General features: G+C 71.4%; 56 protein-coding genes and 1 pseudogene (2 of these 57 running past the window's edge). 38 read left to right on the top strand and 19 right to left on the bottom strand.

Features of this window, described 5'->3' with window-relative positions:
- On the bottom strand, positions 1-362 hold the 5' portion of the coding sequence (locus BM041_RS04795; RefSeq protein ID WP_245761925.1) for an arylesterase. 187 nt of this gene lie to the left of the window's left edge; 362 of the gene's 549 nt are visible here — the first part of the coding sequence; the start codon lies at positions 360-362; its stop codon lies beyond the left edge, outside the window.
- Positions 363-486: 124 nt separating this feature from the next.
- Here BM041_RS04795 and BM041_RS04790 point away from each other — a divergent pair, with 124 nt between their 5' ends.
- The 11 genes and pseudogenes from BM041_RS04790 (at position 487) to BM041_RS31100 (ending at position 8,563) form a co-directional block, all read left to right on the top strand.
- The gene (locus tag BM041_RS04790; protein ID WP_092956191.1) at positions 487-1,212 is read left to right on the top strand and encodes an ABC transporter ATP-binding protein; all 726 of its coding nucleotides are present in this window, start codon (positions 487-489) and stop codon (positions 1,210-1,212) included.
- Between the two features lie 6 nt (positions 1,213-1,218).
- The gene (locus tag BM041_RS04785; protein ID WP_092956188.1) at positions 1,219-3,732 is read left to right on the top strand and encodes an ABC transporter permease; all 2,514 of its coding nucleotides are present in this window, start codon (positions 1,219-1,221) and stop codon (positions 3,730-3,732) included.
- 20 nt (positions 3,733-3,752) lie between these two features.
- Positions 3,753-4,292 carry a deaminase gene (locus BM041_RS04780; protein ID WP_092956185.1) on the top strand — a complete coding sequence of 180 codons (540 nt, stop codon included), beginning with the start codon at positions 3,753-3,755 and terminating at the stop codon, positions 4,290-4,292.
- A 167-nt stretch (positions 4,293-4,459) separates the two neighbouring features.
- Positions 4,460-5,257 carry a Bax inhibitor-1/YccA family protein gene (locus tag BM041_RS04775; protein WP_092956182.1) on the top strand — a complete coding sequence of 266 codons (798 nt, stop codon included), beginning with the start codon at positions 4,460-4,462 and terminating at the stop codon, positions 5,255-5,257.
- 95 nt (positions 5,258-5,352) lie between these two features.
- Positions 5,353-5,736, top strand: coding sequence for a DUF2946 family protein (locus tag BM041_RS04770; protein ID WP_092956179.1), 384 nt, complete (start codon positions 5,353-5,355; stop codon positions 5,734-5,736).
- A gap of 59 nt (positions 5,737-5,795) precedes the next feature.
- A complete protein-coding gene (locus tag BM041_RS04765; protein ID WP_092956176.1) occupies positions 5,796-6,311 on the top strand; it encodes a YcnI family copper-binding membrane protein in 516 nt (171 codons plus the stop codon).
- 14 nt (positions 6,312-6,325) lie between these two features.
- Positions 6,326-6,673 carry a hypothetical protein gene (locus BM041_RS04760; RefSeq protein WP_092956173.1) on the top strand — a complete coding sequence of 116 codons (348 nt, stop codon included), beginning with the start codon at positions 6,326-6,328 and terminating at the stop codon, positions 6,671-6,673.
- A 10-nt stretch (positions 6,674-6,683) separates the two neighbouring features.
- Positions 6,684-7,157: a copper chaperone PCu(A)C gene (locus BM041_RS04755; RefSeq protein WP_092956170.1), complete on the top strand. Its 474-nt coding sequence runs from the start codon at positions 6,684-6,686 to the stop codon at positions 7,155-7,157.
- 56 nt (positions 7,158-7,213) lie between these two features.
- Positions 7,214-7,489: pseudogene (locus tag BM041_RS32060) on the top strand (cupin domain-containing protein); the annotation flags it as partial.
- Positions 7,490-7,574: 85 nt separating this feature from the next.
- Positions 7,575-7,883, top strand: coding sequence for a cupin domain-containing protein (locus BM041_RS31105; RefSeq protein WP_245761924.1), 309 nt, complete (start codon positions 7,575-7,577; stop codon positions 7,881-7,883).
- A gap of 71 nt (positions 7,884-7,954) precedes the next feature.
- Complete coding sequence (locus BM041_RS31100) at positions 7,955-8,563, top strand: glutathione S-transferase family protein (protein ID WP_245761923.1); 609 nt, start codon at positions 7,955-7,957, stop codon at positions 8,561-8,563.
- Between the two features lie 130 nt (positions 8,564-8,693).
- Here BM041_RS31100 and BM041_RS04745 read toward each other — a convergent pair whose 3' ends face one another.
- Positions 8,694-9,272 carry a hypothetical protein gene (locus BM041_RS04745; protein WP_092956164.1) on the bottom strand — a complete coding sequence of 193 codons (579 nt, stop codon included), beginning with the start codon at positions 9,270-9,272 and terminating at the stop codon, positions 8,694-8,696.
- Positions 9,273-9,435: 163 nt separating this feature from the next.
- Between BM041_RS04745 and ispH the strand changes: the two genes are divergently transcribed.
- The 15 genes from ispH (at position 9,436) to BM041_RS04670 (ending at position 27,713) form a co-directional block, all read left to right on the top strand.
- The gene (gene ispH / locus BM041_RS04740) at positions 9,436-10,398 is read left to right on the top strand and encodes a 4-hydroxy-3-methylbut-2-enyl diphosphate reductase (RefSeq protein WP_245761922.1); all 963 of its coding nucleotides are present in this window, start codon (positions 9,436-9,438) and stop codon (positions 10,396-10,398) included.
- 9 nt (positions 10,399-10,407) lie between these two features.
- Complete coding sequence (locus BM041_RS04735) at positions 10,408-11,388, top strand: homoserine kinase (protein WP_092956158.1); 981 nt, start codon at positions 10,408-10,410, stop codon at positions 11,386-11,388.
- Entirely contained in the window at positions 11,378-11,827 is a 450-nt protein-coding gene (gene rnhA / locus BM041_RS04730; RefSeq protein WP_092957491.1) for a ribonuclease HI, read from the top strand. Before BM041_RS04735 ends, rnhA begins: the two co-directional genes overlap by 11 nt.
- Positions 11,827-12,798, top strand: a complete 972-nt coding sequence (locus BM041_RS04725; RefSeq protein ID WP_175533739.1) for an FkbM family methyltransferase — start codon at positions 11,827-11,829, stop codon at positions 12,796-12,798. Before rnhA ends, BM041_RS04725 begins: the two co-directional genes overlap by 1 nt.
- A 129-nt stretch (positions 12,799-12,927) precedes the next feature.
- On the top strand, positions 12,928-14,157 hold the full coding sequence (locus tag BM041_RS04720) for an ABC transporter substrate-binding protein (RefSeq protein WP_092956152.1): 1,230 nt from the start codon (positions 12,928-12,930) through the stop codon (positions 14,155-14,157).
- A 5-nt stretch (positions 14,158-14,162) separates the two neighbouring features.
- On the top strand, positions 14,163-16,016 hold the full coding sequence (locus tag BM041_RS04715; protein WP_092956149.1) for an ABC transporter permease: 1,854 nt from the start codon (positions 14,163-14,165) through the stop codon (positions 16,014-16,016).
- Positions 16,013-16,795 carry an ABC transporter ATP-binding protein gene (locus BM041_RS04710; protein WP_092956146.1) on the top strand — a complete coding sequence of 261 codons (783 nt, stop codon included), beginning with the start codon at positions 16,013-16,015 and terminating at the stop codon, positions 16,793-16,795. The genes BM041_RS04715 and BM041_RS04710 overlap by 4 nt, the downstream gene beginning before the upstream one ends.
- Positions 16,788-17,501, top strand: a complete 714-nt coding sequence (locus BM041_RS04705) for an ABC transporter ATP-binding protein (protein ID WP_092956143.1) — start codon at positions 16,788-16,790, stop codon at positions 17,499-17,501. The genes BM041_RS04710 and BM041_RS04705 overlap by 8 nt, the downstream gene beginning before the upstream one ends.
- Positions 17,486-19,522 carry a hydantoinase/oxoprolinase family protein gene (locus BM041_RS04700; protein ID WP_092956140.1) on the top strand — a complete coding sequence of 679 codons (2,037 nt, stop codon included), beginning with the start codon at positions 17,486-17,488 and terminating at the stop codon, positions 19,520-19,522. The genes BM041_RS04705 and BM041_RS04700 overlap by 16 nt, the downstream gene beginning before the upstream one ends.
- On the top strand, positions 19,519-21,246 hold the full coding sequence (locus BM041_RS04695; RefSeq protein WP_092956137.1) for a hydantoinase B/oxoprolinase family protein: 1,728 nt from the start codon (positions 19,519-19,521) through the stop codon (positions 21,244-21,246). The genes BM041_RS04700 and BM041_RS04695 overlap by 4 nt, the downstream gene beginning before the upstream one ends.
- A complete protein-coding gene (locus tag BM041_RS04690; protein ID WP_092956135.1) occupies positions 21,243-22,088 on the top strand; it encodes an FAD binding domain-containing protein in 846 nt (281 codons plus the stop codon). Before BM041_RS04695 ends, BM041_RS04690 begins: the two co-directional genes overlap by 4 nt.
- Positions 22,085-24,793: a molybdopterin-dependent oxidoreductase gene (locus BM041_RS04685; RefSeq protein ID WP_092956132.1), complete on the top strand. Its 2,709-nt coding sequence runs from the start codon at positions 22,085-22,087 to the stop codon at positions 24,791-24,793. The genes BM041_RS04690 and BM041_RS04685 overlap by 4 nt, the downstream gene beginning before the upstream one ends.
- On the top strand, positions 24,790-26,286 hold the full coding sequence (locus BM041_RS04680) for a 6-hydroxynicotinate reductase (RefSeq protein ID WP_092956129.1): 1,497 nt from the start codon (positions 24,790-24,792) through the stop codon (positions 26,284-26,286). Before BM041_RS04685 ends, BM041_RS04680 begins: the two co-directional genes overlap by 4 nt.
- 3 nt (positions 26,287-26,289) lie before the next feature.
- Complete coding sequence (locus BM041_RS04675) at positions 26,290-27,129, top strand: UPF0280 family protein (protein WP_092956126.1); 840 nt, start codon at positions 26,290-26,292, stop codon at positions 27,127-27,129.
- Complete coding sequence (locus BM041_RS04670) at positions 27,126-27,713, top strand: amino acid synthesis family protein (RefSeq protein WP_092956123.1); 588 nt, start codon at positions 27,126-27,128, stop codon at positions 27,711-27,713. Before BM041_RS04675 ends, BM041_RS04670 begins: the two co-directional genes overlap by 4 nt.
- A 127-nt stretch (positions 27,714-27,840) precedes the next feature.
- Here BM041_RS04670 and BM041_RS04665 read toward each other — a convergent pair whose 3' ends face one another.
- The 4 genes from BM041_RS04665 to BM041_RS04650 all read right to left on the bottom strand — a co-directional run bounded on the left by BM041_RS04665 (position 27,841) and on the right by BM041_RS04650 (position 30,217).
- On the bottom strand, positions 27,841-28,545 hold the full coding sequence (locus tag BM041_RS04665) for an N-formylglutamate amidohydrolase (protein ID WP_175533738.1): 705 nt from the start codon (positions 28,543-28,545) through the stop codon (positions 27,841-27,843).
- A 26-nt stretch (positions 28,546-28,571) separates the two neighbouring features.
- The gene (locus BM041_RS04660) at positions 28,572-29,378 is read right to left on the bottom strand and encodes a transglutaminase-like domain-containing protein (RefSeq protein WP_092956120.1); all 807 of its coding nucleotides are present in this window, start codon (positions 29,376-29,378) and stop codon (positions 28,572-28,574) included.
- 87 nt (positions 29,379-29,465) lie between these two features.
- Positions 29,466-29,735: a hypothetical protein gene (locus tag BM041_RS04655; protein WP_092956117.1), complete on the bottom strand. Its 270-nt coding sequence runs from the start codon at positions 29,733-29,735 to the stop codon at positions 29,466-29,468.
- The gene (locus BM041_RS04650; protein ID WP_092956114.1) at positions 29,735-30,217 is read right to left on the bottom strand and encodes a peroxiredoxin; all 483 of its coding nucleotides are present in this window, start codon (positions 30,215-30,217) and stop codon (positions 29,735-29,737) included. Before BM041_RS04650 ends, BM041_RS04655 begins: the two co-directional genes overlap by 1 nt.
- Positions 30,218-30,397: 180 nt before the next feature.
- Between BM041_RS04650 and BM041_RS04645 the strand changes: the two genes are divergently transcribed.
- The 4 genes from BM041_RS04645 to BM041_RS04630 all read left to right on the top strand — a co-directional run bounded on the left by BM041_RS04645 (position 30,398) and on the right by BM041_RS04630 (position 34,120).
- Entirely contained in the window at positions 30,398-31,006 is a 609-nt protein-coding gene (locus BM041_RS04645) for a YqgE/AlgH family protein (RefSeq protein WP_175533737.1), read from the top strand.
- Between the two features lie 106 nt (positions 31,007-31,112).
- Positions 31,113-32,951, top strand: coding sequence for a DNA mismatch repair endonuclease MutL (gene mutL / locus BM041_RS04640; protein WP_092956111.1), 1,839 nt, complete (start codon positions 31,113-31,115; stop codon positions 32,949-32,951).
- A 61-nt stretch (positions 32,952-33,012) separates the two neighbouring features.
- A complete protein-coding gene (locus BM041_RS04635) occupies positions 33,013-33,429 on the top strand; it encodes a BLUF domain-containing protein (protein WP_092956108.1) in 417 nt (138 codons plus the stop codon).
- A gap of 31 nt (positions 33,430-33,460) precedes the next feature.
- Positions 33,461-34,120, top strand: a complete 660-nt coding sequence (locus tag BM041_RS04630) for an MBL fold metallo-hydrolase (RefSeq protein ID WP_092956105.1) — start codon at positions 33,461-33,463, stop codon at positions 34,118-34,120.
- On the opposite strand, the gene BM041_RS04625 is transcribed toward BM041_RS04630, so the two are convergent.
- Entirely contained in the window at positions 34,121-34,975 is an 855-nt protein-coding gene (locus tag BM041_RS04625; RefSeq protein ID WP_175533736.1) for a DMT family transporter, read from the bottom strand.
- A 132-nt stretch (positions 34,976-35,107) separates the two neighbouring features.
- Here BM041_RS04625 and BM041_RS04620 point away from each other — a divergent pair, with 132 nt between their 5' ends.
- The 4 genes from BM041_RS04620 (at position 35,108) to BM041_RS04605 (ending at position 39,485) form a co-directional block, all read left to right on the top strand.
- Positions 35,108-36,172 carry a quinone-dependent dihydroorotate dehydrogenase gene (locus BM041_RS04620; RefSeq protein ID WP_092956100.1) on the top strand — a complete coding sequence of 355 codons (1,065 nt, stop codon included), beginning with the start codon at positions 35,108-35,110 and terminating at the stop codon, positions 36,170-36,172.
- Entirely contained in the window at positions 36,169-37,032 is an 864-nt protein-coding gene (locus BM041_RS04615; RefSeq protein WP_092956097.1) for a TIGR01459 family HAD-type hydrolase, read from the top strand. The genes BM041_RS04620 and BM041_RS04615 overlap by 4 nt, the downstream gene beginning before the upstream one ends.
- A 121-nt stretch (positions 37,033-37,153) precedes the next feature.
- On the top strand, positions 37,154-38,359 hold the full coding sequence (locus BM041_RS04610) for a multidrug effflux MFS transporter (RefSeq protein WP_092956093.1): 1,206 nt from the start codon (positions 37,154-37,156) through the stop codon (positions 38,357-38,359).
- Between the two features lie 154 nt (positions 38,360-38,513).
- The gene (locus BM041_RS04605; protein ID WP_092956090.1) at positions 38,514-39,485 is read left to right on the top strand and encodes a tripartite tricarboxylate transporter substrate-binding protein; all 972 of its coding nucleotides are present in this window, start codon (positions 38,514-38,516) and stop codon (positions 39,483-39,485) included.
- Between the two features lie 194 nt (positions 39,486-39,679).
- On the opposite strand, the gene BM041_RS04600 is transcribed toward BM041_RS04605, so the two are convergent.
- The 4 genes from BM041_RS04600 to BM041_RS29865 all read right to left on the bottom strand — a co-directional run bounded on the left by BM041_RS04600 (position 39,680) and on the right by BM041_RS29865 (position 44,125).
- Positions 39,680-40,663 carry a M14 family metallopeptidase gene (locus BM041_RS04600; protein WP_342713769.1) on the bottom strand — a complete coding sequence of 328 codons (984 nt, stop codon included), beginning with the start codon at positions 40,661-40,663 and terminating at the stop codon, positions 39,680-39,682.
- Positions 40,660-41,820 (bottom strand): acetylornithine deacetylase, encoded by a 1,161-nt coding sequence (argE, locus tag BM041_RS04595; protein WP_092956085.1) that lies wholly within the window; start codon positions 41,818-41,820, stop codon positions 40,660-40,662. The genes BM041_RS04600 and argE overlap by 4 nt, the downstream gene beginning before the upstream one ends.
- A 98-nt stretch (positions 41,821-41,918) precedes the next feature.
- A complete protein-coding gene (locus BM041_RS04590; RefSeq protein ID WP_092956082.1) occupies positions 41,919-42,683 on the bottom strand; it encodes a DsbA family protein in 765 nt (254 codons plus the stop codon).
- A 65-nt stretch (positions 42,684-42,748) separates the two neighbouring features.
- Positions 42,749-44,125: a M48 family metalloprotease gene (locus BM041_RS29865; protein WP_217648610.1), complete on the bottom strand. Its 1,377-nt coding sequence runs from the start codon at positions 44,123-44,125 to the stop codon at positions 42,749-42,751.
- Here BM041_RS29865 and BM041_RS04580 point away from each other — a divergent pair.
- Positions 44,097-45,635, top strand: coding sequence for a gamma-glutamyltransferase (locus tag BM041_RS04580; protein ID WP_245761921.1), 1,539 nt, complete (start codon positions 44,097-44,099; stop codon positions 45,633-45,635). The genes BM041_RS29865 and BM041_RS04580 overlap by 29 nt on opposite strands.
- Complete coding sequence (locus BM041_RS04575; protein ID WP_092956079.1) at positions 45,635-46,816, top strand: pyridoxal phosphate-dependent aminotransferase; 1,182 nt, start codon at positions 45,635-45,637, stop codon at positions 46,814-46,816. The genes BM041_RS04580 and BM041_RS04575 overlap by 1 nt, the downstream gene beginning before the upstream one ends.
- A 204-nt stretch (positions 46,817-47,020) precedes the next feature.
- On the opposite strand, the gene BM041_RS04570 is transcribed toward BM041_RS04575, so the two are convergent.
- The 4 genes from BM041_RS04570 to BM041_RS04555 all read right to left on the bottom strand — a co-directional run bounded on the left by BM041_RS04570 (position 47,021) and on the right by BM041_RS04555 (position 50,710).
- Complete coding sequence (locus BM041_RS04570; protein ID WP_175533734.1) at positions 47,021-47,608, bottom strand: MORN repeat-containing protein; 588 nt, start codon at positions 47,606-47,608, stop codon at positions 47,021-47,023.
- A 41-nt stretch (positions 47,609-47,649) separates the two neighbouring features.
- Positions 47,650-48,549 (bottom strand): 4-(cytidine 5'-diphospho)-2-C-methyl-D-erythritol kinase, encoded by a 900-nt coding sequence (locus BM041_RS04565; RefSeq protein WP_092956072.1) that lies wholly within the window; start codon positions 48,547-48,549, stop codon positions 47,650-47,652.
- Between the two features lie 19 nt (positions 48,550-48,568).
- Positions 48,569-50,275: a tetratricopeptide repeat protein gene (locus BM041_RS04560; RefSeq protein ID WP_245761920.1), complete on the bottom strand. Its 1,707-nt coding sequence runs from the start codon at positions 50,273-50,275 to the stop codon at positions 48,569-48,571.
- 165 nt (positions 50,276-50,440) lie between these two features.
- Positions 50,441-50,710 (bottom strand): hypothetical protein, encoded by a 270-nt coding sequence (locus tag BM041_RS04555; protein WP_139225951.1) that lies wholly within the window; start codon positions 50,708-50,710, stop codon positions 50,441-50,443.
- A gap of 333 nt (positions 50,711-51,043) precedes the next feature.
- Between BM041_RS04555 and BM041_RS04550 the strand changes: the two genes are divergently transcribed.
- On the top strand, positions 51,044-51,673 hold the full coding sequence (locus BM041_RS04550) for a Tat pathway signal protein (RefSeq protein ID WP_092956065.1): 630 nt from the start codon (positions 51,044-51,046) through the stop codon (positions 51,671-51,673).
- A gap of 108 nt (positions 51,674-51,781) precedes the next feature.
- On the opposite strand, the gene BM041_RS04545 is transcribed toward BM041_RS04550, so the two are convergent.
- From BM041_RS04545 to BM041_RS04530, 4 genes are all read right to left on the bottom strand, one after another.
- Positions 51,782-52,081: a hypothetical protein gene (locus BM041_RS04545; RefSeq protein ID WP_175533733.1), complete on the bottom strand. Its 300-nt coding sequence runs from the start codon at positions 52,079-52,081 to the stop codon at positions 51,782-51,784.
- Positions 52,078-52,395: a YggT family protein gene (locus BM041_RS04540; RefSeq protein WP_092956059.1), complete on the bottom strand. Its 318-nt coding sequence runs from the start codon at positions 52,393-52,395 to the stop codon at positions 52,078-52,080. The genes BM041_RS04545 and BM041_RS04540 overlap by 4 nt, the downstream gene beginning before the upstream one ends.
- Positions 52,396-52,504: 109 nt before the next feature.
- The gene (locus tag BM041_RS04535) at positions 52,505-54,547 is read right to left on the bottom strand and encodes a sodium:solute symporter family protein (RefSeq protein ID WP_092956056.1); all 2,043 of its coding nucleotides are present in this window, start codon (positions 54,545-54,547) and stop codon (positions 52,505-52,507) included.
- Between the two features lie 4 nt (positions 54,548-54,551).
- Entirely contained in the window at positions 54,552-54,857 is a 306-nt protein-coding gene (locus BM041_RS04530; RefSeq protein WP_092956053.1) for a DUF4212 domain-containing protein, read from the bottom strand.
- A 146-nt stretch (positions 54,858-55,003) separates the two neighbouring features.
- On the opposite strand from BM041_RS04530, the gene BM041_RS04525 reads away from it, so the two are divergent.
- Positions 55,004-55,082, top strand: partial view of a hypothetical protein gene (locus BM041_RS04525; RefSeq protein ID WP_092956050.1) — the 5' portion only. Its footprint extends 539 nt past the window's final position; 79 of the gene's 618 nt are visible here — the first part of the coding sequence; its start codon is at positions 55,004-55,006; the stop codon falls past the right edge of the window.

The following is a 55,082-nucleotide window of genomic DNA, read 5'->3' as shown; positions in this document are numbered from 1 at the left end:
ACCGCCGCGAATTCGCGGCCGTATTCAGCGCCGAGGTTGGGCGGCGCGATCATCCCCGCCAGCAGCACCGGCAGGTTGCGCCGGGCCAGCGCATCCAGGATCGCGACCAGGTTGCCCCGCATCTGCGCGGGCGTCAGGCCCCGCAGCCCGTCATTGCCGCCGAGTGCCACGATCACCGCATGGGGCCGGTCCGCCAGCGCCCATTCCAGCCGCGCCCGCCCGCCCGCCGTGGTGTCGCCGGACACGCCGGCATCCAGCACGCGCACGGGGCGGCCCCTGGCCCGCAGCAGCGCCTCGATCCGCGCCGGCGGGCCTTCGCCGCGCGCCAGGCCGAAGCCCGCGGTGATGCTGTCCCCCAGCATCAGCAGGCGGATTTCCTGGCCCTGTGCTACCGCAGGGCTAGCCGCCAGCAACACTCCGCAACCCGCCATGGCCTTTTGCAGCGCAGCGCGGCGCCCATATCGGGCCAAACCTTGCGAGGACTTCATGTCAGATCCCCAAACGGAGACGGCTGGGCCACTGGTATCGGCGAACGGCCTCGTCTTCACCGCCGCTGCCGCTTCCGGCCCCGTCCATGTGCTCCGCGGCGTCGATCTCACCGTCGGTGCGGGAGAGGCTGTGGGCATCGTCGGTCCCTCGGGGTCAGGCAAGACATCGCTCCTCATGCTGCTGGCGGGGCTGGAACGCCCCACCGCGGGTAGCCTCCGGGTCGCGGGCCAGGACCTGAAGGCGATGGACGAGGACGCCCTCGCCCGCTTCCGCCGGGACGAAGTGGGGATCGTCTTCCAGGCCTTCCACCTCATCCCCACCATGTCGGCGCTGGAGAATGTGGCCATGCCGCTGGAATTCGCCGGCCGGCGGGATGCCTTCGACCGCGCGGCGGCGGCACTCAGGGATGTCGGCCTCGGCCATCGCCTGGACCATTATCCCGGCCAGATGTCGGGCGGGGAGCAGCAGCGCGTGGCCCTGGCCCGCGCCGTGGTGGCGGAACCGCGGCTGATCCTGGCGGATGAGCCGACCGGCAACCTCGACCGCGCCACCGGCACCGTCGTGATGGACCTGCTCTTCGGGCTGCGGGAGCGCCTCGGCACCACCCTCATCCTCATCACCCATGACCCCGCCTTGGCGGAGCGTTGCGGCCGGCAGGTGCGGATGGAGGATGGCCGCATCACCGCCGATAGCGGCGATGGCCTGCGCATGGCGGCGGAGTAGCCCGCCATGCTGACCCATATCAGCCAGGGCTTCCGCCTGGCGCGGCGGGAATTGCGGGGCGGCTTCGCCTCGCTCCGCATCGTGCTCGCCTGCCTGGCGCTGGGCGTCGCCGCCATCACCGCCGTTGGCACCCTGCAATCCGCCACCAAGGCGGGGCTGGCGGCCGATGGCGCGCGGCTGCTCGGCGGCGATGTGGAGGTCCGCGTCGCCTACCGCCCCCTGTCGCCGGAGGCCCGCGCCTGGGCCACCAGCCGCGGCGCCCGCGTCTCCGAGGTGATCGAGATGCGCGCCATGGCCGTGGCCCCCAACGGGGAACGCAGCCTGGTGGAGTTGAAGGCGGTGGATGCCGCCTGGCCGCTGATCGGCGAATTCTCCACCGTGACGGGCTCGACGCTGGCGCCCCAGGCCGGCCGCCCCGCCGTGGCGCTGGAAGCCTCCGTCGTCGATCGCCTGGGCATCGCGCCCGGGGAGGCGATCCGCATCGGCGAGGCGAGCTTCACCTTCGTCGGCACCATCGCCCAGGAACCGGACCGGGTGGCGAGCCCGGCCGTGCTCGGCCCGCGCGCGCTGATCCTGGCGCAATCCCTGCCCGCCACGGCCCTGATCCAGCCGGGATCGCTGGTGAATTACGACACCCGCGCCTTGCTGCCGCCGGGCACGGATTCCCGCGCCTTCGGCCGCGCCTGGCAGGCGGCGATGGGCGATGGCGGCTGGCGCGTGCGCTATTCGGACCAGGCGGAGCCGGGGGTGAACCGCTTCCTGGACCGCGCCGCGGCCTTCCTGACGCTGGCGGGCCTCACCGCCCTGCTGGTGGGCGGCATCGGGGTCGCCACCGGCGTGCGCGCCTGGCTGGAAGCCCGCGGCCGCACCATCGCGACGCTGCGCTGCCTCGGCGCGCCGTCGGGCACCATCCTGGCGACCTACCTGATCCAGGTGCTGGTGCTGGCGGCGATCGGCATCGCCATCGGTCTCGTCGTCGGATCGGGCGTCACCTGGCTGGCGGCGCAGGCGCTGGCCGGAGCGCTGCCGGTGCCGCCGCGACTCGGCTTCTACCCCGGCGCGCTGGGTCTGGCGGCGCTGTACGGCCTGCTGACGGCGCTGGCCTTCGCGCTCTGGCCGCTCGGCCGCGCGCAGCGCATCCCGGGGGCGGCGCTGTTCCGGGACCTCGTCACCGCCAATCCGGGCTGGCCGTCCCGCCCGATCCTGCTGGCCAATCTGCTGGCGGCGCTGGCGCTGGTGGCGCTGGTGGTGGGCACGGCGGAGCAGCCGAAATTCGCCCTCGGCTTCTGCGGCGGCGCGGCGGTGACGCTGCTGCTGTTCCGCCTGGGTGCCACGGGCCTGATGCGCTTCGCGAAGGGGCTGCGCGGCATCCGCCGCCCGGCCTTCCGCCTCGGCCTCGCCAACCTCCATCGCCCTGGCGCGCCGACGCCCACCATGCTGGTGGCGCTCGGCATCGGCCTCACGACGCTCGCCGCCATCGCGACGATCGAGGGCAATCTCCGCGCCCAGCTGGCCGACCAGCTGCCGCGCGCCGCCCCCAGCTTCTTCTTCATCGACATCCAGAACGACCAGGCGGAGGAATTCGACCGCATCGCCCGCGCCCAGGCCGGCGTGGACGATGTCCGCCGCGTCCCCTCGCTCCGCGCCCGCGTCGTCGCGGTGAACGGCACGCCGGCGGAGCAGGTGAACGCGACCGAGGAGACGCGCTGGGCGCTGCGCGGCGACCGCGGCCTGACCTATGCCGCGACGCCGCCGGAGGGCACGCGCCTGGTGGAGGGCCAGTGGTGGCCGGCCGACTACAGCGGCCCGCCTCTGGTGTCATTCGACGCCGCCATCGCCCGCGGCTGGGGCATCGGCATCGGCGCCACGCTGACCGTGAATGTGCTCGGCCGCGACATCGACCTGAAGATCGCGAGCCTGCGGGAGATCCAGTGGCGGGGCCTCGGCATCAACTATGTCATGGTCGCCTCCCCCGGCCTGCTCTCCGCCGCCCCCCACACCCACATCGCCACCGTCCGGTCGGAGGCGGCGCAGGAGGTGTCGGTCCTGCGCGCCATCACCGATGCCTTCCCCAATGTCTCCGGCATCCGGGTGCGGGATGCGCTGGAGGCGGTGGCCGGGCTGCTGTCCCGCGTCGGCGTGGCACTCCAGGCCACGTCGTCGGTGACGCTGCTGGCGGGGATGCTGGTTCTGGCCGGCGCGGTCGCGGCGGGGCAGCGGGCGCGGGTGCGCGATGCCGTCATCCTCAAGACCATCGGCGCCACGCGCAGCCAGGTCCGGGGCGCCTGGCTGGTGGAATTCGGGCTGCTCGGCCTGGTGGCGGGGCTGCTGGCCGCCGCCGCGGGCTCCGCGGCCTCCTGGGCCGTGATGCGCTTCGTGATGAATGCGCCCTGGGTCTTCCTGCCGGGGACGCTGGCGGTGACGGTGGCGGGCTGCGTGCTGCTGACCCTGGCGCTGGGCTACATCGGCACAGCCCTGGCGCTGCGGGCGCGGCCGGCGCCGCTGTTGCGGAACGAGTAGAGCTCGGGCTTCATCGGGGCATGGACATTTTTGCAGACGCCGCCCCCGCGGCGGGCCCCGAAGCCGCCCTCTCGGCGGAAGACGCCGCCCGCCTCCGCCACGCCTATGCCCTGGCCGGCAAGGCCCGCGCCCGGGGCGACCGTCCCTTTTCCGCCGTGGTGGTCGCCGCCGACGGCACCATCCTGGCGGAGGGCCTGTCCACCCAGGGCACCGGGGGCGGCGGCACGCTCGCCCACAGCGAGATGAATGCCTGCCAGGCCGTCATCGCCGCCGGCATCCCCCGCGCCACCTTGCGGGCCGCCACGATCTATTCCTCGGGCGAGCCCTGCTCCATGTGCTCCTCGGCCATCTTCTACACCGGCATCGGCCGGGTGGTGTACGGCCTCTCCGCCGCCGCCATCCTGCATCTGCGCAATGCGCAGCCCCACACCGCCGGCCTCAACCTCTCCTGCCGCGCGGTCCTCGCCACGGCAGCCGAGTCCGTGGAAGTGGTGGGCCCGGCGCTGGAGGCCGAGGGCGCCGTCCCCCACCAGGGCTACTGGGTCCAGGGCGCCGCCTGAGCGCCGTGTAAGGCGCCCGTAAGCCATCCGCGTTACAGGATCTTTCAGCACCCGGACCGGGGCCGCAGATGGCCGCGCCTCCCGGGTTGATCTGGATTACGAAAACTCCATATGATGGCGCATGCCGGGGCGGCTCTAACCCTCGCCCCGCAGGAGGTCTTCAAACCATGGCTTTCGGTCCCGACAACCGCTTTCAGACGGGCGCGTCGGCCTGGACCCAGCCCTTCGGGCGGTCCGCGGCCGTTGATCAGGCGCAGCTCGACGAAGGGCTGCGGAGCTACATGCTGCGCGTCTACAACTGGATGGCCTCCGGCCTCCTGATGACCGGCATCGTGGCCTACCTGATCTCGTCGAACCCCGACGTGGCCGCGCTGTTCTACCAGGTGGTCCGCGGCCCGCGCGGCATCAGCACCGTGCCGACCATCCTCGGCTGGATCGCGATGTTCGCACCGCTTGCCTTCATCCTGGTGCTGAGCTTCGGCATCAACCGGATGAGCAAGACGACGGCGCAGGCGCTGTTCTGGGTCTTCTGCGCCGTGATGGGCGCGTCGATGTCCAACATCTTCGCGATCTACACGGGCGCCTCCATCGCCTCCACCTTCTTCATCACGGCGGCGATGTTCGGCGCGGTCAGCCTCTACGGCTACACGACCAAGGCGGACCTGACCCGGATGGGCAGCTTCATGATGATGGGCCTCATCGGCATCATCATCGCGGGCCTGGTGAACATGTTCCTCCAGTCCTCCGCCCTGCACTTCGCGATCAGCGTGATCGGCGTGGTGGTCTTCGTCGGCCTCACCGCCTACGACACGCAGCGGATCAAGGCGGACTATCTGGAATACGCCTATGCCGAAGGCACGGATGAAGCCGGCAAGCGCAGCGTCTTCGACGCGCTCGGCCTCTACCTGAACTTCGTCAACATCTTCCAGCTGCTGCTGCAGTTCGTCGGCGTCCGCCGCGAATAGCAGCCAGCACCCGGAAGGGGCTGAACAAGGCGGCGCGCATCCCCCGGGGTGCGCGCCGCTTCCGTTTTGGGGCCGCTCAATGCTATGGCACCGCCGTGCGCCTGCGCCCCGCCCTGATCCGCCTGCTGACCGTCCTGCTGCTGCTGCAGTGGGGCACGGCGTTCGGCCATTGCCTGCGCATGGCCTCCCCGGAAGCGCTGCTCCACCTGGAGATCTGCACGCCAGACGGCATCCAGCGCTTGGCGATGCCGATCGACCAGGACGGGACGGACCCGGTGGCGCCGAGCCCCGCCCATCCGCCCGCCTTCATCTGCCCTGCCTGCGCCGGCCCCGCCGCGGTGGCCCTGCCGCCGCCGGCGGTCACCCTGGTGGCGCCGCTGCTGCTGGTGCAGGCGCCGCAGCCGCCGCCGCCTTCCACCCCCAGCCCGGCGCCCCCGCCCCGCTGCCAGCCCCCGCCCCGGGCACCACCGACCTCCTGAACCCGTCCATGCCCGCCGGCCCCGCGCCGGCATGCCCCAACGGTTCCAGGAAACGCATCATGTCCCGTTCCATCATCAAGGCCGCGACGCTCGGCCTGCTCGCCTGCCTGCCGCTGGCCGCGGAGGCCCATGTCACGCTGGAGGTCCAGCAGGCCCCGCCCAATTCCACCTATCGCGGCGTCTTCCGCGTGCCGCATGGCTGCGAAGGCGCGCCCACCATCCGCCTCACCGTCCGCCTGCCGGAAGGCGTGACGGAAGCCCGGCCCATGCCCAAGGCCGGCTGGACGCTGCGCACCGTGCCCCGCGCCACCGCCCCCGCGGCGGCTGGCCACGGCGCCGCGCCCCCGGTCGCGGAGGTCATCTGGGAGGGTGGCAGCCTCGACGACGCCCATTACGATGAGTTCATCGTGCGGATGCGCCTTCCCGACCGCCCCGGCGAACTGCTCTACATCCCCGTCGTGCAGGATTGCCCGGATGGGAAGCAGGCCGCCTGGGTGGAGATCCCGGAGGCAGGCCGCCGCGTGACCGATTACCGCATGCCCGCGCCGGCCGTGCGCCTGGCGCCGCGCAACTGAAGGGGCTTCGGACCATGGACCAGACCCGCCGGCTGCTGCCGCTCGCCGCCCTCGCCGCGGGGGCCGCCAGCCTCGCCCCCCGCCCCGCCTCCGCCTGCGATGCGGAGGCGATGGAAGCCCACCTGACCGCCGTCTGCGACGGGGCGCTGGAACCCGCCCGCCAGGCGCTCGCCGCCGCGATGGAACACGCGACGCCGGAGGAGCGGATGGCGATGCAGCGCGCGCTGACCATCGCCAATTCCACCTGCACCACCGGCGACCCCGTCGCGGGCGCCCGGATCGCCGCCAACCTCGCGCGCCTCGCGGGGCGCATCGAGGGGCGGGCCGGCGTGCAGAGCCTCACGCTCGACCTGCTGGGCTGAGGGGAACGCCATGACCATCCTGACCCGCCGCGGCGCGATCGCCGCGGCGATGCTGATCGTCCCCGCCGTCGCCGCGGCGCAGCAGCCCGGCGTCACCGTCAACGCCCCCTGGACCCGCGCCGCGGGCCAGGGTGGCACGGGGGCGGGCTTCATGACGCTGCGCAATGCCGGCGCGGCGCCGGATCGCCTGGTGTCGGCCCGCGCCGCCATCGCCCGCACGGTGGAGCTGCACACCCACATCCACGACAATGGCGTGATGCGCATGCGCCCCGTGCCCGCCATCGAGGTCCCGGCGCGGGGCGAGGTGCAGCTGCGGCCGGGCGGCTTCCACCTGATGCTGATCGGCCTGACCGCGCCGCTGCGGCAGGGCGAACGCATCCCCGTGACGCTCGTCTTCGAACGGGCGGGCGAGGTGCAGGTGGAACTCGCCGTCGAATCCGCCGGCGCCCGCGGCCCGGCGGCGGGCGGCCATCACCACCACTGACGCGACAGCGCCTGGCCATGCTGTGATGCCTCCCTGACGCAGGAGGAGACGACGGCATGGCCAGGCGAATCGACCCCGCCACCCTTGCCCCGGTGGTGGGCACCTTCTACCCGCCGCCCTTCCACACCCCCTGCCTCGCCCGGGCGCGCACGAAGCTGGGGGATGCGGCGGGGCTGACGCAGTTCGGCGTCAACCTGCTCCGCCTTCCTCCCGGCGCCTGGTCCAGCCAGCGCCACTGGCAGACCCTCTCCGATGAATTCGTCTTCGTCCTGGCCGGTGATGTCACGCTGGTGACCGATGCGGGGGAGGAGGTGCTGAAGGCCGGGGAGGCCGCGGGCTTTAACAGGCTGCGGAAGGACGGGCGGCTGAGGATGGGCGAGCGAATTTTCGTGCAGGAAAGGATGACGCGCAGATACGATGTGGTTGCATCGTGGCAAGCGGCAGACGAATCCTGCGCGGAAAGGCGCCGTCCAGCCGACCCGTCCCGTTTTTCCGCAGCCTGTAAAGGCCGGCGACCCCGATGGCCACCACCTCCGCAACCATACGGACCGGGATGTGCTGGTGCTGGAGATCGGCACGCGGATCGAGGGCGATGGCGCCGTCTATCCGGACATCGACATGCTGTCGCCCGCGCATGGGCAGCCCGCGATGTACACGCACCGCGACGGCACGCCCTATCCCGGCCTGAAGCGGCGCGGGCCCGAGGAGGCCCCCGGCGAGGAATAGCCGGCCCCGGTTGTCGCCAGCCGCGAAGCGGAGCAAACCTTTCCCCAACCCACGGGGTAAAGGATACGACCATGCTGAAGATCCATGGAATCGCGCGCAGCCGGGCCTTCCGCTGCATCTGGGCGGCCGAGGAAGCGGGCCTGCCCTACGAAGTCATCCCCGTCGGCTTCGGCCCGGGCCTGAAGGACGCCATCTCGGCCGTCAATCCGAACGGCAAGATCCCGGCGATGACCGATGGCGACCTGGTGCTGTTCGAAAGCCTGGCGATCAACCTGCACATCGCCGCCAAGGCCGGCGCGCCGCTGATGCCCGCGGGCGACGATGCCTCCCGCGTCCTGCAATGGACCTTCTGGGCGGCGACGGAGGTCGAGCCCTCGGCCGGGATGTGGGCCTACAACACCTACCTGAAGCCGGCCGACCAGCGCGATCCGGCGGTGGCGAAGGCGGGGGCGGAGGGAGTCGCGGCGCGACTCGCGGTGCTGGAAGGCCACCTGGCGAAGACCGGCCCCTGGCTGCTGGGGGCGAACTACACCATCGCCGACTGCAACCTGGCCGCCGTGCTCTATGGCGCCTGGTCCAACGGCTTCGATTTCGGCCCCTTCCCGAAGGCCAAGGCGTGGCTCGATGCCTGCGTCAGCCGCCCGGCGGCGCTGGCCGCGCGGAAGCAGCGGGAGGGCTGAAGAACGGCCCCTGGGCCGCGGCCCCGCGCTCAGAGCCTGTGAAAGAATCGAGCTTGAGCATTAATGCCCGTTGAAATCATTGGGCTTTTTCCTCGGATTCCGGCGCTTTCGGGCATTAATTCACAAGCTCTCAGCGCGGGCCGCGGCTGCGGTTCTGCGCCAGCTGGTCCGGCGTGAGCTGGAAGCTGATCCGCACCAGGTAGTTGCCGGCGGACACGCCCTCGCCGATCGGCAGGCGCAGCCGCGCCGCCTGGCCCGTGCTGTTCACGCGGGTCTGGTTGGAGGCGAGCGTCGCCCGCGCCGTGAAGGCCTGGCGCTCGATCACATCCGTGTCACCGGCATCCGACACCGCGATGAACCACGGCATGTCGAGGCTGCCGCCCCGCGCGGCCGGGCCGCGTTCGACCTGGAAGCGCGGCGTCACGCGCACATCCAGTGCCCGCCGGTCCCGCGACGCGTAGTCGCAGACCGCGTCGAAGCCCGCGATCCGCGCATCCAGCACCATCGTGGTCAGGTCGCGCGGCGCGCCGGCGACATACTGGGTCAGGTCCGCGCCATCGGCCAGGATGGTGATGCGCGGGCAGGGTGCCTGCCCGGCGGTCAGCACGTTGCTGGTCGATTCGCTGCCGCCGCAGGCCGCCAGCATCGCCGGCAGCGCCAACACCGCCACACCCTTGGCCACAACGGACCGGAAGCCTGGATGCGCCATGCCGGAGCACTCCCCCTTTGAACCCGTGACCGCGGCCGGTAAGGTGGCGCCGCGCCACCCGCTGCGTCTATCGCATCGCGGGCGCCGCCCGACTATCCCCGACCGATCATCCCCCTGCGCCGATCCCCGCCCAACCACCAGAAGCCGAGCCGCCGAAGCCCCGATGCCCGATGAGACGAAGCCCCGGCTGAACGTGTTGCTGGCAGGCCCGCGCGGATTCTGCGCCGGCGTGGACCGCGCGATCAAGATCGTGGAGGAGGCGCTGCGCCGCCACGGCGCGCCCGTCTATGTCCGGCATGAGATCGTGCACAACCGCTTCGTGGTCGAAAGCCTCGAACGCCAGGGCGCCGTCTTCGTCGAGGAACTGGACGAGATCCCCGATGACGGCCGCCCCGTCGTCTTCTCCGCCCATGGCGTGCCGAAGGCGGTGCCGGAGGCGGCGGCGAAGCGCAACCTCTTCGCCCTCGACGCCACCTGCCCGCTGGTGAGCAAGGTGCACCGGGAGGCCGAGCGCCATTTCGCCCGCGGCCGCCACATCCTGCTGATCGGCCATGCCGGCCATCCGGAGGTGATCGGCACCATGGGCCAGCTTCCCCCCGGCGCCGTGACGCTGGTGGAGGATGCCGCCCATGCCGAGACGGTGGAGCCGCCCTCCGGCATCCCGCTGGCCTATACCACCCAGACCACCCTCTCGGTCGACGACACCGCCGGCATCGTCGCCATCCTCCAGCGCCGATTCCCGGAGATCGCGGGCCCGGCGAAGGAGGACATCTGCTACGCCACCACCAATCGCCAGGCCGCCGTGAAGGCGATCGCGGCGAAGGGGGCGGAGCTGGTGATCGTGGTCGGCGCCCCCAACAGCAGCAATTCCGTCCGCCTGGCGGAAGTGGCGAAGCGCGCCGGCGCGGCGCGCTCCGTCCTCGTGCAGCGCGGCGCGGCACTCGATCCCGCCATCGCCGATGGCTGCACCACCATCGGCCTGACCGCCGGCGCCAGCGCGCCGGAAGTGCTGGTGGAGGAGGTGCTGGCCAAGCTCGCCACCCGCTTCACCCTGGTGGTGGAGGAAGTGGTGGTGGCGGAGGAGAAGGTGGTCTTCCGCCTGCCCGCCGGGCTGGCCGCGGAATAGCCCTGATCCATGGCGGTCTATACCGAGGTCTCGGACGAGGCGCTGCGCGCCTTCCTGGGCGATTACGACATCGGCGGCCTGGTCGCCTTCCGCGGCATCGCGGAGGGCGTCGAGAATTCGAACTACGCGCTGCGCACCGATCGCGGCGACTATGTGCTGACGCTGTACGAGAAGCGCGTCGATCCGACGGAACTGCCCTATTTCCTCGGCCTGATGGACCATCTGGCGGCGCGCGGCCTGGCCTGCCCGGTGCCGGTGCGCGGGCGGGATGGCGATGCGCTGCGCGAACTGGCCGGGCGCCCGGCGGCGATCTGCACCTTCCTGGAAGGCGTCTGGCCGCGCCGCGTGCGGCCGGACCACCTGGCGCCCCTCGGCCAGTCGCTGGCGCGGCTGCACGATGCCAGCGGGGATTTCCCCGCCAACCGTCCCAATGCGCTGGGCCCCAAGGGCTGGGCGCCGCTGCTGGAAGGCTGCCGCGAACGCGGCGATGAGGTCGCACCCGGGCTGGTGGCGGAACTCGATGGCCATCTGGCCGGCATCCTGGCCGCCTGGCCGGCGGCGGGCGCCCTGCCGGTCGGGCAGATCCATGCCGACCTCTTCCCCGACAACGTCTTCTTCCTGGACGATGCCGCCGGGCGGCCGCGCGTCTCCGGCCTGATCGACTTCTACTTCGCCTGCACGGACCTGCTGGCCTATGACATCGCCGTCTGCCTGAATGCCTGGTGCTTCGAGGCCGATGGCATGTTCAACGTGACGAAGGCGCGATCCCTGCTGACGGGGTATGAGGGCGTGCGCCCGCTATCGCTGGCCGAACGCGCGGCCCTGCCCGTGCTGTGCCGCGGCGCCGCCATCCGCTTCCTGCTGACCCGCCTCTATGACTGGACGCATACCCCCGCGGATGCGCTGGTGACCCGGAAGGATCCCTTGGAATACCTGCGAAAGCTGCGCTTCTTCGCCCAGGCCGAGACCGCCGGTGCCCTTGGACTCTGACGACCGGCCGCTGGTCGAGATCTGGACGGATGGCGGCTGCAAGCCGAATCCGGGCCCGGGCGGCTGGGCCGCGATCCTGAAATTCGGGGCGACGGAGAAGGAGCTGACGGGCCACGACCCCGCCACCACCAACAACCGCATGGAACTGACCGCCGCCTGCGCGGCGCTGGAGGCGCTGAAGCGCCCCTGCCGCGTGGTGCTGCACACCGACAGCGAATATGTCCGCAACGGCATGGAACGCTGGATCAAGGGCTGGGTCAGGAACAACTGGAAGAACGCGGCGAAGGAGCCGGTGGCGAACTACCCGCTGTGGCAGCGTCTGCTGGAAGCGGCGAAGCCGCATGACGTGGAATGGAAATGGGTCCGCGGCCATGCCGGGGACGCGATGAACGAACGCGCCGACGTGCTGGCGACGAAGGCGCGGATGGGGGCGGGGTGATGGCGCTCGCGGCCTGGTGGAACGGGATTGTCGCGCGCCTTTCGGACAGCGGCGCGGCCGCCCCTGACCCCCGCGCCACGATCCCGCCGCCGCCGGCGAATGGTTCGCTGCTGAGCCTCGCGGAGATGCGCCAGCTGACGCGGACGGATCTAGAGAACGCTGCGCGGATACGCTGCCAGGCCGTGCAGGTTGATCCCTGGACGGTGCTGTGCCGCGTCCTCGGCCGCTTCAAATTCCTCGTCGATGGCCGCGATATCGCATTGGCCCCGCATCTCATGCTGGATGGCTACTGGGAGATGTGGTGCACGGAATACATGCTGGCCCATATCAGGCCGGGCATGGTCGTCATCGATGTCGGCGCCAATCTTGGTTACTTCTCCGTCCTCCTGGCCGACCTCGTCGGCCCGGACGGGCGCGTCGTCGCGGTGGAGCCCAATCCGCGCATGGCGCAGTTGACGGAACGCAACCTCGCCCTGAACGGCTTCTGGCATACGGCGCGCGTCGAACGCATCGCCGTCGGCGCGACGAGCGGCGAGGCGCTGGCCTTCCGCTTCGTGGCCTCCGATCCGAAGAATGGGCGTGTGGTGAAGGCCGGTGGCGTGTTGCCCGATGATGGCGACACCGCGGAGATCGCCGTGACCGGCATGCGGCTGGACGATCTGGTCGCCGGCCCCGTGGACTTCATCAAGATCGACGTGGAGGGGGCGGAAGAGCAGGCCTGGGGCGGTCTCACCCGGCTGCTGGACGCCAGCCCCGACATCACCGTGCTGATGGAATTCAACGCGCTGCGCTGCCGCACGCCGGAAGCCACGCTGGCGGACATCGCCACCCGCTTCCCGCTGCGCGAACTCCGGCTGGGAGGGGACGTGCAGCTGGTGACGCCGGCCGAGATCATGGAACAGCGGGAGGATACGCTGCTCATCCTCTCACGGCAGGCCCCGACGCCGACGCCTGCGCAGAATAAGGGCTGATCCTGGCCCCGCCGGGGGCAGCGCCGGGCGGCGCGCCCGCTCAGGCCGGCCGCAACCCGAAACGCCGTCTGGACGACCGCCCCGCTTGCGCGCGATGCTCGCCCTCGAACGAACCGATGGGGGCTTGGCATGGCTGGCATTTCCTTCACCCGCCGCGCGGCGTTGGCGACGGCAGGCACCGGCATCGCATCCGCCGCGCTGATCCGCGCGCGCGGTGCGCAGGCGCAGGGCGCGCCGGTGAAGGTGGGGGAACTCAACTCCTACTCCCGCATGGCCGCCTTCTCCGTCCCCTACCGCAACGCCATCCAGCTGGCGGTGGATGGCATCAACCGCGCCGGCGGCGTCATGGGGGGCCGGCCCCTCGAATTCGTCTTCCGCGACGATGGATCGACACCCGGTGACGCCGTGCGCGTGGCGGAGGATCTGCTGACGCGCGAAGGCTGCGCCTTCCTGGCCGGCACCTTCCTCTCCAATGTCGGCCTCGCCGTCGCGGATTTGGCGAACCAGCGCCGGCGGCTGTTCCTGGCAACGGAACCGCTGACCGATGCGCTGACCATGGCGCAGGGCAACCGCTACACCTTCCGCCTGCGCCCCAGCACCTACATGCAGACGCGGATGCTGACCGAAGCGGCGCGCGGCCGCACCACGCGGCGCTGGGCGATCGTCGCGCCCAACTACGAATACGGCCAGTCCGCCGCCGCCAATTTCAAGCGCCTGATCACCGCCAGCATCCCGGGCGCGGAGATCGTGGCGGAGCAATACCCGGCGCTGGGCCGCGTCGATGCCGGCGCCACCGTCGGCGCGCTGGCCCAGGCGCGCCCCGATGGCATCTTCAACGTGCTGTTCGGACCGGACCTGACCGCCTTCGTCCGCGAAGGCAACACCCGCGGCCTGTTCGAACGCCGCTTCGTGCTGTCCCTGCTGACGGGCGAGCCCGAATACATGATCCCGCTGGGGGATGAGACGCCGGAGGGCTGGATCGTCACCGGCTATCCCTGGGAACAGATCACGGATGGGCCGCACAAGGCCTTCATCGACGCCTACCGCGCCCGCTTCAACGACACGCCGCGCAAGGGGTCGCTGCTGGGCTATGTCACCGCGCAGGTGGTGGCGAATCTGCTGAACAAGGCGAATTCCATCGACAGCGAAGTGCTGGTGGATGCCTTCAAGGACCTGCGCACCGATACCGTCGTCGGCAACGTCACCATGCGCGGCATCGACCAGCAGGGCACCATGGGCACCTGGGTGGGAGAGACGGTGCTGCGCGGCCGCAATGGCGCCATGCGCAATGTGCGCTACGCCGACGGCGCCGACTTCATGTTCCCGGAAGCCGAGGTGCGCGCCGCGCGCCGCAGCTGATATCGATGGATATCGGGTTCATCGTGGTCCAGTCCCTCTCGGGACTGGCCAGCGCCTCCGCGCTGTTCATCATCGCCTCGGGCCTCACCCTCGTCTTCGGCGTCACGCGCATCGTCAATTTCGCGCATGGCAGCTTCTACATGCTGGGCGCCTATATCGCCGTCACGGTGGTGCCCTGGCTGCTGGAGATCGACCGCTCGCCCACGCTGTTCTTCGTGGGCGTGCTGATCTCCGCCATCGCGGTAGGCGTGCTCGGCGTGCTGATGGAACTCCTGCTGCTGCGCCGCCTCTACAAGGTGCCGGAGCTGTTTCAGCTATTGGCCACCTTCGGCGTGGTGCTGATGGTGCAGGATGCCGTGCTGAAAATCTGGGGCCCCGTCGATATCCCCGGCCCGCGCGCACCCGGCCTGCGCCATGGCGTGGAGATCCTGGGCCAGCGCTTCCCGGCCTATGAGCTGTTCCTGATCGTCATCGGCCCCGCCGTGCTCGGCCTGCTCTGGCTGCTGATGCACCGCACGCGCTTCGGCATCCTGATCCGCGCCGCGACGCGGGACCGGGAGATGGTCGGCGCGCTCGGCGTGAACCAGGCGATGCTCTTCACCGGCACGCTGTTCCTCGGCGCCGCGCTCGCGGGCCTCGGCGGCGCCCTGCAGATTCCGCGCGTCTCCGCGTCATCGCAGATGGACCTCTCCATCATCACGGAGGCCTTCGTGGTGACGGTGATCGGCGGCATGGGCAGCGTGCCCGGTGCCTTCCTCGCCGCCGTGCTGATCGGACAGCTCCAGGCGTTCGGCGTGCTGGTGTTTCCGAAGATCACGCTGGTGCTGGTCTTCCTGCTGATGGCGGTGGTGCTGGTGGTGAAGCCCTGGGGGCTGCTCGGCCGGCCGGAAGCCGCCGCCGGGCGCGCCGCGCTGCCGGAGGGTATTCTGTCAATTCGCGCCTTCGGCGTGCCGGAACGCATCATCGCGGGCCTCGCCATCGCCGCCATGCTGGCCGTGCCCGTCTTCGGCGACACCTACATGGTGAAGGTGGCGACGGAGGTGCTGATCTTCGCCCTCGCCGCCTTCTCGCTGAATTTTCTCGTCGGCAATGGCGGCATCGTCAGCTTCGGCCATGCCGCCTATTTCGGCCTCGGCGCCTATGCCGCGGGGCTGCTGGTGACGAAGGGCGGGCTGCCCATGGAACCGGCGCTGGTCGCAGCCCCCATCGCGGGCGCCGCCTTCGCCGCGCTGTTCGGCTTCTTCGTCGTCAGGCTCTCCGGCATCTATCTGGCGATGCTGACGCTGGCCTTCGCGCAGATCGCCTATGCCGTCTGCTTCCAATGGGTCGAGGTGACGGGCGGCGACAATGGCGTGGTCGGCGTCTGGCCCAGCGCCTGGGCATCCTCGCGCCACGTCTATCACTACGTCGTCGCCATCTGCGCCATCCTGGCCATCATCGCGCTCCGCCGCGTGGTCTATGCGCCCTTCGGCGCGACGCTGCGCGCGGCGCGGGATTCGGAACAGCGCGCGGATGCGATCGGCATCGATGTCCGCACCCATCGCTGGCTGGCCTTCACGCTCGCCGGCGGCGCGGCCGGTCTCGCGGGCGGGCTCTACGCCTTCTCCAAGGGCTCCATCGACCCGACGCTGCTGGCCATCCCGCTTTCCGTCGATTTCCTGGCGATGATCCTGCTGGGTGGCATCCAGACGGTGATGGGGGCGGTCGCGGGGGCCGCGGCCTTCCACACCATCAAGGACATCTTCATGCCGCTGACGGATTTCTGGCGGTTTCTGCTGGGCGCATCCATCATCGCGCTGGTGCTGATCTTCCCGCGCGGGCTGGGCGGCGCCTTCGCGGCGCTCAGGGGGCGGGCATGACGCTGCTTTCGGTGGAGCGGCTGAACAAGAAGTTCGGTGGCGTCGTCGCCGCGAATGACGTCACCTTCGCGCTGGCGGCGGGGGAGATGCTGGCCATCATCGGCCCGAACGGCGCCGGCAAATCCACCACCTTCAACATGGTGGGCGGCCAGCTGCGCCCCGATACCGGCCGCGTGGTCCTCGCGGGCCAGGACATCACCGGCCAGCCGCCCCGCCAGATCTGCCGGATGGGCGTCGGCCGCACCTTCCAGGTCGCCCAGACCTTTCTCTCCATGTCCGTCGCCGGCAACGTGCAGATGGCGCTGATCGCGCATCACGGGCGCACGCGCGATGTGGTGGCCGATGCCGCGGCGCTGTATCGCGCGGAAGCGCTCGCGCTGCTGGCCCGCGTCGGGATGGATGGCGAAGCGGATCGCCCCATCGGCGAACTCGCCTATGGCGATGTGAAGCGCGTCGAACTCGCCATCGCGCTGGCCGCCGCGCCGCGGCTGCTGCTGATGGATGAACCGACGGCCGGCATGGCGCCCCGCGAACGCGCCGCGCTGATGAAACTCACCGCCGACATCGCGCGGGGCAGCGGCATCGGCGTGCTGTTCACGGAACACGACATGGACGCCGTCTTCGCCCATGCCGACCGCATCCTGGTGCTGGTGCGGGGCGAGGTGATCGCCGAAGGCACGCCCGAGCAGGTGCGCGCGAACCCGGAGGTCCAGCGCGTCTACCTCGGCACCTCGGGCCACAAGGCCGCGCTGCGGGCGAGGCGCGCCGCGCATGGATGACCTGGTCCTCGACGTCACCGGCCTCAAGGCCGGCTATGGCCCCGCGGAGATCCTGTTCGGCGTCGATCTCACGCTGCGCCGGGGCGAGGTCGCGGCCCTGATGGGCCGCAACGGCGCCGGCAAATCGACCACGATGAAGGCCATCATGGGCATGCTGCCGCCCCGCGCGGGCCGCATCCGCTTCGCCGGCGCCGACATCACGGGCTGGGCGCCCTACCGCATCGCCCGCGCGGGCCTCGGCTATGTGCCGGAGGATCGCCGCATCTTCACCGACCTGACGGTGGCGGAGAATCTGGAGGTCGGTCGCCGCCCCGCGCGCGGCGGCCGCGCGCCCTGGACGCCGGAACGCCTCTGGTCCTTCTTCCCTAACCTGGCGGAGATGCGCGGCCGCCGCGCCAGCGCCATGTCGGGCGGGGAGCAGCAGATGCTGACCATCGCCCGCACGCTGATGGGCAACCCCGACGCCGTGCTGCTGGACGAACCGTCGGAGGGCCTGGCCCCCGTCATCGTCGAGCAGATGGCGGAAGCCGTGCTGCGGATGAAGGAGGAAGGCATCGCCGTGCTGCTTTCCGAACAGAGCCTCGATTTCGCCGCCGCCGTCGCGGACCGCGCGATCGTCATCGAGCGTGGCGAGATCCGCTGGAACGGCACGATGGAAGCGCTGGAGAATGACGAGCAGGTGCGGGCGACATGGCTGACGGTGTGATCGCGGGCATCGATGTAGGCGGGACCTTCACCGATTTGCTGCTGCGCGGCGCAGATGGCCGCATCCACCTGGCGAAAGTCCCCACCACCATCGCCAACCAGGCCGATGGCGTGCTCGCCGCGATCGAGGCCGCGGGCGCCACCCCCGCGACCCTCGACCTCATCATCCACGGCACCACGGCCACGACGAATGCCGTGCTGGAGCGGAAACTCGCCAAGGTCGGCCTGGTGACGACGCTGGGGTTCCGGGACGTTCTGGAACTCGGCCGCCGCACACGGCCCAACCCCTATGGGCTGAAAGGCGGGTTCGAGCCGCTGGTGCCGCGCGAACTCCGCCGCGAAGTGGCGGAACGCATGGATGCGCGCGGCGCCGTCGTCACGCCACTCGACGAGGATGCGGTGGCGCGCGAGGTGCGCGCGCTGGCGGCAGCGGGCTGCGAATCCCTCGTCATCCATTTCCTCCACGCCTATGCGAACCCCGCGCATGAGCGCCGCGCGGGGGAGATCGCGCGCGGGATCTGGCCGAACGGACATGTCACGCTCGGCCATGAACTGCTCTCGGAGTTCCGGGAATACGAACGCGGCACGACGGCTTCGGTGAACGCCGCCGTGCAGCCCGTGCTGGACCGCTACATCACGCGGTTGCAGGAGCAACTGGCGGCACGCGGCCACAAGCGCGACCTGCTGGTGATGAACGGCAATGGCGGCACCGTCTCCGCCCGCCTGGTGTCGCGCGACGCCGCCAAGACCGTGATGTCCGGCCCCGCTTCCGGCGTGATGGCCGCGGCCGCGACGCTGGCGCAGAGCGGGCTGCGCAACGCCATCACCTACGACATGGGCGGCACCTCCACCGATGTGGCGCTGATCGCGGGCGGCGTGCCAGAAGTCTCCGCCGAACTCTCCATCGCCTATGGGTTGCCGATCCACCTGCCGATGGTCGATGTGCGCACCGTCGGCGCCGGTGGCGGCTCCATCGCCGGCCTGGACCGCGCGGGGATGCTGCGCGTGGGGCCGGAAAGCGCGGGCAGCACGCCAGGGCCGATCTGCTACGGACGCGGCGGCACGCGGCCGACGATCACGGATGCGAACATCATCCTCGGCCGGCTCGACCCCGCGCGGCTGCTGGCGGTGAAGGATGCGGTTTCCCTCGACAGCATCAGGGAAGTCTTTGCGCGCAACCTCGCGCGCCCGCTCGGCATGACGGTAGAGCAGGCGGCGGAGGCGGTGATCCGCCTCGGCAATGTCCACATGACCGGCGCGATCCGCCTGGTCTCCCTCTCCAAGGGCCACGACCCCCGCGATTTCTGCCTGTTCGCCTTCGGCGGCGCCGGCCCGCTGCATGCGGTGGCGCTGGCGCGGGAGATCGGGATTCCGGAGGTCCTGGTCCCCGCCCGCCCCGGCCTGACCAATGCGCTGGGCTGCCTGGTCGCCGACCTCCGCCAGGATTTCGTCAACACCATCAATCGTGGCCTGTTCGAGATCCCCGAAGACGAGATCGCCGCGACGCTGGTCATGCAGCGCGACCGCGGCATCGCGATGATCCAGGCCGATGCGCCCGCGCTGGACGACATCATCGTGCTGCACAGCGCGGAGATGCAGTTCCGCGGCCAGACGCACCTCATCCGCGTCGCGCTGCCCCATGCCGACATGGCACTTGAGAACATCCAGAAAGCCTTCGAGGCCGCCTACTTCGCCCGCTTCCGCGTGGAGTTGCCGGAGATCCGCGCCGTGCTGGTGAACCTGCTGACCACCGTCATCGGCCGCCGGCCTTCCTTTCCGCTTTCCGCGCTGCTGGACCCCGAGGCGCGCCGGGGCGGGATCGACGCCGCGCGTATCGGCGACCGCGATCTCTATGCCGATGGCGCCTGGCATCGCGCCGCCGTCTGGCAGCGGGAGAAGCTGACGGAAGGCGCCGTGCTCACCGGCCCCGCCATCATCCAGCAGGCGGATGCGACGACGGTGCTGGAACCGGGATCGCGCGCCATCGTCGATGCCATCGGCAATCTCCGAGTGACGCCATGATGGATGCCCTCACCCTCGCCGTCATCCAGGCGGGCCTCCAGCAGGTCTGCAACGAGATGGACATCGCCTTCTCCCGGAGCGCCTTCTCCCCCGTGATCGCGGAGGCCGATGACCGGTCGGATGGCATCTACGCCGCGGCGGATGGCGCGCTGATCGCGCAGGGCGAATTGGGCCTGCCCGTCTTCGTCGGCACCATGGCCCATTCCGCCGCGCATCTCGTGCGCCTGATCCGCGAAGGTGCCGTCGCCACGCCGGAGCCCGGCGACATCTACATCGTCAACGACCCCTATCTCGGCGGCACGCACCTCATGGATGTGCGCTTCGCCCTGCCCTTTTTCGTGGAAGGGGAGTTGTTCTGCTGGCTGCAGAACACCGGCCACTGGCCCGATATCGGCGGCATGGTCCCCGGCGGCTTCTCGGCGCATGCCACGGAGGTCGAGCAGGAAGGCCTCCGCCTGCCCCCCGTGAAGCTCTTCAAGCGCGGCGTGCTGGACCGGGAGATCCTGTCCATCATCCAGTCCAACATCCGCGTGGCCGAACAGCGCATCGGCGACATCAAGGCGCAGGCCGCCGCCCTGCTGGTGGGCGAACAGCGGCTGCGGGAGATGGTGGCCCGCTACGGCCTGGCGACGCTGCGCGACGCCATCGCCGGCATAAGCGACCGCGCGGCGAATCGCATGCGCGCAGAGATCCGCCGCATCCCCGAAGGCACCTACAAGGCCGAGGCCTTCGTCGATTCCGATGGCGTGGTCAACGAACCGCTGCGCATCGCCCTCACTGTCACGCGCGCGGGCGATGAACTGCATTTCGACCTGTCGGACTCCTCCCCACCCTGCCAGGGCCCGATGAATTCCGTCTGGGCCACGACCTGTTCCGCCGTCTATCTCGCGATGAAGCACATCTTCCCCGATGTGCCGATCAACGCCGGCACCTTCGAGCCCATCCGCGTGGCACGGCCGGAGGGCACCTTCCTCGATGCCCGCTATCCCCGCCCCGTCTCCGGCTGCGCGGCGGAGGTCTCCCAGCGCGTGGCGGAAGCGGTGTTCCTGGCGCTGGCCCCCGTTCTCGACATCTGGGCCGCGCCCGCCGGCACCTCCGGCAATTTCGCGCTCGGCGGCTTCGATCCCGCGCGCAACGCCGGCTATGTGATGTACCAGATCACCGGCGGCGGCTATGGCGGCACCGCCGATGCCGATGGCCTGACCAATGGCTGCTCCACCATCGGCATCAGCAAGACCGCGCCGGTGGAGGTGATGGAACAATACTACCCCATCCTCTTCCGCCGCTTCGCGATCCATGAGGGATCCGGCGGCGCCGGCCGCCATCGCGGCGGCTTCGGCGTGCATTACGAGGTGGAGCTGCTGCGCGGCGAGGCGAAGGCAAGCTTCGTGATGGATCATGGCCGCTTCGGCCCGCCTGGTGTGCGTGGCGGCGGCGATGGCGCGCGCAATGTCGTGCGCCTGCATCGCGACGGCGAAACCACCATCCCCGCCCATCTCTCCAAGGACCAGGGCCTGCGGCTTCGCGCCGGCGACCGCGTGGAGGTCATGACCCCCGGCGGCGGTGGCCATGGCGATCCCTTCACGCGCGACCCCGCGCTGGTGGCGCGCGACGTGATGCGCGGCACCTACACCACCGCGCAGGCAGAATCCCTCTGGGGCGTCGTGCTGCGCGATGGCGTGGTGGACGAAGCCGCCACGCAGGCGAGGCGCGCGGCACGATGACCCGCTACCACCGCCCCGCGACGCTGACGGAGGCGCTGTCCATCCGCGCCAGCGAGGATGTCGCGATCCTCGCCGGCGCCACCGACATCTACCCCGCGAGCGCCAATCGCCGCGCCTGGGGCGACCCGACGCACAAGGATGTGCTGGACATCACGGCCATCCCCGGCCTGCGCGACATCACCGAGACGCCGCATGGCTTTCGTCTCGGCTGCCTCGTCACCTGGTCGCAGGTCGCGCGCGCCGATCTGCCGAAACAGTTCGACGGCCTCCGCCAGGCGGCCCGCCATGTCGGCGGCGTGCAGGTGCAGAACCGCGGCACCATCCTCGGCAACCTCGTCACCGCGTCGCCAGCCGGGGACGGCATCCCGAATTTGCTGGCGCTGGATACGAGCGTGGAGGTGGCGGGCCCCAATGGCACGCGCATGATGCCCGTCGCCGATTTCCTCACGGGCTATCGCGCCACGGCGCTCGCCCGCGACGAGATCGCGCTGGCGCTGCACATTGCGAAGATGCCCCGCGCCGTCAGCGGCTTCCGCAAACTCGGCGCGCGGCACTACCTCGTCATCTCCATCGCCATGGTGGCGGGTGTCGTGGACATCGACGAGAATGGCCGCATCCTGATGGCGCGCCTTTCCATCGGCGCCTGCACCGCCACCGCGCAGCGTCTGCCGGCGCTGGAGGGTGAGTTGCGCGGCACCTCCCTCTATCACGCGGACAAGGTGCCGGAGGCCCGGCACCTCGACCACCTCGCCCCCATCGATGACATCCGCGCCACCGCCGCCTATCGCCGCGACGCCGCGCTGCGCCTGCTGCGCGACCTGCTCTGGGAGTTGGGGGAATGATCGCCTTCACCCTGAACGGCGCACCCGCCCGCACCGATGCCGCGCCCTTCGCGCCGCTGTCGGACACGCTCCGCGAATCCCTCGGCCTCACCGGCACCAAGGTGGGGTGCGAGGCCGGGGATTGCGGCGCCTGCACCGTGCTGATCGACGGCGTCCAGGCCTGCGCCTGCCTGGTCCCGACCGCGCAGGTGGAAGGCGCCGAGATCACCACCATCGAGATGCAGTCGGGTGAGGCGGGCGCGCTGCTGGCCAGGCTCCGCGCTGCCTTCATGGCCCATGGCGCCGCGCAATGCGGCATCTGCACCCCCGGCATGATCATGGCCGCCGCCGACCTGCTGCTGCGCGACGCCGCGCCGGATGCGCAGGCCGTGCGGGATGCCATCGGCGGCGTGCTCTGCCGCTGCACGGGCTACCAGAAGATCGTGGAGGCCATCCTGGCCGCCGCGCAGGGCTTCGCCGCCGTCGAACAGGAAGCGCCTGCTGGCGGGGCCGTGGGCGCCTCCATCGCGCGCCTCGATGGCTGGCCCAAGGTGCTGGGCACGGAACGCTACGGCGCCGATGCCGCGCCCGCCGATGCGCTGTGGCTGCGCGTCGTGCGATCGCCCCATGCCAGCGCGCGCTTCACGCTGGGTGAACTCGATGCCGCCCGCACGCGCCTCGGCCTCACGGCCATCCTCACATCAGCCGATGTGCCCGGCCTCAACGCCTTCGGCATCATGCCCGCGCTGAAGGACCAGCCCGTGCTGGCCGATGGTTTCGTGCGCTATCGCGGGGAAGCCGTGCTCGCTTTGGTCGGCGATCGCGCGGCGGTGGAGGCGGTGCGGGACGCCGACCTACCCATCACCTGGCAGCCGCTTCCCGCGCTGATCGGCGTGGCGGCGGCGCGGGCCGATGGCGCGCCCCTGCTGCACGCCCACGCCCCTGGCAACATCCTCGTCCAGGGTCGCCTGGCGCGCGGCAACCCCGATGCCGCGCACGCCACGGCCGCCGCCACCGCGGAAGGCGCCTTCACCACGAGCTTCGTCGAGCACGCCTATATCGAGCCCGAGGCCGGCCACGCCATCCCCCGCGAGGACGGCATGGACATCATCGCCTGCACCCAGGCGCCCTATATGGACCGGGAGGAAGTGGCCCGCGTGCTCGGCACGCCGGAAGACTCGGTCCGCATCATCCCCTCCGCCTGCGGTGGCGGCTTCGGCGGCAAGCTCGATGTCTCCGTGCAGCCGCTTCTCGCCATCGCGGCGCGGCGCGTGAACCGGCCCGTGCGCGTCACCTACAGCCGCACCGAAAGCATGGCGTCCTCCACCAAGCGCCATCCCGCGCAGATGCAGGCGCGCATGTCCGCCGATGCCGAGGGCAACTTCCTCGCCTATACGCTGGAGGGCGATTTCAACACCGGCGCCTATGCCAGTTGGGGCCCGACGGTCGCGAACCGCGTGCCCGTCCACGCCGCGGGCCCCTATCGCGTGCCGCATGTGCGGGCCCATGCCCGCGCCGTGCACACCAACGAACCACCCTCCGGCGCCTTCCGCGGCTTCGGCGTGCCGCAGGCCGCGATCGCCACCGAATCGCTGGTCGATGATCTCGCCCTGCAACTCGGCATGGATCGCTGGGACATCCGCCGGCGCAACGCCCTTACCCGCGGCGATGCCACGCATTCCGGCCAGGTGCTGCACGCCTCCGCCGGACTGCCGGAATGCCTCGATGCGCTGAAGCCGGATTGGGATGCGATGCTGGCGAAGGTTGCCGCGCATAACGCCGACAACCCGCGCCATCGCCTCGGCGCCGGCATCGCCTGCATGTGGTATGGCTGCGGCAATACGTCGATGTCCAACCCGTCGCGCATCCGCGCCACGCTGGCGCGCGACGGGCGGCTCACGCTGTGGAATGGCGCGGTGGATATCGGCCAGGGCAGCACCACCGTCATCGCGCAGATCTTCGCCGATGCGCTGGGCCTGCCCGTGGCCGCGCTGACCATCGTCACGGGCGACACGGCGCTGACGCATGACGCCGGCAAGACCAGCGCATCGCGCCAGACCTTCGTCAGTGGCCGCGCCGCGATGCAGGCGGGGCAGGCGCTGCGGGCGCAGATCCTGAAGCTGGCCAATGCCGGCGATGATGCGCGTATCTCGCTCGCCGGCACCACACTCACCATCACCGACAGCGCCGGCGCCGCGCGCGGCATCGACCTCGCCACCCTGCCCGCCGATCTCGATGCGGAAGGCCGCTACGATCCGCCCACCACCGCGCTCGACGCCGATGGCCAGGGCATCCCCTATGCCACCTACGGCTTCGCGGCCCAGATCGCGCTGGTGCGCGTGGACACGCAGCTCGGCACCGTGAAGGTCGAGGAGATCGTCGCCGCGCAGGATGTCGGCCGCGCCATCAACCCCGATCTTGTGCTGGGCCAGATCCATGGCGGCATCGCGCAGGGGCTCGGCCTGGCGCTGATGGAGGAATACATCCCCGGCCGCACGGAGAACCTCCACGACTATTTGATCCCGACCGCCGGCGACGTGCCGCCCATCCGCATCCACCTGGTGGAGGACCCGGAGCCCGAGGGCCCCTATGGCGCCAAGGGCGTCGGCGAACCCGCCCTGGTCCCGACCGCCCCCGCCATCCTCGGCGCCATCCGCCACGCCACGGGGGTGCGCGTGACGCGCGTGCCCGTCCTGCCGCACCGCTTGTGGGAGGCCATGCGATGAGTGGGGACCACATCTCCGCCGAGGCTCGCTCGAAGAAATTCGGGGCCGCGGAAGATGGCGGCATCATCCGCTGCGATGCCTGCCCCGTGCTGTGCCGCATCCGCCCGGGCCGCAGCGGCGCCTGTTCGCGCTACGCGAACCAGGATGGCGTGCTGGTCCGCACCGATCCCGCGCTGGCGCTGGCCCATGTTGTCGATGCCGGCGGCGCCGTGGTGCCCTTCGCGGAGGCGGAGTGGGACGGCAAGCTGCTCGACCCCTCCCGCGCCTTCATCACCGGCGTCGGTTCCGGCACCACCTATCCCGACTACAAGCCCGCGCCCTTCATCGTCGGCAGCGACCATGCCGGCGTCGATACCGTGACCGTCGTGACGGAGGGCATGTTCAGCTATTGCGGCGTGAAGGTGAAGATCGACACGGACCGGCACCTCGGCCCCGAAACCGCCGCCGTGCGCGCGAAGGGGGAGCAGATCGGCCATGTCACCACGGCCGAATACGGGTCGCAGATGCTTTCACTCGGCGGCGTCCATCACCTGACCGGCGGCAGCAAGAAGGAAGGCGTCGTCACCTGCGAGGCGCTGCTGAAACTGTGCGAGGGCGAGGCCGTCGAACTCACCATCGATGGCGGCCACAGCGTCATCGTCCAGGCCGGGCAGGCGCCGATCGTGGATGGCGTGCCCGAACGCCGCATGCGGGTCGGCTGCGGCAGCGCGGCTGTCGGCATCTTCGCGCAGCAATGGCAGGGCCATGTGGATGAGGTGATCGTGGTCGATGACCACATCACCGGCGTGCTGACGGAACACCAGGCGGGCAAGGTGCTGTCCATGCGCCCGGCCGGCATCCGCGTCCGCGGCCGCCGTTCCACCCCCGGCCGGTACTTCCAGGTGGCGCGGCCCGGCCTGGGCTGGGGCGGCACCGACATCACCGATCCGCTCGCCATCATCGAAAGCATCGACCCGAAACTCGCCTGGCCCGGCCTGCGGCTGCTGATGACCTCCACGACCGGGGAGGATGCGCTGTGGTGCGTGCTGGACGATGAACTGAAACCCCAGCCGGCGGCGATGCCCGATGCCGTGCGCCAGGTGGTGGACCGCATCGGGGAGAATTGCGAACCCTCGCTCTGCACCGTGCTGTTCATGGCGGGCGCGGGCGGCAGCCTGCGTGCCGGCGTCACGGAAAACCCCGTGCTGCTGACGCGCGCCGTCGCATCCGGCGAGGTGCGCGTGACGATGGGTGGCGCGCCCGTCTATCTCTGGCCCGGCGGCGGCATCACCATCATGGCGGATGTGCTGCGCATGCCGCGCGGCAGCTTCGGCCATGTGCCGACACCCGCCCTGGTCGCGCCCATCGAATTCACCCTGCCGCGGGACCTCTATGCGCGGCTCGGCGGGCATATGGGCGACATCGTGCCGGTGGAGACGCTGCTGCGCGGGCTGGGCGATGGGCTGCGCATCCAGGGCTGGGATGCCGCCAACCCCTGGCCCTTCGCGCTATAGGCGATGCAGGCCGCGCGGCTGGCCGATGGGCGGCTGCACCTGCACCACGGGCCGATCGATGTCGTGCTGCGCGGCTGGGGCCGCGATGCGGCCCTGGCGGAGCAGGCGGCCCTGGTCCGCTTCCCCGCCATCCTGCCCGAGCTCGTCGGCGAATTGGCCCTGCTGCGCCAGCCCCTCGGCGCCATGCCGGAAGGCCCGGTCGCGCGCCGGATGCATGCGGCCTGCGCGCCCTTCGCGGCGCGCGGCCTGTTCATCACGCCGATGGCCGCCGTCGCCGGTGCGGTAGCGGACTACCTCCTCGCCACCATGCGCGCGGCCGCGCCGGGCCTCACCCGCGCCTTCGTGAATGATGGCGGCGACATCGCCGTCTTCGCCGCGCCCGGGGAGAGCCTGGCCATCGGCCTCGCCCTCGATCCGCGCCTCGCGAGTTTCGACGGGGCGCTGCGGCTGCGCGGCGGCGACGGCGTCGGCGGCATCGCCACCTCCGGCCGGCATGGCCGCTCCTTCTCCATGGGCATCGCCGATGCCGTCACGGTGCTGGCGCGGGATGCCGCGACCGCCGATGCGGCGGCCACGCTGATCGCCAATGCGGTGGACATCGACAGCCCCGCCATCGCCCGCGCGCCCGCCTGCTCCCTCGACCCGGACAGCGATCTGGGCGCACGGCTCGTCACCACCGATGTCGGCAAGCTGAACCCGGCAGACATCGCTACCGCCCTCGATGCCGGCGCCGCCACCGCCGCGGGCTTCCTGCGCGACGGCCTGATCATCGCCGCCGCGTTGCGCCTGGCCAGTGCCAGCCGCATCCTGGGCCGGCCCTTCGCACTGGAGACCCCCGCGTGAGCCAGGACCTCGTCATCCGCAAGACCGTCCTCTGCGTGGAGGAGGTGCGCCATGATGGCGGCCCGGTGCTGGCCACCCCCATCCTGAAGGGCTGGTGCGCCGTGGTGCTGCGCAACCCCTTCGCCGGCCGCTACGAGCCCGACCTGATGTGGATGATGGAGGCGATGAAGCCGATCGGCCTGATGGTGGCGGAGAGGCTGCTGGCGGGGCTCGGCGGCGATCCCGGGCGGATCGAGGCCTATGGCAAGGGCGGCATCGTGGGCAGCGCGGGGGAGCTGGAGCACGGCGCGCTGTGGCATGTGGCGGGGGGCTATGCGATGCGCGGGCTGCTGGGCCAGGCGCTGTCCATCGTGCCGTCCATGACCAAGGTGGGGCCGATGGGCGCCATGCTCGACCTGCCCATCCACCACCGCAACGCCGCCTATGTGCGCAGCCATTTCGACGGCATCTCCTGCGTGGTGCCGGATGCGCCTCGGGCGGAGGAGATCCTCTTCGCGCTGGCCATGACCACCGGCGGGCGACCCCATGCGCGGGTCGGCGGGCTGGCGCAGGCGGATATCGCGCAATGGGACGGGCAGCGCTGAAAGGGGTAGCGCCGGGCGCTGTGTTTCCGCTATGTTCCGCAGATCAGAGGTCGGTTCGCGCCCGGACCCCCGCGAAATCGGTGCTAAATGCGCATAAACGGCATAATCGGCTTAAACGGGTTAGTTGCTAAAAAGCAACAGGTGTCTCCAGAAGCGGCGCCAGCCGTGCCGCCCAGGCCTCGATCCCCGCCGCATCCGCCAGCAGATCCTGCCGCACCTCCAGCAGCACGGCGGGGATCCCGTTGGCGTCGCCATGGATGGGGACGGTGAAATCCTCCTCGGCCTCGATGCGGTAGGGCTCATTGGCCCCCACCACCAGCGCCGGGTCGGCCCGCAGCCCGGCCACCAAGCGCTCCCCCAGCGCCGAGGCGTCGGCGTAGAGCACCCCGGCATGCCAGGGGCGCGCCACGCCGCGGAAGACCGGGGTGAAGCTGTGCACGCCCACCAGCATGGCCGGCCGCCGCGCCGCGATCACACCGGCCACCAGGGCGCGGAAGGGCTCGAAATACGCGCACTGGCGGAAGGCGATCTCCGCCGCCGTCAGCCCGGCATTGCCGGGGATGTCGGTGTCCTCGCTCCGCAGCGGGATGGAGGATGGCGCGCCCAAAGGGCGGTTGCAGTCGATGACGAGGCGGGAGACGCCGGACAGCACCAGCCGCGCATCCAGCCGCCGCGCCAGCCCCCGCGCCAGCGCCGCCGCGCCAATGTCCCAGGCGATGTGCCGCTGCCGATCGGCCTCCGACACGCCGAGGTCAGCGTATTGCGGCGGAATCCAGTGGGAGGCGTGTTCGCAGACCAGCAGCACATCGCCGCCGCCGGCCGCGTTCTCCACCCAGGCGATTTCTCCCCCTGGAGGGTTCACGTCACCTCGTCGGTGAAGACGGTGAAGCCGGAGAGGGTGCAGGGCCCGAAGCTCGTCACCATCGCGACATCGGTCGCATCCCGCCCGCGCGCCATCAGGATGCGGCCGATGCGGGGCGTGTTGTTGCGGGCGTCGAAAGTGTGCCAGGCATCGTCCAGATAGACCTCGAACCAGGCGGCGAAATCCATCGGCCCCCAGGGCGGCGGCGTGCCCATGTCGCCCAGGAAGCCCGTGCAGTAGCGCGCGGGGATGTTGACGGCGCGGCACAGCGCGACGGCCAGGTGGGCGTAGTCCCGGCACACGCCGCGACCCGCCGCATGGGCCTCGGACGCCGATCGCGTCGCATCGGCATGTTCGTAGCCGAAGGCGATGTGGTTATGGACATAGTCGCAGATCGCCTGCACCCGCGCCCATCCCGTCGGCCCCTGGCCGAACAGCGCCCAGGCGAGGTTGGAGAGCTTGTCCGTGTCGCAGTAGCGGCTGCCGAGCAGCCAGAGCAGCATCTCATCCGGCAATTGTTCCGGCGGCCATTGGCGGGCCGTCGGCACGCTGCCCTCGACCAGCCCGCTATCCTGGATCAGCAGCTTCGTCCTGATGGTGATCCGCCCGGCCGGCGCCACGATGCGCGTGCAGAAATTGCCGAAGCTGTCGTGATAGGTGCGCGACGGCACCGGCGGGTCGAAGCGCATCTCCTGCGGGCCGATCAAATCGGCGACGCGGCTGGGATGGGCGTGCAGCATCAACGCCATCGGCGTCGGCTGCGGGCAGTCATAGGTGATCTCGCAGCCGGCGCTGATGCGCATGGCGGGCACTCCTCGAAGGGCCGATGGCACGGTAGGCACGGGACATCGGCCGGCGAGGAGCCGGACAGGCGCGTGGCGGCGCGGGTCTCAGGCGGGGTTCTTGAGCGCCCGCATATTGGCCGCGACCCGGCGCTGGGCCGGGCGCAGCGCAGCGGCGGCCACGGCGTCGGGCATGGCGCCCGCCATCATGGCCGCGCCGGCGGCGATGGCGCCGTCGGCGAAGGCCTTCTGCTTTTCCGCCATCATGGCGGTCAGGGTGGAGGCCGCCTGGACCGGGTCCGTCGCCAGCTGCAGGCTGCGCAGCGTGAAGACCCAGCCCGCCTGCCAGGCAAACAGCGCGTAGGCGGCCGGCGGCATCAGAGGACCGCCAGGATGGCTTCCGCCTTGGAAACCTCGAAGGCGCCGGCGGCTTCGACGGCGACATGCGTGACCTTGCCGTCCTTCGCCACCAGGGCGAAGCGCTGGCAGCGCAGGCCGAGGCCGCGCGCCGTCAGGTCCAGTTCCAGCCCCAGCGCCTTGGTGAAGACGGCGGAGCCATCGGCCAGCATCACGACCTGGTCGGTGATGCCCTGGTCGCGGCCCCAGGCGCCCATGACGAAGGCGTCATTGACCGACATGCAGGCGATGGTGTCGACGCCCTTGGCCTTCAGCGCCTCCGCCTGGGTCACGAAGCCCGGCAGGTGCTTGGCGGAGCAGGTGGGCGTGAAGGCGCCGGGGACGCCGAACAGCACGACCGTCTTGCCCGCGAAGAGCTCCTCGGTGGAGACCTCCTTCGGCCCCTCCGCCGTCGCCTGCATGAGCTTCGTGGCCGGAATGCTGTCGCCAACCTGGATCGTCATCGCGGAATCTCCCTCTGTGGGTTCTGACATACGGCGGATCGGGGGGTCGCGTCCATGCGCGGCGGCCATGCAGGCGCGCCATGGAACTCCCGCCGCGCCGGAAGAAGGCCGCTGCGGGATGCCCGCCGCCCCGCGCCATGCTTGCGGCCCGGCGGGGGCGCCGCCATGTTCTGTCGGACCATGGCACGCCGCGCCCCCAAAGCCCCGCCCCCGCCGACCGTCCCGCTTGTCGAGGAAGGCTACCTCGCCGGCCAGCTCCTGGTCGCCATGCCGACCATGGAGGATCCCCGCTTCGCCCGCACCGTCATCTGCCTCTGCGCCCATTCGGCGGAGGGCGCGATGGGCATCGTGCTGAACAAGCCGCTGGAAGGGCTGAGCTTCGACGATCTGCTCGGCCAGCTCGGGCTGGACCCGGTGCCGCCGCAGCGCCGCATCCGCCTGGTCTCCGGCGGCCCGGTGGAGGGCGGCCGCGGCTTCGTCCTCCACACCGCGGATTGGGAGACGGAGGGCAGCCTGCGGGTCAGCGAGGATGTGGCCCTGACCGCCAGCGTCGACATCCTGAAGGCGATCGCCGGCGGCGGCGGGCCGCGGGAGGGCTTCCTGGCGCTGGGCTATGCCGGCTGGGGGCCGGGGCAGCTGGAAGCCGAGATCCAGCAGAATGCCTGGCTCAACGTGCCGGCGGATGCGGGCCTGCTCTTCGGCCGGAATGCCGGCGACCTGTGGCGCCAGGCGCTCGGCAAGCTGCATGTGGACCCCGGCGCGTTGTCGGGCTTCGCCGGACACGCCTGACGGCGTGCCCTCAAGCGCCGGGCGCGCGCTTGGCTCGCCGGACTGCCGGCGGGCCGCATTTCGGGTTGCGCTTGCCCCTGATGCCAGCCCGGCGCATCTCTTCGTCATGGCCACCGCCCCCCGGATTCGCCTGCTGCCGGAGACCACCGCCAACCGCATCGCGGCCGGCGAGGTGGTGGAGCGCCCGGCCGCCGCGGTGAAGGAGCTGGTGGAGAACGCGCTGGATGCCGGCGCCACCCGCATCGCCGTGACGCTGGAGGAAGGCGGCATCGGCCGCATCCTGGTGGAGGATGATGGCGGCGGCATGGGGCCGGATGACCTCGACCTCGCGGTCGAGCGCCACGCCACCTCCAAGCTGCCGGAAGAAGCGGCCCTGTTCCGCATCGCGACGCTGGGCTTCCGGGGAGAGGCCCTGCCCTCCATCGGCGCCGTCGCGCGGCTCACGCTCACCTCCCGCAACGGCAGCGGGGAGGCGCATGCCATCACGGTGGAGGGCGGGCGCAAATCGCCCGTCGCCCCCGCCGCCGGCCCGCCCGGCACGCGGGTGGAGGTGCGGGACCTGTTCTACGCCACCCCCGCGCGGCGGGCGTTCCTGAAATCCCCGCGCACCGAATCCGAGGCCGCCGTGACGGCGGTGGAGCGCCTGGCCATGGCCTGGCCGCGCGTCGGCTTCCGCGTCACCGTCGATGGCCGCGTCGCGCTGAACCTGGCGCCATCCGACCGCGCCGGCCGCATCGCCGCGCTGCTCGGCGCCGATTTCGCCGCCGCCGCGGTGGTGGTGGAGGCCGCCCGCGACGGCATCACGCTGACGGGCCTCGCCGGCCTGCCGACGCATCACCGCGCGACCGGGGAGGCGCAGCACCTCGTCGTCAACAACCGCCCGGTGCGGGACCCCCAGCTCAAGACCGCGCTGCGCGTCGCCTACCGGGATTTGGTGCCGGCCCGGCGCTTCCCCGCGGCGGCGCTGTTCCTGGAGGTACCGCCGGAGGCCGTGGACGTGAACGTCCACCCCATGAAGACCGAACTGCGCTTCCGCGATTCCGACGGGGTGCGCGGGCTGATGATCGCCGCGCTGCGCCGCGCCCTGGCGGTGGGCGCGCAGGGCGCGGCGCCCGATGGGCTGGCCTCCGATGGCTGGTCGGTGGAGCCGGTGGCGGTGCCGTCCTACAGCCCCGTCACCCCCCCGCCCCCCGTCGCCCCTGGCCCGGGCTTTGCGGAGGCGCCCGTCCCCGTCTTCCCGGGCTGGCGCCCGCCCGCCGGCCCCGTCGCGCGCCGCCCTGGCACCGGGGCGCGCCCCCCCTCCCTGCCGCTGGCCTTCGCCCCCGCGCCGGCGCCGGAACCCCTGCCCGACTTCCCGGAGGATGGGCCGCTCGGCCGGCCGCTGGCGCAGATCCTCGACACCTATGTGCTCGCGGAGGCGCCGGACGGGTCGCTGGTGCTGGTGGACCAGCACGCCGCGCATGAACGCCTGGTGCATGAGGCGCTGCGCGCCCAGCTGGTCGAAGGCGGCGTCCGCGCCCAGCCGTTGCTGCTGCCGGCCGTGGTGGAACTGCCCGCCCGCGACGTCGCCCGCCTGCTGGACAAGGCCAGCGAACTCGCGCGCCTCGGGCTGGAGATCGAGGGCTTCGGCCCTGGCGCCATCCTGGTCCGCGCCCTTCCCGCTTTGCTCGGCAATCCCGAACCCGCGCCCCTGCTGCGCGACATCGCCGCCGAACTGGCGGAGATGGATGAGGCGATGGCGCTGGAAACCCGCCTCGATGCCGCCGTGGCGCGCCTGGCCTGCCACGGGTCGATCCGCGCGGGCCGGCGGCTGAAGGGGGCGGAGATGGCGGCGCTGCTGCGCCAGATGGAGGCGACGCCCCGCGCCGCCACCTGCAGCCATGGCCGCCCGACGGTCCTGCGCCTCGGCAAGGCGGAGTTGGAGAAGCTGTTCGGCCGTCGCTGAGCCCCTGGTCGCAGACGGCGCTTCATGGGCAGACTGTCGGAAACGTCCGGACCGCTGGCCCATGCGCCTGATGCAGCTGATCTACGCCTCCCGCCCCTTCGGCTTCAGCGGGGACACGCTGGACGACATCCTGATGACGGCGCGCCGCCGCAACCGGGCGGATGGCATCACGGGCGCGCTGATCTGCCGCAACGACCTGTTCATGCAGATGCTGGAAGGCCCGCGCAGCAAGGTCACGGCCACCTTCGGCCGCATCCTGCGCGATGACCGCCATATCGAGGTGACGCTGCTGTGGTGCGGGGACGCGCCGTTCCGCAGCTTCCCCGACTGGGACATGCTGGAGGACCCGGCACGGTCCTGGATGTGGAACCGGGAGGAGGTGCGCGCCGGCGCGCCCGGCGCGGCCTCCGCCGAGGAAGCCCGCCGCGCCTTCGCCCGCATCGCCAGCGAACCGCGGGAGGGCGCCGCGTCCGGTTGACGCGAGGCGACGGTCGCGGCACCCCTCCGCCATGCCCAAGCTGCAAGCCGCCCAGATCCAGGTCACCCCCTTCCAGCAGAACTGCGCCCTCGTCTGGGACGCGGAGAGCGGGACCGGCACGGTGATCGACCCCGGCGGCGACGTGCCGCGCATCCTGGCCGCGATCGAGCGTGCGGGCTGCACGGTGGACCGCATCCTCATCACCCATGGCCACCTCGACCATGCCGGCGGTGCCGCTGGCCTGAAGACGGCGCTGGAGGCGAAGCAGGGCACGCCGGTGCCGGTGGAGGGCCCGCACCGCGACGATGCGCCGCTGCTGGCCAATATCCCCGCCCAGGGCGCCCAATACGGCGCGCCGGAGCTGCAATCCGTGACGCCGGATCGCTGGCTGGAGGAGGGGGACACGGTCTCCATCGCCGGCCAGCCCTTCGACGTGCTGCACTGCCCGGGCCATGCGCCGGGGCATGTGGTCTTCACCTCCGTGGCGCTCGGCTTCGCGGTGGTGGGGGATGTGCTGTTCCGCGGCTCCATCGGCCGCACCGATTTCGCCTATGGCGACCATGAGGCGCTGATCCGCTCCATCGTCACCAAACTGCTGCCGCTGGGGGACGAGATGCGCTTCCTCTGCGGCCATGGCCCGGGGTCCACCTTCGGCGAGGAACGGCGGACCAATCCCTTCCTGCCGCGGTAGCTACCGCCGCGCCACCCGCTCGCTCATCACGCAGGCCAGCACCACCAGCCCCGCGCCCGCCAGCGTGACCAGCGCGGGCGCGTGGCCCCAGAACAGCGCATCGAAGGCGACCGACCAGATGATGCCGGTGTAGCTGATCGGCGCCAGCCGCGCGGCCGGGGCGTGGCGGAAGGCTTCCGCGATCATCACCGTCGCCCCCGCCACCGTCATCCCCGCGGCGATCATCTGGGCCCAGCCCATCGCCGTCGGCGGCTGCCATTCGGCGATGCCGAAGGGGGCCATCAGCAGCAGCCCCAGCAGCGCCGGCCAGAACAGCACGCGGGCGATCCCGGGCTCATCCCGCAGCTGCCGGTTCAGGATGAAGACGGCGGAATAGGTGCCCGTCCCGCAGAGCGCGTAGAGGTAGCCACTCAAGGGCCCGCTGCCGAGCCCGCTGGCGAAGCCCGGCGCCAGCGCCATCGCCACGCCGCCGAACCCCACCGCGCACCACACCCAGGCGAGTGGCGAGACCCTTTCCCGCAGGAACAGGGCGGAGGCCAGCAGCACGATCAGCGGCGCGGTGAAGAAGACCAGGTAGCCCTCCACCAGCGGCAGGTCGCGGAAGGCCAGGAAGAAGAACGCCGCGCTGCCGAGCATGGCCAGCGCGCGGCCCGCATTCAGCCAGGGATGGCGGGTGGAGAGCCTCCCCATCAGCCGGGGCGCGACGGGAAGCAGCAGCAGCACCAGGACCAGCAGCACGACGAATCGCACCAGCAGCACCTGCGCCATCGCATGGTGGTCGGCCAGCAGCTTGCTGTTGGCATCCAGCACGCCGAACAGCAGGATCGCGCCGAACATCAGCGCGGGACCGCGCACGCCTTTCCCCCCGGGATTCCAGGCGCCCTTCTGGCCGCCGTTCGCGGCGCTGTCCATCGCCTGAAGCGCAGCACAGCCTTGCGCGACCTTCCCGCTTCCCATTCCCCGCGCGCCGGGGCACAAGCCGCGGCGATGACCCCCCGCATAGCCTCGACCCTCATGCCGCTGATGCGCGGCATCGATCCCGAACGCGCGCATGACCTGGCGCTGCGCGCGCTGCGCTTCGGCCTGGCCGGCGCCGACCGGTCCCCGGACGATCCGATCCTGGCCACGGAGGCGCTTGGCATCCGTTTCCGCAACCCGATCGGGCTGGCCGCCGGCTTCGACAAATCGGCGGTGGCCATCGCGCCGCTGATGCGCCTCGGCTTCGGCTTCGTCGAAGCGGGGTCGGTGACGCCCAAGCCGCAATTCGGCAATCCGAAGCCCCGGCTGTTCCGCCTGGTGGAGGACCGGGCGGTGATCAACCGCATGGGCATGAACAATGCTGGCCTGGCGCCCTTCCTGGCGCGCCTCGCCCATCTGCCGAACCCCCGGCCCGCCGTGCTGGGCTGCAACATCGCCATCAACAAGGAAGGCGCGGCGCCCCTGCGGGACTATCCCGCGCTCTACACCGCCGTCGCCCCCCATGCCGCTTATGTCGCCGTCAACGTCTCCTCCCCCAACACGCCGGGGCTGCGCGACCTGCAGGGGGAGCAGCAGCTGCGGGACATCCTGGCGGCGCTGGCGGCGGCGCGGGACGCCATCGCCGGCCCGCGCCCGCCGATCCTGGTGAAGATCGCGCCGGATCTGTCGCCGGGCGCGGTCGAGCCCATCGTCGAATCGGCGCTGCTGCACGGCATCCAGGGCCTCATCGTCTCCAACACCACCATCGCCCGCCCGGCGCCGCTGCGATCCGCACTGAAGTCGCAGGCCGGGGGGCTGTCCGGCCCGCCGCTGCGCGAAGCCTCGACGGAGCTCCTCAAGCGCGTCGCGCGCGTGACGCAGGGGCGCCTGACGCTGATCGGCTGCGGCGGCGTGGGTTCCGGCGCCGATGCGCTGGAGAAGATCAAGGCCGGCGCCAGCCTGGTGCAGCTCTACGCCGCCTTCGCCTATGACGGGCCGGCGCTGATCCCGCGCATCAAGCGCGAACTGGCCGCGGCGATGCGGCGCGAGGGTTTCTCCAGCGTCGCCGAAGCCGTGGGCGTGGATGTGCGATGAAGATCCTCGATGGCGTGCGGAGCCTGGCGCCGCGCTATGACGGCTTCATCCTCGACATCTGGGGCGTCGTGCATGATGGCCGGCGCCCCTATCCCGGCGTGGCGGATGCGCTGGCCCGGCTGACGGAGCAGGGGAAGCGGATCGTCTTCCTGTCCAACGCGCCGCGCCGGTCCTTCGTGGTGCATGAATTGCTGACCGGCATGGGGCTCGATTCCGCCCATTGGACCGCCATCGTCACCTCCGGCGAGATCGCCTGGCGGCACCTGGCGCGGCGGGACACGCCGGCCTTCGCCGCGCTCGGCACGCGAGCGATCCATATCGGGCCGGAACGGGATCTCTCCGTGGTGCGGGACAGCGGCGTCACCATCGTGGCCGATCTCGACCAGGCCGATTTCGTCCTGAACACCGGCCCCGATCCGGATCGGGGGGCGGAGGATGCGGGCGCCTATGCGGCGCAGCTCGCCCCCTGCGCGGCACGCGGCCTGCCCATGGTCTGCGTGAACCCGGACCGGCATGTGATGGTGGGCGACCGCCACATCATCTGTGCCGGCGCGCTGGCCGACCTCTATGTCACCCTCGGCGGCCCTAAGGCGATCGAGATCGGCAAGCCGGACCCCGCGGTCTATGACCCGGTGATGGAGGCTCTGGGCATCGCCGATCGCGCGCGTCTGGTCGCGATCGGGGACAGCCCGCACACGGATTTGGCCGGGGCTCAAGCCGCGGGGATCGATGCGGTCTGGGCGCTGACCGGACTCGCCGCCCATGCCCATGGCGAGGCGCCGGATTCCGACCGCCTGGCCGCGGTGGCGGCGGCGGAGGGCGTGACGCCGGTCGCCGCCCTGACCGGGCTGCGCTGGTAGCGGGGCACGCTTCCCGCCCGGCGCGGGGGCGACCTGCGAAATATGGCCCCTGCGCAGGCGGGCGGCGGTGCCTAGTCTGGTGCCAGTGAACACGCAGAACCCCCAGCCGCCCCCGGCCACGATGCCCCTCCCTGGCGCGCCGGGTGTTTCGGCCGATCCGACGAAACCCCGCCCGCCGATCTGGCTCCTGGTCGCGATGATCGCCATCGGGCCCTTCACCATGCAGGTGCTGGTGCCGTCCCTGCCCTCCATGGGGCGGGATTTCGGCGCTTCCACCGCGGCCGTGCAACTCACGGTCACGCTCTATCTGCTGTCGGTCGGCGTCGGGCAGTTGATCTACGGGCCGCTGTCGGACCGCTTCGGGCGGCGACCGCTGCTGATGGGGGGGCTGGCGCTCTATGCCGTCGCCTCCCTCGGCGCGGCCATGGCGGGGGGGATCGGCTGGCTGGTCATCGCCCGCGCCTTCCAGGCCATGGGCGCCTGCGCCGGCGTGGTGCTGGCGCGTGCCGTCATCCGCGATGTCTGGGCGCGGGACCAGGCGGCCTCCGTCCTCGGCTACGTCACCATGGGCATGACCATCGCGCCGATGCTGGCGCCGCTGCTGGGCAGTTACCTCGACCAGACGCTGGGCTGGCGGGCCAGCATGTGGGCCTGCCTGGTCTTCGGCCTGCCGCTGGCGCTGGTCGCCTGGAAGCGCCTGCCGGAGACGCTGCCCGCGCCGCAGCCACTGCCCGGCTTGTTCGCCATCCTCGCGGCCTATCGCAGCCTCTGGGCCATTCCCGTCTTCCGCGCCTATGCGGCGCTGACGGCCTGCGCCACCGGCGTGTTCTTCGCCTTCCTCGGCGGCGCGCCCTATGTCGTGGTGCAGGGCATGGGCTACACGCCGGTGCAGTTCGCCATCGGATTCGCCGCCATTTCCGTCTTCTTCGCGGCGGGCAATTGGCTGGCGGGGGTGCTGTCCAAGCGCCTCGGCATCCTCCGGATGCTCAGCGTGGGCACGATGATCACCGTGGTGGGCTCCATCGGCGCCGTGGTCGGGCAATTGGCCTTCCCGCCGCATATCCTGGTGTTCTTCGTGCCCATGGTGCTGGTCGGCGTCGGCAACGGCATGACGCAGCCCAACGCCATCGCCGGCGCGCTGAGCGCCAAGCCGCAGCTGGCGGGCACCGCCTCCTCCCTGGTCGGCGCGTTGCAGATGGGCTTCGGCGCGCTGATGACCTTCGTCGTCGGGCTGGTGGAATACGGCGCGGGCATCGGCACGGCGCTGACCATGGCGGCGACGGGCAGCGCCTGCTGGCTGGCGCTGCGAGGCGCGCGGCGGGGCTGATGCGAGGGCGGCCGCCTCCGGCGGCCCGCGGCAAGTGCCGCGAAGCCAAGCGGCCGGAGGCCGCGCCCGGCGTCTGAGGGCACGGCGATTTTCTCCCTTGCGGCTGGCGCCCGATGCGGCGATCCCTGGCGGCAACGAAACGGGAGGATCGACCATGTTCAGGAGCGCATGCCAGGGCCTGCTGGCCCTGCTGCTGGCCACCGGCACCGCCGCCGCGCAGCCCGCCTATCCGACGCGCCCCATCTCCATGGTCGTCGGCTTCGCGCCCGGCGGCCCGGCCGATGTCGTGGCCCGCCTGATCGCGCCCTCCCTCGGGGCCGATCTCGGCCAGACCGTCGTGGTAGAGAACGCCTCGGGCGCCGGCGGGTCCATCGGCCAGGCGAGGGTCGCCGCCGCGCGGCCCGATGGCCACACCATCCTCTTCGGCAGCCTGGCCCAGGCCACCATCCCGACCCTCTATCGCCAACTCAGCTTCGATCCCCTGGCGCTGGAACCGGTGGGCCTGGTGAATGAGGTCCCGATGGCCATCATCGCCCGCCCCACCTTCCCCGCCGCGAATCTGGCGGAGATGGTGGCGCTGGTGCGGCGGGACGGGCGGCGGCTCAACCTCGGCAATGCCGGGGTGGGATCCACCAGCCATCTCTGCAGCCTGCTGCTGATGGCCTCCATCGGCACGCCCGTGACGCTGGTGCCCTATCGCGGCAATGCGCTGGTGATGAACGATCTGGTTGGCGGGACCCTCGATCTGGGCTGCGACCAGACGACGAACAATGCGGAGCAGATCCGCGCGGGGTCGATCCGCGCCTATGCCATCAGCACGCCGGAACGGGCCGCCGCCCTGCCGGGCGTGCCCACCACGGCGGAAGCCGGGCTGCCCGCCATGCGCATGTCGGGCTGGAACATGCTCTTCGCCGCCGCCGGCACGCCGCGCCCGGTGATCGATCGGCTGAACCGCGCCCTGCATGTGGCCCTGCGGGACGAGACGGTGATCCGCCGCATGGGCGACCTCGGCAGCGGGCCGGCGAGCGGGGATCGCACGACGCCGGAAGGCGCGCAGGCCTTCTGGCGGGCGGAGATCGCGCGGTGGAAGCCGCTGATCGAGGCGGCGGACGGGATGGCAAACTGACCTTTGCCATCGGGATGGCAAACTGACCTTTGCCATCGGGATGGCAGGCTGACGAAGGGGGAGCGCTGCTCCCCCTTCACCCCCACGCCAGGGGCCTCGGGCCCCTGGACCGCGAGGTTTTTCATGACATCAACCTGATGACGGTGCAGGCGCATGGGGAAGGCAGCGCCTTCCCCATCATCACCGGCGTGCCCCTACCCCTCGAACCGCGCCAGCCGCACCGCCGTATGGCCGCGCATCACGCGCGGGCTCGGCATCACCAGCAGGCAGTCATCATGCGGGGTGCGGATCTCCGCCTCCCCATCCAGGGCGATCAGCGTGTTGCGGCGGGCAATGATGTCGCCGCCGCGATAGTCGCGCAGGAAGGCGAAGCCGCCCGTGGCGGCCGTCACCGTGCGGGTGACGCGGGCGACGCGGCCGGGTGCCACCAGGACGTCGGGCGCGATCGGCGCGCCATCCTCCGCCATGCCGAGCAGCCGCAGCACCCGCGCGGCCGCCACTTCCATCTGCGCCAGTGTCTCCGGCTGCCAATGCGGCCCGGCCTCCAGCAGCAGGCCGCGCGCGCCATCCTGGCCGAAGCGGGGATGGTCGATCATGCGCAGCCCCGCCGCATGGCCATCATCCCCCACCACCAGCGGCGGCGTGCCCACCAGCCGGCCCAGCGACCGCGCCTCCAGCCCCGTCCCCGCCAGGAACAGCGGGTCGGACGGCCACAGCATGGAATGCAGGTCCAGCAGCACATCCGCCTGCCGCACCACCGGCAGCAGCGCCCGCACCCGTTCCAGCTCCACCGACCGCCGCCCGCCCGCCAGCGCCACGGGCGCCCAGAGGCGGTTCATATCCTCATCCACGAAGCGGCTCGCGGTGGGGTCGCCGGGATCGAACAAGTCGAAGGCCGCCAAATTGGCGAAGAGGAAGGTCAGCCGTCCCCGCCGCGGGCGCACCCCCTCCCGCAGCCAGCGGGTGGCCAGCAGCGCGCCGGAAATCTCATTGCCATGGACCAGCGTGCTGACGAGGAGATGTGGCCCCGGCTCCGCCGCCGCCTGGGTCCAGACGCCGGGGATGCCGACATTCCCCGCCCGCCAGGGCGCGATGTCCGGCACCGGCAGGCGCACGGCCAGGTCGGGCAGGTCGAAGCGGGGCAGGCCCTGGGTGAGGTCGCCGGTCGTCATGCTCATGCGGCCAGCGCGTCGCCAAGGCGGTCGATGAAGGCGCAGCACGCCGCCATCTCGGCCTCCTCGATCCATTCATCGGGCTGGTGCGCCTGCGCCACCTGGCCGGGGCCGCAGACGATGGAATCGATGCCCGCGCGCTGGAAGACGCCGGCTTCGGTGCCATAGGGCACGCGCAGCGGCCCCCCGCGGGCGCCGCAGGACTGGGCAAGCCCCAGCAGCGCCGACCCCGCGGGCAGTTCGAAGGGCGGCGCATAGCAGCGCGTGGCGAAGGTGAAGCCGGCATCCGGCGCCGCCGCGCGCAGGCCCGGCAGCACCTCCGCCGCCAGCCAGGCCTCCAGCGCGCCCCGCACCAGGCGGCCATCCTCCCCGGGGATGCTGCGGACCTCGAAGACGAATTCGGCCAGGTCGGGGACGATGTTGAGGATGGTGCCGGCGTGGAAGGTGCCGGTGTGGATGGTGCTCCAGGGCGGCTCGAACCCCGCCGCCCGGCCGCCTCCGGCGGCGATGCGCCGGGCTTCCCGCTTCAGCCAGGCGACCGCTTCCGCGGCAGCTTCCAGGGCGTTGGCGGTGCGGTGCGTCAGGCTGGAATGGCCTGTCCGGCCGGTGACGCGCACATCCCAGGAGGCGTAGCCCTTGTGGGCAACCACCGGGGTCATCCCGGTGGGCTCGCCCACCACGCAGAAGGCGGGTGGCGGCGCGGCCTCCGCCAGGCTGCCCACCAGCAGCGGGGCGCCGGCGAAGGTCGTCTCCTCATCGAAGCTCAGGCAGAGATGCACGGGCCGCTTCAGCCCCTTGGCCAGCAGCCCCGGCACGGCGGCCATGGCGCAGGCCCAGAAGCCCTTCATGTCCACCGACCCACGCCCGACCAGCCGCCCATGCTGCTGCCGCAGCGCGAAGGGGTCGCCGGTCCAGGCCTGGCCCGCCACCGGCACGCAATCGCTATGCGCCGACAGCGCCACGCCCCCCGCCACGGCGGGGCCGAGGATGGCGTGCAGCGCGGCCTTGTCCTGCACGGGGTCGTGGACGGGCCGACTCTCCACGCCATGCGTGGCAAGCTCGGCCTGCACATAGCGCACCAGGTCCAGGTTGCTTCGCGCGCTGGTGGTATCGAAGGCCACCAGCCGTGCCAGAACCTCGACCGCCTGCGGTCCCGCCCCCATCGGATTCCCCCTTGGGGGCCAGTCTATACGGCGGACACCGCCCGGCAATCCGGCCCGGAGGCGCTTAAAGAAAGTCCATCTTCTACCCGTGATTGAGACTAACGGGGATTGAGCGCCGCCCGCGCCTCCGCCACGAGCCGTTCCAGGGCCGGCAGCTCGATCGCGCCCGGCACCAGGGTATTGCCGATGATGAGCGCCGGCGTGCCTTCGATGCCGAGGCGCTGCGCCAGGGCCAGGTTGCGTTCGATCCGCGCGCCGATGGCGGGGTCGTCCATGTCGCGGCGCAGCCTCGACCAGTCGAGCCCGGCCCTCTCGGCCTGCTGGCGCAGCACCGCCTCGGTCGGTTCCGTCCGCAGCGACAGCAGCGCGTCATAGAGCGGCACGTAGCGCCCCTGCCGCTGCGCCGCGAGCAGGGCGCGGGAGGCAAGGACGCTGTTCGGGCCGAGGATCGGCAGGTCCTTCAGCACCACCCGGACATTCGGGTCCCGCCGCAGCAGCGCGTCCATCGCGGGCTGCAACTGCTTGCAGTAGCCGCAGCGCGCATCGAAGAACTCGACGATGGTGATGTCGCCCCGCGCATTGCCCTTGCTGGGGTCGGCGGCGTCCCGGAACAGGGCGTCGGCATTGCCGGCGATGGCGGCGCGCTGCGCTTCGCTCCGGTCGCGGCGGTCCGCCTCCTCCAGCCCGGCCAGGGCCTCGCGGATGATGCTCGGATCCTCCCGCAGCGCCTGGCGGAGGATGCCGAGGATCTCGGCGCGCTGCCCCGCGGTGAAGGCCGGCGCTTCCTGCGCCTGGGCCGGCGCGCCGCCGGCGATCAGGACCAGGCAGAGGGCGAGGACAGGGCGGAGGAGGGATCGGGTCATGCCTGTCCATATCCCAGCCGGGGCCACGGTGCCACCGGCGCCCCCTGGACCACCCCCTGGCCCCCTCACCGCCGACGGGGCGGCAGGTTCTCCGGCTGCGCGGCGTTCTTGAGGTCCGAGGCGCGGAGCCGCATCGGGCCGGGGGGGAGCCCGGCTTCCGCCCGCGCGGCCAGGGTCCGCGCGGCCAGCGCATCGCCCAGCAGCATCGCCTCCTCCGCCAAGGCGAGGTCCGCCATCGGCATCTCCCCCAGCCTGCCGCGCGCCACCGCCACCTGGCGCCAGAGGAAGGCGCTGTCGCGTTCCGTGCGCATCGCGGCGTCCAGTTCGCCCAGCGCCTGGCGAAGCTGGGCGGGCTGGCCGAGTTCCATCAGCACCCGCGCATGGCTGAGGCGGATCAGCCCTTCATCCGGCGCCAGCCGCGCCGCGGTGGCGTAGGGCGCCAGCGAATCGGCCACGCGCTGCCCCTCGAACAGGATCTGGCCCTTCAGCTCATGCAGCCAGGGGCTGGCCGGCTGCTCCGCGATCAGCGCATCCACCATCGCCACCGCGGGCGCGATCCGGCCGGAGCGGAACTGGGCGATGGCGCGGGCGTAGCGGGCGGGCGCACTGGTGTCGCTTTCGGGGTAGCGCCGCATCGTCAGCAGGGGCGAATCGATGAAGCCGTCGAGCTTGGCCCGCACCATGGCGAAGGCGGCATCGAGGTCGGCGGGGAAGGGTGCCTCCGCGAAGCGGGACCGGGACAGGTGTTCGCGGATGAATTCCAGCCGGTCGCGGGACAGCGGATGGGTGCGGAAATAGGGGTCCTGCCGGCTGGTGGCGAGCAGTTCCTGGTCCAGCAGCCGTTCCAGAAGCCTCTCCAGCCCGCGGGAAGACCAGCCGAGGCGATCCAGGTAGTTGACCCCTGCCTGGTCTGCCGCCTGTTCCTGGCTGCGGGTGAAGGCATAGAACTCGCCCATCGCGCTGGCCTGGCCGCCCAGCATGCCCGCCACCAGCGGGGAGCTGGAGCCCGAGGCGGCGGCCGCCGCGCCGCCCAGCAGCATGGCGCCGATGCTGCGCAGCATGGCGTTTCGCATCTCCTCCGGCAGCCGGGCCAAATGGCCGCCGGCGATGTGCCCGGTCTCATGCGCCAGCACGCCAACCAGTTCCAGGGCACTGGTGGATTGCTGGATCAGGCCTGTATGGATGAACAGCCGGTTGCCGGTACTGACGAAGGCGTTTATGGCGCGGTCCTGGATCAGCGTGGTCCGAACCAGGCCGGGATCCACCCCTGCGGTGCGAAGCAGGGGGTGGGACAGGCGCCGGACCAGGCTTTCGGTCTCGGCGTCCCGGATGGTGACGATGCGTGACGCCGCCGACTGCGCCGAGGCGGATCCAGGGACGACCAGCGCGGCGAGCAGGGCGAGGACGACCAGCATGACGACCAGCTTCGGGGCGGCACCCATGGCACGGAAGACCATGGCGGAAGCCGGTGTCTCGGAAGCCGGGGGCCTGGGAAGGAAGGAGGGTCGCGGCATGGGCCGGAGGCTAGCGCGCAAGGCGTCCGCTTCCCACCCCGCCCTGGCGGCCCTGGCGGCGCTCGCGCTGACCGGCTGCTCGGCCTTCGCGCCCGACCCCAACGCGCCCCAGCCCGGCCAGGCCGGCTTCGTGCGCGGCTTCCTGGGCGGGGCCGTGTCGGACGATCCGCGCGCGGCGCTGGTCGCGCGCAACACGCTGTCCGCCGGCGGGTCCGCCGCCGATGCGGCGGTGGCGGGCGGGCTCATGCTCGCCGTCACCCAGCCCTCCCGCGCGGCCCTCGGCGGCGGCGGCGCCTGCCTTCTGTTCGCGCCCCGCCGGGCGGAGGCCGAGGCCATCCTGTTCCTGCCCGGCGCGCGGGAAGCGACACCGCCGGGCGCCGACCGCCCCGCCGCCGTGCCGATGCTGGCGCGCGGCCTTTTCGCGCTGCATGCCCGCGGCGGCGTGCGGCCTTTCGAGGAATTGATCGCCCCCGCCGAGCAGGCCGCCCGCTTCGGGGTGGAGGTCAGCCGCGCTCTGGCCGCCGATATCGCCGCCGTGGCCGGCCCGCTGATGGCGGACCCCGGCGCGGCCGCGGTCTTCGCGGGCCCCGGCGGCCAGCCGCTGGCGGCGGGCGCCACGCTGGTGCAGCCGGACCTCGGCACCACGCTCGGGTCACTGCGCACCGCGGGGGTGGGTGATCTCCACCAGGGCGCGCTGGCGCGCCGCGTGGCCGAAGCCTCCCTCGCCGCCGGCGGCGGGCTGACGGTGGCGGAGATGCGCGCCTCCGTCCCCCGGATCGCGGCGCCGCTGATCCTGCGGTCGGGCAATGACAGCGTGGCCTTTCTGCCGCCGCCCGCCGATGGCGGCCTGGCCACCGCCGCAGCCTTCACGGCGCTGGCCGCCGGCGCCACGCCGGATGCCGCGGCACTGCGCGGCGTCGCCGTCGCCCGCGCCTGGCGCGAACGCGGCGGCGATCCGATGGCGCTGGTGACGGCGCAAGTCCCGGCCGACCAGGGCTGGCCGGTACTGCCGGCCTCCACCAGCCTGGTGGTGGTGGACCGGGACGGCATGGCCGTGTCCTGCGCCTTCACCATGAACAACCTCTTCGGCACGGGGCGCGTTGCGCCGGGCACGGGGATCCTGCTGGCGGCGGCGCCGGGCATCGGCCAGGTGCAGCCGCCGCTGCTGTCCGCCGCCATCGCCTTCAACGCGCCGCTGCGCACCTTCCGCGCCGCCAGCGCGGGCAGCGGGCAGCACGCGGCACCGATCGCGGCGGCCGCGCCGCTGGCCCAGGCGCTGCGCAACGCGCCGCAGGATGCCGCCTTCGCGGGCGTGCCCAATCCAGGCCGGGGCAATCTGATGGCCTGCCCGCGCTACCTGCCGGGCGATCCCAACAGCTGCTACTCGCTGACCGATCCGCGCGGCATGGGCCTCGCCATCGGCGCCGTGGACCGCTGATGGCGCTGAAGACGGGGCGGGGCGCGGAAGCACCCCCCTTCCTGGTGATGGACGTGATCGCGGCCGCGAATGCGCGCGCCGCGTCGCTGCCCCCGGGGGCATATCCCGATTCCCTGGGAATCCTCCGCATGGAGGTCGGCCAGCCCGGCAGCGGCGCGCCGCGTGGCGCAGCGGAAGCGGCCATCCGCGCGCTGCAGGCCGGCAACCCGATGGGCTATACGGAAGCCTTCGGCCTGGCTTCGCTGCGCGCGCGGATCGCCGGGCATTACCGGGACAGATACGGGGTCACGGTCGCGCCGTCGCGCATCGCCGTCACGGTGGGCGCTTCCGGTGCCTTCCCGCTGGCCTTCCTGGCGGCCTTCGACGTCGGCGATCGCATTGCGATGGCGGCGCCCTTCTACCCGCCCTATGCGAACATCCTGACGGCGCTCGGCATGGTGCCGCAGCTGCTGCCCTGCGATGCCGGAACGCGCTTCCAGCCGACCCTGACCATGCTGGAGAAGCTGGACCCGCTGCCCGCCGGGCTGATCGTCGCCAGCCCCTGCAACCCCGCCGGCACCATGCTGTCGCCGGAGGAACTGGCCGCCATCGCCCGCTGGTGCCATGCGAATGGCGTGCGGCTGGTGTCGGACGAGATCTATCACGGCCTGTCCTACGGCACCGTCGCGGAAAGCACGGCGGTCGCCTTCAGCGACAGCGCCATCGTCGTGAACAGCTTCTCCAAGTACTTCTCCATGACGGGCTGGCGGATCGGCTGGCTGCTGCTGCCGGAGGATCTGGTCCGCCCGGTGGAATGCCTGGCACAGAACCTGTTCATCAGCGCCCCCCATGTCGCGCAGGTCGCCGCCGAGGCCGCCTTCGACTGCCGGGAGGAACTGGAGGCGAACAAGGCCGGCTATGCCCGCGCCCGGGCCGCGCTGCTCGATGGCCTGCCGGCGGCGGGCTTCGACCGGATCGCGGCCGCCGACGGCGCCTTCTACCTGTGGTGCGATGTCGGGCACCTCACGAATGACAGCCTCGAATTCTGCGCCCGGATGCTGGAGGGCGCGGGCATCGCGGCCTCCGCCGGGGTGGATTTCGACCGCGAGCGGGGCAGCCGCTTCCTCCGCTTCAGCTATTGCGGGCCGGAAGCAGCGATGGTGCAGGCGCCCGCGCGGCTGAAAGCCTGGCTCGGGCGATAGGGCACCCTTCGCGGCTTTCGGCGCCTCGTGCGCCGCGGCGGAATCATACCAACGGCACGATGGAGTGACCTGCGGCCGGCAAAGCCGGCCGAGGCCGCGAATGCGGCCCGCCGGTCGTCCGGCGAGCCAAGGCCGCGGAGCGGCCGCCCGGCGCTTGAGGGCAGCAAAACAATACCAACGAGTCGCTGAAAGCGGCCGTTGGTATCAATCCTCGGCTGCCGCGCAGCCTTCCTCGGGACGGAGGAAGGCCGCCCAGGCGCCGCCCGGCAGGGGAAGGCAGCCACTGGCCCAGATGCCGGCAACACTTCCCCCTGCGCTGCGCAGCATGCCGGGGCCGTGCGGCACGCCGTCCGATAGCGCGCCCTCATAGACCAGCCCCTGCACCAGCACCTCAACCCGGCCCCGCACGAGTCCGTCCTTCGTGTAGTCCCCGGCTTCGGTCATCGTCGGTTCCCCGTTGCGCAGATAAGCCAGGGCACCGCGGCCGTCCGGGCGACCGCCCTTCATCACGCCCTCATAGACCATGCCGCGCACGGCACGACCCTCGCGCCAGAGGAACAGGGCCCGGCCGGCGCCCTCGGCCGGTCCGTCGGGGCAGGCGCCGCTCCATCGCGCCTCGACATCGGCCGCGAGGTCCGACAGCCCGCCGAGCCAGAGCCAGCATCCGCGCGCCGCGTCGGTGACGAAGCCGTCCCTCTCACCGGGCAGCAGTCGCTCCGCCATCGGTGGCGCCGGCGGCGTCTCCGCCCGCACCGGTCCCGCGAGAAGCACCAGGGCAAGAAGCCATCGCATGTTCATCATCTCCCCATGGGAAAGGACGATATCCGGGTGGTTCAGGGCAGACGCGGACCCCGTGCGGCAGCGGGAAGGCCGGCATCGCCGGGCGCCTCGGCCCCGCCCCAGCGCCACCAGGACGCGGGCAGGGCCGCCGCCGCGGCCTCGGCCGCGGCCGGTGTCGCGAAGATGCCGACGCAGGTGGCGCCGCTGCCGCTCATCCGCGCCAGCAGGCAACCTGGTGTCGCCGCGATGGCGGCCAGCACCTCGGCGATGGGGGGGCAGAGGGTGATCGCCGCCGCTTCCAGGTCGTTGCCGAGCGGCCGCAGCCAATCCGCCAGCGCCGCGGCATCCCGCCAGCCTTCCGGGTAGGCGATCGGCGGCGAGAAGCCGGGCGCGCGGGCCTTGAAGACGGCGGGCGTCGCCAGGGCCAGGCGCGGATTGGCCAGCAGCAGCCCGAAGGGCGGCAGGGGCGGCACCGGGTCCAGCACCTCACCCACGCCACGCATGCGCATCGGCCGGCTTTCGACGCAGACCGGCACATCGGCGCCCAGCCCGGCGGCGACCTGCCGGAGGCCCTCGGCGCCGATCGCGGTGCCCCAGAGCGCATCCAGCACCCGCAGCGCGGCCGCCGCATCGGCGGAACCGCCACCGATGCCCGAGGCGACCGGCAGGTGCTTTTCGAGGGTGATGGCCGCCCGTGCCGGCACCCCGGCGGTATCGGCCAGCGCGCGGGCGGCGCGCAGGACCAGGTTGTCGGGCTCCGCCCGCAGGGCCTCCGCGCCCGGCCCGGCCAGGGACAGGGTCAGCCCCTCCGCCGGCCTGGCGGAGACGACATCCCCAACACCGGCAAAAACCGCCAGGCTGTCCAGCAGATGATAGCCATCGGCGCGCCGGCCCGTGACGCGCAGCGCCAGATTCACCTTGGCAGGGGCAAAGGTGGGGGCGAAGCCGCTCATGCCGGCCGGGTTGGCGCCGTCAATCCGTGCGCTGCGCGGTGGGCATGGCCGATGGCGGCAGCCCGTCCCGCAGCTTGGCCTCGATCTTCACGAGGTCGCCCGGCTCCGGTTCCAGCCCGAGGGCGCGGGTCCATTGGAAGCGCGCCTCCCTCTCCCGCCCCGCGGCCCAATAGGCATCGCCGAGGTGGTCATTGATGACGCTGTTGCGCGGCTCCAGCTCCACCGCGCGTTCCAGCCAGCGGATGGCGCCGGGCAGGTCGCCCATCTTGAACAGCGCCCAGCCGAGGCTGTCGACGATGTTGCCGTCATTCGGCCGAAGCTCCACGGCGCGTTCCAGCATGCGCCGCGCCGCGGGCAGGTCCTTGCCCTGCTCCACCCAGGTATAGGCCAGGTAGTTCATGACGTAGGGCTGTTCGGGCGACAATTCGAGCGCCCGCTTGAAGTCGGCCTCCGCGCGCGGCCAGGCGCCGGCGCGTTCATGCGCGATGCCGCGGGCGTAGAGCAGCGGCCATTCCGCCGCCGTCGGCGTGCCGACGCGTTCCAGCGCCGCATCATAGGCGGCGATGGCATCGGCGAAGCGGTTGCGCGCGCGCAGCAGGTCGCCGAGCCGCGCCATCGGCTGCGGCGCGTTCGGCACCTCCGCCGCGATGGCCCGGAAGGCGGCCTCGGCTTCCGGCACGCGGTCCATGCGGTCCAGCAGCGCGGCGCGACGCAGCGCGGCCACACGGGCCAGCGGATCGCTCGCCGGGACCTGTTCCAGCACGGCATGGGCGGTGTCGGGGTGCCGTTCCTCCCCATAGGCTTCGGCGATCAGCAGCAGGGCGGGCGCGAAACTGGGCCGCAGCCGCAGCGACAGTCGGGCGAGAATCAGCGCCCCCTCCCCCGCCCCCTGCTGGCGCAGCGCCGCGGCCAAAGCGAGATGCGCTTCCGCGATCCCCTCCACCGCGGAGACGACGCCGCGCTGGACGATGACGGCGCGGCGCGCCTGGTCCGTGCCGGCCGCGATGGCGAAATCGCCGAGGCCCCGCCCCAAGGCTTCCATCAGGCGCAGCGCCTCGGCCTCACGCCCGCTGCGGGCCAGGATGCCGGCGGAGAGTTGCAGCAGGCGGAGCGAGGGCTCCGGCGTTTCGGCCAGGGCGGTGCGGATGGCGCGCTCCGCTTCCCGCGGCCGGCCGGCGACATCGGCGATCAGCGCAAGATGCAGCGCGTGGATGCCGCGCAGCCGGCCGCTTTCGGCCAGCGGGCGGAGGGTGGCGAGAGCCGCGTCGGTCTGCCCCTTGCCCTGCTGGACCCAGGCCAGCAGCAGGGGCTGGAGGATCTGCGAAGGCCCCTGGCGCGGCAGGGCGCGGACACGCTGTTCCGCCCGGTCCCAGCGGCCGGCCACGGCTTCCGATCCCACCAGCAGCAGCGCGGCCGCCTGGTTGTCCGGCAGCCGGCGCGCGAGGCGCAGCGCATCGGGGCGGCCATCGAGCAGCGCGGCGGCGAATGCGCGGTTGATGAGTTCCGCCTGATCCGGCTCCCGCCGCAGCGCGTCCAGCAGGTTGTCGGCCGCGGCGCGGGTATCGGTCTCGGACTGGGCGAAGCGGCCGGCCAGATAGGTGCCGAAGACGCCCGCGGGTTCGGCGGGCTGCGCCTGGGCGGGCGCGGTGGCGGGGACGGGCGTGCCGGCCGCCGCGCAGGCCGACAGGAGGGCCGCCGCGAGGAGGACGGCACGGCGAGGGGGCACGAGCCTGATCATTGGCCGCAGCCTAGCCGGGGAAGGCCGCGCTGCGCCACCGCGGCGTGGCGCTGTTGCAACATGTGGCGGAATGGCGATGCCAATTTGCCACGGTCCCGGTGCGGCCGCATGCCGCGCCTCGCCCGTCCTTCGGCACCGACGCGGCCCGTCGCGTCAATACTGTTCGGATCGCCGGCGGGTGACGATGTGGCTGCCGGGGGGAAGGGCATGGAGGACACCCTCCGCCCAATCCGTGATGCGGCGCATGGGATGAAGGGGGACGGCGGCCGCCTCTTTACCAAGCACCGATGGGGGCTGCGCGGCCGCATCGCCCTCGGCAAAGCCCACGAGGCGGCTCGCGGATTCCGCCAGTTCCGCGATCGGACCTGCGGTGGCTCCGTCCTCCGCCATGACCGCCTTCAGCACGGCGCGTGTGGCCGTCACTTCCGCGCGCATCTCATCGATGGCAACGGAGAGACGGAGGGCAGCCTCAGACTGAGTGGCATCGAGTGACATGGATGACCCCAGGCACGCCCAACCGGGACGCGACAGTACGCAGGAGAACATGGTCCGGAAGGCGAGCAAATGCAACTTTCAAGTGCATCAAGCCATCGTTAACCGGCGATCGGCCCGCGACGCCTTGCGTGATGCCGCCCGCGGATGCCGCGCGCGACTCCGGCGCGGGCAGGATGCGTCCGATGCGCGGCCGGCGCCAGAAGCATTGCCAGAACCATTCCGATACCTTTCGATACGAACAGCATCCCGGGAGGTCCCCTCATGCGTCGCCATCTGATCGCCATCCTTGCCCTGCTCGCCGGTCTCCTCGGCGCGAGCGCGGCGGAGGCCCAGAACCGCTTCTGGCTGGTCAATGACACCGGCCGCGTGATCGAACGCGCCTACGTCTCATCCTCCCGCGTCTCCGACTGGGGGCCGGACATCCTGGGCACGTCGGTGCTGCCGCCGGGCCAGCGGGTATGGGTGACGCCCAATTTCGGCGACTGCGTCCTCGACCTTCGCGTGACCTACCAGGGCGGGGGGGAGGAAAGCCGGATGCAGGTCAATGCCTGCAGCCTCAGCCAGATCGTCTTCGGCCGGTCCGGCGCCGGCGCGGGGGCCAGCATCGGCGGCGGCGGCGCGGGCGCCTCGGTGGCAGGCAACCCCAGCTTCTACTTCGTCAACGGCACCGGCCTGACGATCCGGGAGGTCTATGTGTCGCTGTCCACCGACAACAACTGGGGCGGGGACCGGCTGGGCCAGAACGTCCTCCAGCCCGGCCAGCGCCTGCAGGTCAGCCTGCCCGCCGGCCGCGTCTGCACCGTCGATATGCGCGTGGTCTATGCCGATGGCCGATCCTTCGAGCGGCGGCGGATCGAGACCTGCAGCGTCAACGACTTCGTCTGGCGCTGACCCCCGGTCAGAGCCTGTGAAAGAATCGAGCTTGAGCATTAATGCCCGTTGAAATCATTGGTCTTTTTCCTCGGATTCCGGCGCTTTCGGGCATTAATTCACAAGCTCTCAGGCCAGGCCGAGCAGCAGCAGCAGCCCGGCGCCGGCAGCCCAGGCCAGCATGGCCTGGGTCAGGCCGGCGCCGAGGCGTTCCAGGAGCGCGGCCGGCAGCCCGGCCAGCAGCAGCGTGCCGGTGGAAACCATCAGGCTCGCTCCGTAGAACACGATCTCATTCGTGGGCGGCAGCATTTCCGGCAGCCAGACCGGATGCAGCGCCATCATCACCGGCAGCACCGGGCTGACCAGGCCGTTCATCAGGCACAGGCCGACGACGACGACGAAAAGGTTCTGCGGCGTCATCGCGTTCACCCCGCGCCCGGCGGCGTGATCCGCGGGCCGAGGCCGGCGGAGAGCATCAGCACGCCGCCGACCAGGCGGATGCCGAACAGCCAGCAGGCCGCGACCAGCGGCAGGAACCGACCCTCGACATAGGACGGCACGGCGCGGCGGGCGAGCCAGACGGCCCAGTCCGTCAGCAGGCGGAAGCCGCGCCAGATGTAGTTCGGGCTGTCATGGGGCACCATGACCTGCATCAGGAACCGGCCGAGGCAGGCCCAGGCCGTCAGGGCCAGGACATACATCGGGATCCAGAAGCCGAGATGGTCGGCGATGAAGGGCTGCACGGCGCGGTCTTTCCCCTGCGGCGTTCGTGAAGGCGGCACTGGCGTCGAAACAGGAAGGGCGGCCGCGTCGCCGCGGCCGCCCCCTTTTCCACCCTTCCGGGCGGGATGGCTACTCGACGGCTTCCCTCCGGTCCACCAGGCGGACGCCGCCCTTCGGGATCCGGATGTCGTCGATGAAGTCCTGCATCGCCTGGCTGGGCGCCGTGGTGAACTTGGACACCAGCCAGATGGTGAGGAACGACAGCGGCACGCCGACGATGCCGCCCGAGATGTTGTTCAGCGTCCAGAGCCTCGCCACCGTCCGGCCGCGCAGCACCACGCTGTCGGTCGTCAGGATCAGCTGGCCGAACCAGGACATCGCGCCATCCGTGATCTGGCCCGCATTGGCGACCAGCGCGGCGGCATAGGCCTTGAGCGCCGGATCGGCCGCGGGCAGCGCCGCGGTCTGCCGGGCGGCGGCCAGGATGGCTTCCTTCGTCCCGAAGAGTTCCACGAAGGACAGGCCGTAGAACTCCGTCCAGATCAGGTAGCCGAAGGTGAAGACGTAGCCGACCGCCATGCCCCAGCAGGCCGCGGCGTTCGTCGTCTTCTTGTACCAGACGCCCATCACCAGCGCGGCGAAGAGACCCGCGGCGGCGATGGAGAAGGCCCAGGCGACCAGGAACAGGATGTCCGCCCCCGCATTGCCCGCCGTCCAGGCCGCCAGGATGGCCACCAGGATGAGCAGGACGCGGGAGATGATGAGGCGCTTCGCGGTGGGCGCGTTGCGGTCGATCATCTTGTAGTAGACGTCATGCGACAGCGCGTTCGCCAGCGCCAGCAGCAACCCGTCCGCGGTGGAGAGCGCGGCGGCCAGGCCGCCGGCGGCCACGAGGCCGGCGATCACATAGGGCAGGCCCGCGATTTCCGGCGTCGCCAGCACGACCACGTCCGGATGGATGCGGAATTCGCCCCACTGCACGATGCCGTCGCGGTTGACGTCGACGATGTTCACCCATGGCACCCCATAGGGCGACACGATCTGCCAGTTCTTGATCCACTCCGGCAGGGCCGCGATCGGCTGGCCGATGACGGTCTGGTAGATCTCGAGCTTGCCGAAGGCCGCATAGGCCGGCGCCGTGAAGTACAGCAGGAAGATGAAGAACAGCGACCAGGCCACGGACTGCCGGGCTTCGCGCACCGACGGCGTGGTGAAGTAGCGCATCAGGATGTGCGGCAGGGCGGCCGTGCCGACCATCAGGCAGAAGACGAGGGCGAAGAAGTTCAGCGCCGCGGACCAGGAGAAGGCGCCATTCGGCCCGATGAAGGGCGCGGTATGCCACCCCGTCACCCCGGGCGGTGGCGTCATCCCCGCGGCACGGAAGCCGTTCTCCAGCCCCTCGATCCGTTCCAGCGCGAAGCCGTACATCAGCTGCGGCACCGGAACGCCCGTGACCTTCATCGACATCAGGATGGCGGGGATCAGGTAGGCGATGATGAGGATGATGTACTGCGCCACCTGGGTCCAGGTGACGGCCCGCATGCCGCCCAGCATGGAGCACACCAGGATGCCCGCCAGGCCGAGGAAGACGGCCGTGAGGAAGGACACTTCCAGGAAGCGCTGGGTGATGATGCCCACGCCCACGATCTGCGCCACCACATAGACGAAGGAGGAGGTGAGCAGGACGATGACGCCGAGCGAACGGGCAAGGTTGCCGCCGAAGCGCGCGCCCAGGAAGTCCGGCACGGTGTACTGGCCGAACTTCCGCAGGTAGGGCGCCAGCAGGATGGCCACCAGCATGTAGCCGCCGGTCCAGCCCAGGATGAAGGCGAGGCCGCCATAGCCGAGGGCGTAGAGGCTGCCCGCCATGCCGATGAAGCTGGCCGCCGACATCCAGTCGGACCCGGTGGCCATGCCGTTATAGAGCGCGGGGACCCGCCGGCCGGCCACGTAATATTCGGCGACGGCGGCGGTGCGGCTGATGATGCCGATATAGGCATAGACGCCGATGGTCAGGAAAACGAAGAGGTAGCCGATGATCTTGTCCGGCACCCCCATCTGCTCAAGGATCGCGAGGATGATGACGAAGGCGGCGAAGCCGCCGGTGTAGCCGGCATAGATCTTGCCGAGGCTGGCGATGAAGGGATCCTTGTCCCCCGTGCTGGTGGACATGGGCTCAGTCCTCCTGCACGCCGAATTCCTCGTCGATCTCGTTCTGGCGCTTGGCGAACCAGAACAGGCCGACGACGAAGATGATGAGGCTGCCCTGGGCGGCCATGTAGAAGCCCAGCGGGAAACCCAGGATATGGATCGGGTTCAGGGCCGTGGCGAAGAAATGGATCCCGAAGCTGGCGACGAACCAGATCGCCAGCATCGTCCACATCAGCCCCGAGGTTTTCTTCCAGTAGGCCGCCCCATTGATCTGATCCGTGGCGGCGACGGTCGCCCCCTTCGGATCATCGGCATTCTCCACCAACGGCATCCCGCTTTCTCCCCATCGCGCCGCCGGCCTTTCCGGCGACGGTTAAGCTCCCCCCCGGAGGGGCGATGAATTATTGTTAAGCGCTGCGGCTATCACGTGTCCGCCATGTCATGCAACATCGTTGAGAGCGAGGGAGTGTTCTAGCAATGCTGACGTGGCTCCGGGACCGCATCCGCCCCCCCCGCGGGCGCGATACGGCGGCCTTCGCCGCCTTCCTGGAACGGC

This window comes from Falsiroseomonas stagni DSM 19981 (genome assembly GCF_900114315.1).
Lineage (GTDB): Bacteria > Pseudomonadota > Alphaproteobacteria > Acetobacterales > Acetobacteraceae > Falsiroseomonas > Falsiroseomonas stagni.
Note: the sequence above shows the minus strand (reverse complement) of the source record. Positions and strands in the feature narration are given on the sequence as shown.

Bases quoted from the DNA above. Each gene is read 5' to 3' on its own strand.
- ispH (WP_245761922.1), top strand. From the start codon at position 9,436: ATGCCCGATGAGACGAAGCCCCGGCTGAACGTGTTGCTGGCAGGCCCG.
- BM041_RS04775 (WP_092956182.1), top strand. From the start codon at position 4,460: ATGGCTTTCGGTCCCGACAACCGCTTTCAGACGGGCGCGTCGGCCTGG.
- BM041_RS04705 (WP_092956143.1), top strand. From the start codon at position 16,788: ATGGATGACCTGGTCCTCGACGTCACCGGCCTCAAGGCCGGCTATGGC.
- BM041_RS04780 (WP_092956185.1), top strand. From the start codon at position 3,753: ATGGACATTTTTGCAGACGCCGCCCCCGCGGCGGGCCCCGAAGCCGCC.
- BM041_RS04605 (WP_092956090.1), top strand. From the start codon at position 38,514: ATGTTCAGGAGCGCATGCCAGGGCCTGCTGGCCCTGCTGCTGGCCACC.
- argE (WP_092956085.1), bottom strand. From the start codon at position 41,820: ATGGGGGCGGGACCGCAGGCGGTCGAGGTTCTGGCACGGCTGGTGGCC.
- BM041_RS04610 (WP_092956093.1), top strand. From the start codon at position 37,154: ATGCCCCTCCCTGGCGCGCCGGGTGTTTCGGCCGATCCGACGAAACCC.
- BM041_RS04655 (WP_092956117.1), bottom strand. From the start codon at position 29,735: ATGCCGCCGGCCGCCTACGCGCTGTTTGCCTGGCAGGCGGGCTGGGTC.
- BM041_RS04550 (WP_092956065.1), top strand. From the start codon at position 51,044: ATGCGTCGCCATCTGATCGCCATCCTTGCCCTGCTCGCCGGTCTCCTC.
- BM041_RS04620 (WP_092956100.1), top strand. From the start codon at position 35,108: ATGACCCCCCGCATAGCCTCGACCCTCATGCCGCTGATGCGCGGCATC.
- BM041_RS04685 (WP_092956132.1), top strand. From the start codon at position 22,085: ATGATCGCCTTCACCCTGAACGGCGCACCCGCCCGCACCGATGCCGCG.
- BM041_RS04535 (WP_092956056.1), bottom strand. From the start codon at position 54,547: ATGTCCACCAGCACGGGGGACAAGGATCCCTTCATCGCCAGCCTCGGC.
- mutL (WP_092956111.1), top strand. From the start codon at position 31,113: ATGGCCACCGCCCCCCGGATTCGCCTGCTGCCGGAGACCACCGCCAAC.
- BM041_RS04575 (WP_092956079.1), top strand. From the start codon at position 45,635: ATGGCGCTGAAGACGGGGCGGGGCGCGGAAGCACCCCCCTTCCTGGTG.
- BM041_RS31100 (WP_245761923.1), top strand. From the start codon at position 7,955: ATGCTGAAGATCCATGGAATCGCGCGCAGCCGGGCCTTCCGCTGCATC.
- BM041_RS04790 (WP_092956191.1), top strand. From the start codon at position 487: ATGTCAGATCCCCAAACGGAGACGGCTGGGCCACTGGTATCGGCGAAC.
- BM041_RS29865 (WP_217648610.1), bottom strand. From the start codon at position 44,125: ATGGGTGCCGCCCCGAAGCTGGTCGTCATGCTGGTCGTCCTCGCCCTG.
- BM041_RS04735 (WP_092956158.1), top strand. From the start codon at position 10,408: ATGGCGGTCTATACCGAGGTCTCGGACGAGGCGCTGCGCGCCTTCCTG.
- BM041_RS04755 (WP_092956170.1), top strand. From the start codon at position 6,684: ATGACCATCCTGACCCGCCGCGGCGCGATCGCCGCGGCGATGCTGATC.
- BM041_RS04570 (WP_175533734.1), bottom strand. From the start codon at position 47,608: ATGCGATGGCTTCTTGCCCTGGTGCTTCTCGCGGGACCGGTGCGGGCG.
- BM041_RS04760 (WP_092956173.1), top strand. From the start codon at position 6,326: ATGGACCAGACCCGCCGGCTGCTGCCGCTCGCCGCCCTCGCCGCGGGG.
- BM041_RS04600 (WP_342713769.1), bottom strand. From the start codon at position 40,663: ATGAGCATGACGACCGGCGACCTCACCCAGGGCCTGCCCCGCTTCGAC.
- BM041_RS04660 (WP_092956120.1), bottom strand. From the start codon at position 29,378: ATGCGCATCAGCGCCGGCTGCGAGATCACCTATGACTGCCCGCAGCCG.
- BM041_RS04635 (WP_092956108.1), top strand. From the start codon at position 33,013: ATGCGCCTGATGCAGCTGATCTACGCCTCCCGCCCCTTCGGCTTCAGC.
- BM041_RS04590 (WP_092956082.1), bottom strand. From the start codon at position 42,683: ATGACCCGATCCCTCCTCCGCCCTGTCCTCGCCCTCTGCCTGGTCCTG.
- BM041_RS04675 (WP_092956126.1), top strand. From the start codon at position 26,290: ATGCAGGCCGCGCGGCTGGCCGATGGGCGGCTGCACCTGCACCACGGG.
- BM041_RS04680 (WP_092956129.1), top strand. From the start codon at position 24,790: ATGAGTGGGGACCACATCTCCGCCGAGGCTCGCTCGAAGAAATTCGGG.
- BM041_RS04785 (WP_092956188.1), top strand. From the start codon at position 1,219: ATGCTGACCCATATCAGCCAGGGCTTCCGCCTGGCGCGGCGGGAATTG.
- BM041_RS04720 (WP_092956152.1), top strand. From the start codon at position 12,928: ATGGCTGGCATTTCCTTCACCCGCCGCGCGGCGTTGGCGACGGCAGGC.
- BM041_RS04530 (WP_092956053.1), bottom strand. From the start codon at position 54,857: ATGCCGTTGGTGGAGAATGCCGATGATCCGAAGGGGGCGACCGTCGCC.
- BM041_RS04710 (WP_092956146.1), top strand. From the start codon at position 16,013: ATGACGCTGCTTTCGGTGGAGCGGCTGAACAAGAAGTTCGGTGGCGTC.
- BM041_RS04745 (WP_092956164.1), bottom strand. From the start codon at position 9,272: ATGGCGCATCCAGGCTTCCGGTCCGTTGTGGCCAAGGGTGTGGCGGTG.
- BM041_RS04565 (WP_092956072.1), bottom strand. From the start codon at position 48,549: ATGAGCGGCTTCGCCCCCACCTTTGCCCCTGCCAAGGTGAATCTGGCG.
- BM041_RS04700 (WP_092956140.1), top strand. From the start codon at position 17,486: ATGGCTGACGGTGTGATCGCGGGCATCGATGTAGGCGGGACCTTCACC.
- BM041_RS31105 (WP_245761924.1), top strand. From the start codon at position 7,575: ATGTGGTTGCATCGTGGCAAGCGGCAGACGAATCCTGCGCGGAAAGGC.
- BM041_RS04690 (WP_092956135.1), top strand. From the start codon at position 21,243: ATGACCCGCTACCACCGCCCCGCGACGCTGACGGAGGCGCTGTCCATC.
- BM041_RS04765 (WP_092956176.1), top strand. From the start codon at position 5,796: ATGTCCCGTTCCATCATCAAGGCCGCGACGCTCGGCCTGCTCGCCTGC.
- BM041_RS04615 (WP_092956097.1), top strand. From the start codon at position 36,169: ATGAAGATCCTCGATGGCGTGCGGAGCCTGGCGCCGCGCTATGACGGC.
- BM041_RS04650 (WP_092956114.1), bottom strand. From the start codon at position 30,217: ATGACGATCCAGGTTGGCGACAGCATTCCGGCCACGAAGCTCATGCAG.
- BM041_RS04715 (WP_092956149.1), top strand. From the start codon at position 14,163: ATGGATATCGGGTTCATCGTGGTCCAGTCCCTCTCGGGACTGGCCAGC.
- BM041_RS04630 (WP_092956105.1), top strand. From the start codon at position 33,461: ATGCCCAAGCTGCAAGCCGCCCAGATCCAGGTCACCCCCTTCCAGCAG.
- BM041_RS04645 (WP_175533737.1), top strand. From the start codon at position 30,398: ATGGCACGCCGCGCCCCCAAAGCCCCGCCCCCGCCGACCGTCCCGCTT.
- BM041_RS04580 (WP_245761921.1), top strand. From the start codon at position 44,097: ATGACGACCAGCTTCGGGGCGGCACCCATGGCACGGAAGACCATGGCG.
- BM041_RS04695 (WP_092956137.1), top strand. From the start codon at position 19,519: ATGATGGATGCCCTCACCCTCGCCGTCATCCAGGCGGGCCTCCAGCAG.
- BM041_RS04725 (WP_175533739.1), top strand. From the start codon at position 11,827: ATGGCGCTCGCGGCCTGGTGGAACGGGATTGTCGCGCGCCTTTCGGAC.